Raw genomic sequence first — 57,289 nt, 5'->3', positions numbered from 1 at the left:
ACGGCCTGTCCGAGGCCTTCCAGCTGCTCGGAGTGTGCGCGGTGCCCTGGGGACCGCCGCTCGGCCGGGCCGTGGTGGACGCCCTCAACATCGCTCGGGACGCGGGGAGCTATCCATGGAGTTTCAGCGGAGTGATGGGACTGGCCGAACGCTGCCTGGACCCGTCCGAGGCCTCCCGGCTCGACGCCCTGCTGGCCGTACCCGACGATCCGGAGAACGCCTCTCCGGGGGCCGGCGGCTACTGGGCGGAGGCCTTCCAGCGCCTGGTCACGACCCTGCGTCTGCGTGCGGCCATGGCCGAGGAGCTGGGAGCGGCCTGACCCCTGTCCCCGTGTGCGGCGACGGATCCCCTCCCGCGACCGATCGCCGCCGGGCATGCCGACGACCGGGACGGTCACCGGGGGCAGCCACTGCCGCACTCCCGCCGAGCCGGCCGCCCGGGTCGCCTCCGGCCGGACGGGCACGTCCGAGCCGGACCGCCGGTGGCCTACGCCTGCGCAGGCTGGCGGGCGTTCGTCCGGACCCAGTCCACGATCGACGCTGTCGTCGCACCGGGCGTGAAGATCTCCGCGACGCCCTTCTCCTTGAGCAGAGGGATGTCCGCCTCGGGGATGATCCCGCCGCCGAAGACCAGGATGTCCTCCGCGTCCCGCTCCCTGAGCAGGTCGATCACCGCCGCGAAGAGCGTGTTGTGCGCTCCGGAGAGGATGGACAGCCCGATCGCGTCGGCGTCCTCCTGGATCGCCGTGTCGACGATCTGCTCGGGAGTCTGGTGGAGGCCGGTGTAGATGACCTCCATACCGGCGTCGCGCAGGGCCCGCGCGATCACCTTGGCACCGCGATCGTGGCCGTCGAGCCCCGGCTTGGCCACCACCACGCGGATCGGACCGGCTGCCACACCCATCACTGCCTCCATGAAGCGACTACATACATCCGTACCGACAAGTACCGCACACATCGGGCAAGCCGTACACGCCGCACCGCACGGACATCCCGCCCCCGACCGTCCGGGCAAGTGAACGAACGTTATCTCCAGGATCCCGCAACCGGCAGTTTCGCGGTGGATACCGAGGGGGAAATCACACGATGGGACAAGCGCAAGGGGAGCCGCATCGAGGCTGCCGTCCCGCCGCGTCATCCACGCACCGCGGCGGCAGGGCACCTCGGCGAAGGCACGCAGGGCAAGCACCGCACGCACAGCACGCAAGGCAGACACGGCGCACCGGCGGGGAGCCTCGTCACCCCACCGATCGGGGACCCCCGTCGCACCACCGGCGTCACACACGCCGCACGCCGTGCTCTGCCCCCGCAGCTCACGCGGCTCACGCCGCTCTCGCGGTCATGGCCGGCCGTCTACGCAGCTGCTTTCCACGAGGGCACACGGGGGGCGGAGCCGTCCTGCCGCGTGCCGACAGGAGGTCGGCCATGAAGGTCACCAGGGCTGCTCTGCCCTTTCTTCCGCTCTGCGAGCGCCTGCTGCCGGGCCGGCTGGCGGGAATCTCCCTGGCTCTCCTGAAGGCCACCGCCCTGGAGATCGCGATCCTGGCCGGGCATCTCCTTCTCTATCCATCGGGCATCACCCAGGAACGGCGCGCCCCCGTCCCCGCACTGCCCGCGGACGGCGCCGCCCAACTGCCCACACAGGCCAAGCCACCGGTCCTCCTGCTGCACGGCTTCATCGACAACCGCTCGGTCTTCGTCCTGCTGCGCCGCAGCCTCGCCCAGCACGGCAGGCAGCAGATCGAGTCCCTCAACTACTCGCCGCTGACCTGCGACATACGCGCCGCCGCCGAACTGCTCGGCCGGCGCGTCGAGGAGCTCTGTGAGCGCACGGGGGCCAGGCAGATAGACATCGTCGGGCACAGCCTGGGCGGCCTGATAGCGCGTTACTACGTGCAGCGCCTCGGTGGCGACAGGCATGTGCGGACCCTTGTCACGCTCGGCACGCCGCACTCGGGAACCCGAGTGGTGCCCTTCGCGAACGCGCACCCCATCGTGCGCCAGATGCGCCCCGGCTCATCGGTGCTCGAGGAGCTCACCGCGCCCGCCCCTGCCTGCCGTACGCACTTCGTCAGCTTCTGGAGCGATCTGGACCATGTGATGGACCCGCCGGAGACGGCCTGCATCGACCATCCCGATCTGATGGCGCAGAACGTGCGCGTGACAGGCATCGGCCATCTCGCCCTGCCCGTGCACCCCGCGGTCGCCAACGGCGTACGGCAGGTTCTCGACACGGCCCTCCCGGGTGAACCGTACGCCGAACACACCGACGATCTGACTGTCGCCTGAGACTCGTCATACAGCGGTCACCCGACGCCGCAACACCGATCAACCTCGAACAAACTTCGAACACAGGGCCAAACCCGTGCCCGCCGTCCGCCAAAACACGGCCGAATGCCCGTTTCCTGCGCGCGCGAAACCTGCCGAAGATTGTCGTGCCCGCGTACCGCCGGGTACAGTCGCCGCACTGCTCTGGCAGCCCCTGTTGTCGAGGCGAAAGAGAAGTTGGTGAACGACCGTCACCCGTCGGGGACCATGACCCCGGCTCCGGCTTCCGACGCCGCCTCCGCGCACTACGCGTCGTACAACACCCAGGAAGCCCAGTACGGCGACTTCACCACGTACGGCGACTACGCCGCCACCGGATTTGACGCCACCGGTGCCACCGGTGACACCGCAACCGGTACCCACGGCGCCGGTTTCGACGCCACCGGGCACGCCACCGCGAGCTTCGCGACCGATCCCCTCTTCGGCGACATGCCGGGCAGCGGCCACGACTCGGGCACGTACGACACCGGCCACTGGCCCACGGGCACGCACGAGAACGTGCACTACGACGCGTACGCGGCCCAGCACCACGCCGCCTACGACACCGGCGTCTACGACACGACCTCCTGGACGGCCGAGCAGCAGCTGATGTCGGCCATCCCGTCCCAGGCCCCGTCTCCCGACGCCACCGGGCAGTGGGAAACAGGCGACTGGCTCCAGCCCGACCAGTCCGGCAACCCGGCCGACCACACCCAGCAGTGGGAGTGGGGCACGCAGACCTTCGACACGGGCGCCTACGACGCGACGCAGTGGAACTCCGACGGCACCGCCGCACCGGCCCCCGACGCCTACGAGCACCCTGCCGAAACCTTCGACCAGCACGAGACCACGGCGTTCGACCAACTCGAGACCGCGACGTTCGACCAGGTCACGTACGACGAAACCGCCGAAGCCGGCTATCACGCCCCCGACGCGGACGGCGGCGAGCCGGCCTCCACCGGTGAACTGCCCGTCGTCACCCCGCTCCTGGACGACCAGGAGGACGTCACCCCGGCCCCGTCCTCGCGGGCGGCCTCGCGCGCCGGCTCCCGCTCCCGCCGCCGCACGCCCCCCAAGCGCTCGGCGCTGATGACCATCGCGGTGCCCTCGGCGTGCGTGATGGGTGTCGCCGGGATCGCCGCCGCCTCCGTCGGCACTTTCTCCGACGACAGTGCCGCCGAGGCGCAGACGACCGCGGCGGAGGCGCAGCCGGTCAAACCGGCCGCGGCCAACAACAAGCTGGACACGCAGCTGCAGAGCCTCTCCGCCGGCGCCGACGACTTCGCCGACCGGGCCAGCCGCACCCAGGAGCGCATCGACCTCAAGGCCCAGCAGGCCGCCGAGAAGAAGCGGGCGGCGGAAGAGGCGGCCCGCAAGGAGCGCCTGCGCCCCAAGTTCGCCCTGCCGGTCGCGCGCCACGGACTCAGCGCCTACTACGGCCAGTCCGGCATCAACTGGATGTCCCTGCACACCGGCATCGACTTCCCCGTCTCGTACGGCACGACCGTCATGGCCGCGACCGACGGCACCGTACGCACCCAGTGGAACAGCGCGTACGGCAACATGCTGATCCTGACCGCGAAGGACGGCACGGAGACGTGGTACTGCCACCTCTCCACCTACACGGTGCCCTCGGGTACGACCGTGAAGGCCGGCGATCCGATCGCGCGCTCCGGCAACTCCGGCAACTCCACCGGCCCGCACCTGCACTTCGAGGTGCGCCCCGGCGGCGGCTCGGCGATCGACCCGCTCCCGTGGCTGCGCAGCCACGGCATCGACCCGACGTAACGTCCCGCCAGCCCCAACCCCCGCTCCCGCCCGCATCGAGTAACGCCCCGGCAGCCCCCGCCCGCGTCGAGCGCGCAGGGGCCCACCGGTTCACCTCACGGCGCTACAGCTTCTCCACCGGTGCATACCGCAGCAGCAGCCGCTTCGGCTTGGTGTCCCCGAAGTCGATCGTCGCCTCGGCGTTGCCGCCGGTACCCTTGACCGCGACGACGGTCCCGAGCCCGAACTGGTCGTGCGTGACGCGGTCGCCGACCGCCAGTGACACCACCGGTTTCTCGGAGGTGCGGCGCGTGGCGAAACCGGAGGCACCCGACGCCGACGAGCGCGAGCGGGACGACGACAGCGAGGCCGCAACCGCCGAGACCGGCCCGGAGGACGCGGGCGTGGTCGCACCCGTCCGCTTCCACTCCACGTGGGTCGGCGGGATCTCCTCCAGGAAGCGGGAGGGCGGGTTGTACGAGGGCTGGCCCCAGGCGCTGCGCAGCGTGGACCGCGTCAGGTACAGCCGCTCCCGCGCGCGCGTGATGCCGACGTAGGCCAGGCGCCGCTCCTCCTCCAGCTCCTTGACCTGGCCGAGGGCGCGCATGTGCGGGAAGACGCCGTCCTCCATGCCGGTCAGGAAGACGACCGGGAACTCCAGGCCCTTGGCGGTGTGCAGCGTCATCAGCGTGATGACGCCGTCGCCGTCCTCCTCGTCGGGGATCTGGTCGGAGTCGGCGACCAGCGCGACCTGTTCGAGGAAGTCGGACAGGGAGGCCTGCTCGTCCTCGCCGCGCTCCTGCTCGAACTCCATGGCGACGGCGGCGAGTTCCTGGAGGTTCTCGATCCGGGTCTCGTCCTGCGGGTCGGTGGAGGCCTGCAGTTCGGCGAGGTAGCCGGTGCGCTCCAGGACGGCCTCCAGCACCGTGGCCGGTCCGGCGCCGGACTCGACGATGGTGCGGAGGTCCTCCATCAGCGTGTTGAACCGCTTGACGGCGTTGGTGGAGCGCGCGGCCATGCCGTACGCCTCGTCGACGCGCTTGAGCGCCTGCGGGAAGCTGATCTTCTCCCGCTGGGACAGGGCGTCGATCATCGCCTCGGCGCGGTCGCCGATGCCCCGCTTGGGGACGTTGAGGATCCGGCGCAGTGGCACCGAGTCCTCGGGGTTGGACAGCACGCGCAGGTAGGCCAGGACGTCCCGGACCTCCTTGCGCTCGTAGAAGCGGACGCCGCCGACGACCTTGTAGGGCAGGCCGACGCGGATGAAGACCTCTTCGAAGACACGGGACTGGGCGTTGGTGCGGTAGAAGACGGCGACGTCGCCGGCCTTGGCCTCGCCCGCGTCGGTCAGGCGGTCTATCTCGTCGGCGACGAACTGCGCCTCGTCGTGCTCGGTGTCGGCGACGTAGCCGGTGATCCGGGCGCCGGTGCCCGCGTTGGTCCACAGGTTCTTGGGGCGGCGGGACTCATTGCGCTCGATGACGGCGTTGGCGGCGCTGAGGATCGTCTGCGTGGAGCGGTAGTTCTGCTCCAGCAGGATCGTCGTCGCGTCCGGGTAGTCCTCCTCGAACTGGAGGATGTTGCGGATCGTCGCGCCTCGGAAGGCGTAGATCGACTGGTCGGCGTCGCCCACCACGCACAGCTCGGCGGGCGGGATCTCGGCCTCGGGCGGCACGTCGACGGGGTGCTCCGAGGGGGTGCCGACCAACTCGCGGACCAGGGCGTACTGCGCGTGGTTGGTGTCCTGGTACTCGTCCACGAGGACGTGCCGGAAGCGGCGGCGGTAGTGCTCGGCGACGTCCGGGAAGGCGCGCAGCAGGTTGACCGTCGTCATGATCAGGTCGTCGAAGTCGAGGGCGTTCGCCTCGCGCAGCCGCGACTGGTACATGGCGTAGGCCTGGGCGAGGGTCTTCTCGAAGCCGTCGGTGGCCCGGGCGGCGAAGTCCTCCTCGTCGATCAGCTCGTTCTTCAGATTGCTGATCTTGGCGCTGAAGGACTTGGGCGGGAAGCGCTTGGGGTCGAGGTCCAGGTCACGGCAGACCAGGGCCATCAGGCGCTTGGAGTCGGCGGCGTCGTAGATCGAGAAGGACGAGGTGAAGCCGAGCTTCTTGCTCTCGCGCCTGAGGATGCGCACGCACGCGCTGTGGAAGGTCATGACCCACATGGCGTTGGCGCGCGGGCCGACGAGCTGCTCGACGCGTTCCTTCATCTCGCCGGCGGCCTTGTTGGTGAAGGTGATCGCGAGGATCTGGCCCGGGTGCACGTCCCGCTCGGCGAGCAGATGGGCGATGCGGTGCGTGAGCACGCGGGTCTTGCCCGAGCCGGCTCCGGCCACGATGAGCAGCGGGGAGCCGGAGTGGACGACGGCGGCGCGCTGGTTGTCGTTCAGCCCCTCCAGGAGGGCGGCGGTGTCCACCACCGGGCGGGGGGCTCCGTCCCGGTAGTAGCCTCCCCCACTCTCGGCTCCGCTCGAGCGGGGGGACCCCCATCGGTCCGGGGGCACGTCGAACTTCCCGCCGAACAGATCGTCCGGGATCGGCTCCGGAACGTGATCGTCCTCGGGTGGCGGCGGGGGCTCGTCCGCGGGGCCCCGCTGGGCCTGGAGGTTCGCCAGGAAGCTGTCGTCAAAGAGGCTGCTCATCGCTCTCCGAGTCTAGGGCGCCCCACTGACAGCCCGCCGCCGCCCTGAGAACATCGCCGGGCGCCCGGGCCCGCCGACCGCCCGACGGCGCGTTGTCGCCCTCCATGACGGCGCGATCACGCCCTGCTACAGACCCGGCATGTATGGACTTATCCCACCCAATACCCCTTGATCGTTCACTCTCGGCAACGCTCAGGAATAAGGTCACGAAAATGTATCGGGCATATCACCCATCAACCTTCACAGGGGCCACACGAGTTGGCTACGGTGCGACCAGGCCGCATGACCCCCACCGGCGAACGTCGCCGGGCCGCGCGGCCTCCGCCGAGTCCGGTGTGCCGCAGCGGCAGCCGGAGCCGGGGACCCAACCGTGAACCTGGGGTGAATCGGCCCGACTCCCTGTGCGGAGAAGGCCGTAGGGCAAACCTTCCGAACCACCCGCCCGAACCCGACAGCTAACCCGGTAGGCGGAACATGGAAGGAGTCGCCTCCCTTGGCGTCGCACCGCAAGTCGCGTCCTACGGGTACGCGCATGGCAGGCATACGGACCCCCGCCCTCGCAACGGCGGCCCTCACCTCCGTGGCCCTGCTGTCCCAGTCGGCCAACGCCGCCCCCGAGGCCGACGACAAGCCCAGCCTGGAGGAAGTCGAGAAGAAGGTCGACGACCTGTACCGCCAGGCCGAGTCGGCGACCGACAAGTACAACGCGGCCAAGGAGAAGACCGCGAAGCAGCGCAAGCGCGTCGACACCCTGCTCGACGACGTCGCCCAGCGCACCCAGAAGCTCAACGAGGCGCGCGAGGAGCTGGGCTCCTTCGCCTCCGCCCAGTACCGCACCGGTGCCGCCGCCCCGGACACGGCGACGTTCCTGCTCGCGGACACCCCGCAGGACTACTTCGACCAGACCCAGCTGATGGACCGGATGACCGGCCGTCAGAAGGTCGCGGTCGACGACTACGTCACGCAGCAGTCCGAGACGATGAAGAAGCGCCAGGAGGCCACCGAGAGCCTCGAGACGCTCACCGAGTCGCAGGGTGATCTGAAGACGGCCAAGGCCACCGTCCAGCGCAAGCTCGCCGACGCGCGCGAGCTGATGACGAAGCTGACCGCCGAGGAGAAGGCCCGGCTCGCGGCGATCGAGAGGGAGAAGCGGGCGGAGGCCGCCCGCAAGGCCGACGAACTGGCCCGGCAGCAGGCCGCGCAGCAGAAGGCGCAGGCGGAGGCCGCCCAGCAGGACGGCGGGTCGTCCACGTCCGGATCGACGGGGTCGGCGGGCTCCGGCTCGTCCTCCTCGACGGCTCCGGCCGACTCCTCGTACGCGACCAAGGCCGACAAGGCGCTGGCCTTCGCCCGCGCCCAGATCGGCAAGCCGTACGTGTGGGGCGCCGTGGGACCCGGCTCCTACGACTGCTCGGGCCTCACCCAGGCCGCCTGGAAGGCCGCGGGCGTCACCCTGCCCCGCACGACCTACGACCAGGTCAACGCCGGCACCACGGTCCCGCTCTCCCAGGCACAGCCCGGTGACCTGGTCTTCTTCTACGACGACGTCACCCACGTCGGGATCTACATCGGCAACGGCATGATGATCCACGCGCCGAAGCCGGGCACGTACGTGCGCGAGGAGTCGATCTACTACGACGGCGAATCGGCCATCCACAGCGTGGTGCGCCCGGCCTGAGTGAGGCCTGAGGGCCGAGAGGTCGCGTCACGTTTTTGAGGGGCACGCGCGCGTGCCCCTCTCGTAACGCGTGCGCCGCTCTCTAGCATCGGCGCTATGTCCGGTCCCTCCCCGTTTGCCGCCTGGTGGGCGACGTATGCGCTGGCGACCGGCATCGTGTCGGTCGGTTTCGACTCGGCGGGGTACGCGGGCGCCTCCCGCATCGCCCTGGCCCTGGCCTGCGCGGCCTGGCTGGCGGCGGCCGTGGGCCTCGCCCGGCGGACGCACCGCGAGTGGCGGGTGGCGACACCAGACGCGCTCACCACCGTGGCGGCGACCACGGTCCTGGGCACCGGCTTCTCCGCGGCCGGGCAGCAGCCCCTGGCCGAGGCACTGCTCACGCTCGCCATGGTGCTCTGGGCCGTGCTCCTCACCGCGAAGGCCGAGGGGCGGCGCGGAACGGTCTTCCTGCGCTGCGTGGCCACCCAGGGGCTCGCCGTGCTCGGCGCCACGCTCGCCGCGGCCGACGCGGTGGCCTGGCTCGCCCACGCGGCCCTGGTGCTGTTCTGGCTGGGGCTCGCGCTCTACTGTTTCGCCCTGTTCCGCTTCCAGCCGCGGCAGGTGGAGGAGGGGCACGGGGACCACTGGCTGGCGGCCGGCGCCCTCGCCGTCTCCGCACTGGCCGGGGCGAGCCTCCTCGGCGCCGACAGCTCGCGCCTGTACCTGTGGAACGAGGAGAACGCCGACACTCTGCGCACGACGACCGTCGCGCTGCTCGTGCTCGCGCTGATCGCCTGCGTGGCCCTGCTCCTCGCCGAGCTCTTCTGGCCCCGGCACCACTACGACGTGCGGCGCTGGGCGACCGTGTTCGCCGCGGTCGTGACGGCCGCGGCCACCCTCGCGGTCGCCGCCGCCCTCGACGTCCCCTGGCTCGACGTCGCCGGAAAGGTGCTGCTGTGGATCGCGGTGGCCGCCTGGCTCGGGTGCACCGCCTGGGCTCTCGCCGCGGCCCGGGCCGGCGCCCGGCGCTCCCGGGTCAGGTCCAGAGCACGGCGATGAAGATGTTCGCCGTGGTCAGCAGACCGACCAGACCGAAGAGTCCCTTGTCCACCTTCTCGTCGTCCCGCTTCACATAGACCAGGCCGAGGATCACGATCAGCAGGGCCAGCTTCACGCCGATCTTGATGTTGTTCACGGTCTGGTCGTCGGCCTGGTTGAGGCCGACCAGGACCACACCGGTGACCAGCATCGTGAGCGCGCCGTGCAGCATCGCGGGGGTGAAGCGGGCGGCACCCTCGCCCATCGCCTTCATCTGGGTGAGGAAGCCGCCCAGGAGCGAGGCGATGCCGATGATGTGGAGGCCGACGAAGAGGTGGATGAGTACGTCCATGAGGCCGGAGCCTAATCAGGGGCTCCCAGGCCACCCGACACCGGCCCAGGGGTGCATAAATGCACCGCATAGCACCCGATCACGGTCACTCGCTCACGATTCGGCCCATCGGTCATCACGCTGAGTGAAGTAGACGGTGTCGGGGCGGCGTCACGGTCGCATACGGTCACCGCCGGTCCTCTCACGACACTTCCGCACACCCGGCCCCGGCCCGCCACGGCGACGTTTAGCGTCCTCCCCCAGGTGCCCGGCTCCCCACCGCCGCCCGGGCCAGGGGCGGCAGTCGGACACCACCGCCGAAAAGGTCCGGCGGCGGGCCGCTCCCCCTGTGCGGGCCGCCGCCGGATGCGCAGGCCGCTCGTCCGCTCCCCCTGCGGCCGCACGCATCCCTCGGCGGTCGAGGAAAGGACGTGGCCTCCGAGTGGCAGAGCACCGCAAGCCCCGACAGCGCGCAATGGGTGGCGGCAAGGCCCGTACGGCCGCCACGATCGCCCTCGCAGGCGCGGCGACGGCGACGGGCTTCGACGGGACCGGACACGCCGAGCCCCAGCTCACCCCCGGCCAGGTCAAGGCCGAGGTGGACCGGCTGTACCAGCAGGCGGAGGCCGCCACCGAGAAGTACAACGGCGCGAAGGAGAAGGCCGACGCGGCCGGGCAGCGGCTGAAGGACCTCCAGGACCAGGCGGCCCGTAAGGAGGAGCGACTCAACTCCGCCCGAGACGCCCTGGGTTCGGTCGCCGCCGCGCAGTACCGCGCCGGCGGTCTCGACCCGGCGGTGCAGCTCGCCCTGTCCGACGATCCCGACCGGTACCTCGAGAACGCCGAGTTCGTCGAGCGGGCCGGCAACCGGCAGAACGCCGCCGTCGCGAGCGTGCGCAAGCAGCTCCGGGAGATCGAGCAGCTGCGCGGGGCCGCCCACATCGAGCTGACCTCCCTGAAGTCACGGCAGACGGAGCTGAAACGGCACAAGAAGACGATCACCGGCAAGCTGGGCTCGGCACGGCGGCTGCTGTCCCGGCTCGACGCGCAGGAACGTTCCCGGCTGGGCGTATCGCAGGACCGCGCCTCGCGCACGGCGGGCGTCCGGGACACTCTCGCGGGCCCCGGCTCCGCCTCGTCCCAGGCGCCCAATTCCCGTGCGGCCGCAGCCGTCTCCTACGCCCACCAGAAGCTCGGCAGCCCCTACGTCTGGGGCGCCACCGGCCCGGACGCCTTCGACTGCTCGGGCCTCGTCCAGGCCGCCTACCGCGCCGCGGGCGTCTCACTGCCCCGTACGACGTACTCCCAGATCGCCGCCGGCCGCCGCGTCTCCCGCTCCGAACTCCTCCCCGGCGACTTGGTCTTCTTCTACGCCGGCATCAGCCATGTCGGCATCTACGTGGGCAACGGCATGATGATCCACGCCCCCAACCCGTCCGCGCCGGTCCGCGTCGCACCACTGGACGAGATGCCTTTCGCGGGGGCGACGCGGGTGGTGTGAGCGGGCACGTGGGTGGTGTCCACGGGGAGGCGGGTGGTGTCCCACGGGCAGGCGGTGGTGTGAGCGGGCGGGAGCGGGCCGGACGCGCGGTCCGGCCCTGCCTCACACCAGCCGTCGCGCCGTCGCCCAGCGGGTCAGCTCGTGCCGGTTGGAGAGCTGGAGCTTGCGCAGGACCGCCGAGACGTGGGACTCGACCGTCTTCACGGAGATGAAGAGCTGTTTGGCGATCTCCTTGTACGCGTAGCCCCGCGCGATGAGCCGCAGCACCTCGCGCTCGCGCTGGGTCAGGCGGTCCAGGTCCTCGTCGACCGGCGGTGCGTCCGTGGAGGCGAAGGCGTCCAGGACGAACCCGGCCAGCCGAGGGGAGAACACCGCGTCGCCCTCCTGGACTCGGAAGATCGAGTTCACCAGGTCCGTGCCGGTGATCGTCTTGGTGACGTAGCCGCGGGCCCCACCACGGATCACACCGATGACGTCCTCCGCCGCGTCCGACACGGACAGCGCGAGGAAGCGGACCGGCTGCTCGGTGTCGCCCATCAACGGGGCGCAGCGGCGCAGCACTTCGACGCCGCCCCCGCCCGGCAGGTGCACGTCGAGGAGGACCACCTCGGGGCGGGTCGCGGTGATGACCGTGACGGCCTGGTCGACGTCCGCGGCCTCACCGACGACCTCGACGCCGGTCTGCGCGGTCTGCCCGATCTCCGCCTGGACGCCGGTGCGGAACATGCGGTGGTCGTCGACGAGGACCACGCGCACATGACGCCCCGGCCCGCCGCCCTCGTCTGCGGGCTGCGCCGCCTCCGCCGATCCCGCCGTACCGTTCGCCTCGGTCGGGTCGCTCATGACGTCTTCTCCGCCCTCTCCATCTCCAGCTCGACCTCCGTGCCGCCGTCCGGCACCGCGCGCAACCGCGCCGTGCCGCCGTTGCGCTCCATGCGGCCGATGATCGATTCTCTGACACCCATCCGGTCGGCGGGTATCGAATCGAGGTCGAAGCCGGGGCCGCGGTCCCGGACGGACACGAAGACCGTCTTCCCCTCGACCTCGGCGAAGACCTGCACGGCGCCGCCCTCGCCACCGTACTTGGCGGCGTTCACCATTGCTTCCCGCGCGGCCTGCATCTGTGCGGCGATCCCCTCGTCGAGCGGGCAGTCACCCACGACCACGACCTCGATGGGCACGCCGTGCTTGTCCTCCACCTCGGCCGCGTTGCGCCGGACGGCGTCGGCGAGGGTGGTGGGCTCGTCGGCCTCGTCCTTGCCGGTGCCTTCGGGCTTGTAGAGCCAGGTGCGCAGGTCGCGTTCCTGGGCCCGGGCCAGGCGGCGGACCTCGGCGGCGTTCTCCGCGTTGCGCTGTATCAGGGTCAGGGTGTGCAGCACCGAGTCGTGCACATGGGCGGCGACCTCCGCGCGCTCCTGGGCGCGGATACGCATCAGGCGTTCCTCGGAGAGGTCCTGGGTCATGCGCACCAGATACGGCCCGGCGAGCAGCGTTATCCCGACGAGGACCGCGAGGGCCGCCTGCAGAACGGAACCGAGGTGTGCCGCGGAGCCCTGCAGGACGAAGATGCCGGAGACGCCGGCCGTCACCAGCAGCACTCCGCCCACCGAGCGCAGCAGCGTGACCGTGCGCCGGCGGCGCCCGACCTCGGCCCAGCGGGCCCGGCGGGCGTTGTCCGCCTGCCGCCAGACCAGGGCGACGCCCGCGCCGACGAGCACGGTCGGCCAGAGGTAGGCCCGGGCCCCACCGCTGAGGTTCACGTTGCCCACGAAGACCATGGCCACCACGACCATGAGGAGCAGGGCCACGATCTGGCCCTTGTCGGGCCTGCGCGCGACGCGTCTGCGGCGGCCGTCGGGCGATGTCTCCGCGGTCACCGGCGACGGCGGCTTCTGCGCCTCGACCCCGCCGACACCGAGCGGGACGAAGAACCAGAACGCGGCGTACAGCAGCGCGCCGAGGCCGTCGGCCATGAACAGGCCGACGAAGACGAGCCGTACCCAGATCACGGGCAGCCCGAGATGCCCGGCGAGGCCTCGCGCCACGCCCCCGAGCCAGCGTCCGTCACTGCTGCGGTAGAGCTTGCGCGGCGGCCGCGGTTCGGCGAGTGGCGCTGCTGCGGCTTCCGACATGCCATTGATGGTCACACGTGCGGGAGGCGGGAGCATCAGGGTCGGCCCCTGAGGCTCCCCTAATCTCCGCGGACCGCCCCTCGAACGCTTCCCGAGCCGCCTCTCAGGGCCGATATCAGGGTCCTGCCAGGGTCGTTCCGACTCCCGCCGGGGCGCCGCGCCCGTCACCATGGACCCATGACCGATCACGAGCACGCCGCGACGGGTCCGGGACCCGGCTCCGGCCCGCGCCCCACCCCGGGCGCAGGGCCGCGGGATGCCGCGTCCGCCGCGGGCTCCGTACCCGGGCGCGCGGGCGCGGCAGGACAGGAAGGAGCACCCGGCACGGCCGCCCCCGCCGAGGAAGCCGTCCCGGCCGGGCCGCCCCACGCGTTCCGCCGCGACCGCCGTCACAAGACTTTGGCCGGCGTCTGCGCCGGGCTCGGGCGGCAGTGCGACATGGACCCGGTGATCTTCCGCATCACCCTCGCCGTGCTCTCCGCCACGGGCGGCCTCGGTCTCATCTTCTACGGCTTCGCCTGGCTCTTCGTCCCCTACGACGACGAGGAGAACGAGGTCCGCAAGCTGCTCACCGGCCGCGTCGACGGCCAGGCCCTGGCGGCCGTGCTGTTCGCGCTGGTCGGCTGCGGGGTGTTCCTGACCATGCTGAACAACGGCGGGGTGCTGACCTTCGCCGTCGTCCTGTCCCTCGTCCTCGCGGGTGCCGGCTACTGGTCGCGCCAGCGCGGCGCCCCCGGCCCCGATCCCCTGGCCGCCCAGGCCGTCGCCGACGCCCCGCCGGAGCCCCAGGCGCCGCCGGTGTTCCTCACCACCCCCTCCTGGTGGCGCGACGCGATCGTCAAGGACGGCACCCACATCGGCGGCACGGGCTACCTGTGGGGCCCGCGCGACACCCGCGACCTGGATGCCGCCGCGGCCGTCAACATCGGCCTCGGCATCCGGCCGCGCGCCCGTGGGGAGAGACCCGCCGAGCACCCCCGGCCGCCCCGGCCTCGCGGCCCCCGCTGGATCGGCGGCTGGATCTTCCTCCTGGCCCTGCTCGCCGGAGCTCTGGGCACCAGCCTCACCTGGGACGGACATCCGCTCGGCACCAGCCTGCAGACGGGCCTGTCCTGTGCGCTCGCCGTTCTCGGCCTGGGCATAGCCGTCAGCGCCTTCCTGGGCCGGACCGGTGCGGGATCGATCTTCCTGGCGATCATCACGGCCGGTCTGCTGGCCGGCGCGGCGGCTCTGCCCAAGAGCGTCGACACGCACTGGGTGCGCACGACCTGGCAGCCCGCCACCGTGGCGGACGTACGCCAGCGCTACGACCTGGGCACCGGCGTCGGCACCCTGGACCTCGGCAGGCTGGACGTGTCCGGGAAGCAGACGATCACGACGCGGGCGGAGGTCGGCATGGGCAAGGTCAGGGTGCTGGTGCCCGACGACGTGACAGTGCGGCTGGATGTGGAGGTGGGGGTCGGTGACCTCCAGTTGCCGGGTGACGACCCGAAGGACGTGGACGTGCAGCCGGGACGGCACAAGGAGATCACCCTCTCCCCCGCCGGGGGTGTCGAGAGCTCCGGCACCATCGACCTGGACCTCCGGGTCGGCATGGGACAGGCGGAGGTGACCCGTGCTGCGTCATGAACTCCAACCCGGGAAGCTGGTCGCCGGCACCGTCCTCGTGGTGGCGGGCGTCCTCTACGCCGGTGACGCGGGCGGCGCCTGGCAGACCCCGTGGTTCGTGGCGATCCCCCTCGTCACGGGCGGGCTGTGCCTGGCGGGCGTGGTGGCGCTCCTGACGGGCCTCGCGCGCCGGCGCCGGTAGGTAGGCCGTTCGGGCGCGGACCCGGCCTGACGGTGAGCGGCCCCTACCGGTAGTCGCCGCTGCGTTGCCGTCGTCGCGACCGCAGCGCGGCGTCGAGGGACAGCAGGGGCGCGCCCGCCAGGATCACCGGGGTCCAGGCCATGAGGTAGGCGAGGTCGTTGCCGTAGTAGTACGGGTCGGAGGCCCAGCTCACGGTCAGCCAGAGGCTGAGGGAGATCAGCGCACCGCCGAGTGCGGCCAGACGGGCGAGCAGGCCGAGCAGGGTGCCGATACCGACGGCGAGTTCTCCGAAGGCGATGGCGTAGCCGAATCCGACGGGGCTCTTCAGGGAGAGGTCGACCAGGGCGGGAATGGCGGAGGAGTCGCGTACGGCACGCATCATGTCGCCGATCGACCCGGAACCGGAGTCCCTCATGAAGGCGCTGTCGGTGAGTTTGTCCAGGCCGGCGTAGATGAAAGTGACGCCGAGGAAGAGGCGCAGCGGCAGCAGGGCGTAGCGGGTGGCGTTGTCCCGCCAGCCTCCCCCATGGCCGAAGCGGGGGGTGTGCGTGTCCGTTCGCATACTGTGAGTCATCGCCGCTAGCCGCCTCTGTCCGCCGGTGCCGAGACCCCCTCAACAGACGATACGTACGGCGAACGGACCGCGCTCAATCATGGGCGAACTGTTCAGGCCGTCATCGTGGGCGGACTGCTCAGGCCGTCCTCGTGGGCGAACTGCTCAGGCCGTCATCGTGGGCGGACTGCTCAGGCCGTCCTGCCAGGGCGGGGTGCCGCAGGGGCGCGGGCGCCGGCACTCACTCCGTCACGTCGACCGCGTACCGGTTCGTCTCCACCCCCGCCGCGGTGACGACCTGCACCTCCACCCGTCCCGGTTCCACGTCCGCCGGCACCGGCACGGTCAGCAGCGTGTCCGTGGGGTTGCGAAACCCGCCGGGCACCGGCACCAACGGCACGTGGACGTGCACCGCACCCACGCGCACGACCATCCGGGCCAGCCGATCGGCTCCCTGCGCCCCCGGCGGCACGAACCCCGCGCCCCGGATCTCGATGTCGTCCCCGGTGCGGATCGGCCCGTCCAGGTCACCGGCCTCCCGGGACCGGACCACGGAGAGGATGACCGGCCGGCCGCCCTCCGCGTACTTGCCGGCCAGATACGTCGCGCCCGACACCAGCATCACCACGGCCAGCCCCCACGGCAGATCCGGCAACTGCTCCGGGTGCCTGGCCAGCCGTACCGCCGCGAAGACCAGAGCGACCGCGCTGATCGCGACGTACTGGATGTCGGCGAAGGTGCCCCGCCCCGCGTCGTCGGTCAGAAGGTCGGCGGCCCGTGGCCGGTCGGCGCGCACTTTCTGCAGCCGTTGGCCCAGCACCCGCAGCCCGACCACCCGCCGCACGAGCACGGCGATCCCGCAGACCACGGCGAGCACGGTCACGACCCCGGCGCCGCGGGCGAGTTCCAGCCCGGAGAGCAGCGTGTCCCGCTCGCGGTGCCGGGAGGCGGCGGCCAGCCGGCCCGCGAGGACGAGCACGGAGTAGGCCACGAAGAGCACCCACGCCGCGGCGACCGTACGGGAGGTGGACAGCCGGTTGTCCTCACCGATCAGGGGTGCCAGCACCCCGCCCTTCGCCCGGTGGAACCAGGACGCGGCGGTCAGCGACAAGGCCGTCACCAGCGCGGCGGCCAGTCCGGCCGTACGCGCCGCCGTCCAGCCCGCACCGACCGCCGTGAGGGCCTGCCCGAGCAGCAACAGCACCACGGAGGCACCCACCACACCCGCCGTGCGCCGCCACAGGCCGGTCAGCCAGGCCTGCCCCTCGGCCCGGCCCCGCTCCGCGACCTGTTCGGCGGACTGGGCCAGTTCCTCCGAGATCCACTGGCGGGAGGCCGACGCGGAGTGGGCCACCGCGGCCGGCAGTCCGAGCCCTGCGGCGAACTCGTCCCGTCGGCGCAGGAACGCGGCCACGGCCCGCCGATGTCCCTCTCGCGCCCCGTGCGGGCAGTCCCCGCAGGCGCACCCGCCCTGGTGTGCGCCCCCGGACCCGACCGGGGCACCGGCCGGGTAACCCCCGCCACGGCCACCCGAGTACCCCTCGGCACAGGCGCCCGCGTCCGCGCCGCCCTGCCTCGTCTCCCGCACCGCCATGCCCGACGCCCGCCTTCCCGCGACCCAAACCGCCGGCCTTCCGGATGCCGGAAACCCGCTGTACAACTGCCCTGCGACGACTGCGAATTGTGCCCCACACCAACCGGTTCACGTCCGCTCGGTCTGACCAACACGGGTGAAGTTCGGCGCGCCCTGTTGACCCGGCTGGGAGGATTCCCCTATGGCCGGGATCACCGACGTCACGCCGCCTGGGTCTTCGACGAGGGCCCGGGTTCCGGGGGCGCGGTCTAACTCAGCAGGCCCGGCTCGCTCCGGCTGACGTCCTCCCACATCGGCTGGTAGTTGATCCAGGCCACCAGGTCGCCGCCCAGCTGCTCCCGCGTCGCCACCGCCATCCGGTGCTCGATACGGACCGGCCGCCCCGCCGCCTGCGCCGTCAGCTGCACCTGGCAGGAGCGCTCCATCGACACGAACCACCAGGCCGCCGCGTCCACCGAGTCGCCCACGGTCAGCAGCCCGTGGTTGCGCAGTACGAGCGCCTTGCGGGAGCCGAGCACCTCGGCGATGCGCCGCCCCTCCTCGGCGTCGACGGAGACGCCGGTGTACGAGTCGTAGAGGGCGTGGTCCTCGTAGAAGGCGCAGCTCTCCTGGGTGATCGGCTCCAGCAGCTCGCCGAGGGCCGCGAGCGCCCGGCCGTGCACCGAGTGGCAGTGGGCGACGGCGACCACGTCCGGCCGGGCGGCGTGGACCTGGGCGTGCACGGTGAAGGCCGCCTGGTTGACGTGGTAGGCGCCCTCGACGACCTGGCCGTCCTGGTTGGCGAGCACGAGGTCGCTCACGGTGACGTGCCGGAAGGGCATCCCGAACGGGTTGACCCAGAAGCAGTCGGTGAACTCCGGGTCGCGGGCGGTGATGTGCCCGGAGACGCCGTCCTCGAAGCCGAGCCGCCCGAAGATCCTCAGGGCGCCCGCGAGCCGTTCCTTGCGGTGCCTGCGCTCGTCCTCGACCGACTCGTGCATCGGCGGCATGGCGAACCGCAGCCGGTCGGTGGGCAGGGGCAGGGGCGGCGTGGGCCCGTGCATAGGTCCTCCAGCAGTGGTTCTGCGTACGGGCGGAAGTTACCGTCCGTGAGGCCGGGAAGAACAGAAGTGGTTCGTGAAGATGCCACGAGCGCCCCTGTGAGCACCCTGTGCCCATCCGTGTGCCCCCTGGCCCCCACACCCCACGAATAGCCGACAGAGGATGTCGGGATTCGGCGCGACACTCTTCCCATGACAGCGAACTGGGCGGCTTTCGCCGCGGCCGAACCGGGTCTGGCCGACACCGTGGAGAAGCGCTTCGGCGCCTATACGCACCACATCCTCGCCACCCTCCGTAAGGACGGCTCGCCCCGCACCAGCGGCCTGGAAGTGCGGTTCCTGAACGGCGAACTGTGGCTCGGCATGATGCCGGACTCGCTCAAGGCCCTCGACCTGCGCCGCGACCCGCGCTTCGCACTCCAGGCGAACCCCGGGGAGGGCACGGGCATGGGCGGCGGCGACGTCCGGATCAGCGGCCGGGCGATCGAGGTCGACGACGTGGAGACCAAGGCCGGATACGTCGAAGAGGTGGAGCCGCCGGAGCAGTTCCACCTCTTCCGCACCGAGCTGACGGAGGTCGTTCGGACCTACGTGGAGGACGACACGTATCTCGTCGTCCAGGCCTGGACGCCCGGCGCTCCCCTGCGCACGATCAAGCGCACCTAGGCAGGGGGCTCACTCCCACTCGATCGTGCCCGGCGGCTTCGAGGTCACGTCGAGGACCACCCGGTTGACGTCCTTGACCTCGTTGGTGATGCGCGTGGAGATCCGGGCGAGGACCTCGTACGGCAGGCGCGACCAGTCGGCCGTCATGGCGTCCTCGGAAGAGACGGGGCGCAGCACGATGGGGTGGCCGTAGGTGCGGCCGTCGCCCTGGACGCCGACGCTGCGGACGTCGGCGAGCAGGACCACCGGGCACTGCCAGATGTCGCGGTCCAGGCCGGCCGCCGTGAGCTCCTCGCGGGCGATGGCGTCGGCCTCGCGCAGCAGGTCGAGGCGCTCCTTGGTGACCTCGCCGACGATGCGGATGCCGAGGCCGGGGCCGGGGAACGGCTGGCGCTGGACGATCTCCTCCGGCAGGCCGAGCTCCTGGCCGACCATGCGGACCTCGTCCTTGAAGAGCTTGCGCAGCGGCTCGATCAGCTGGAACTCGAGGTCCTCGGGCAGGCCGCCCACGTTGTGGTGGGACTTGATGTTGGCCGTGCCGGTGCCGCCGCCGGACTCGACGACGTCCGGGTAGAGCGTGCCCTGGACGAGGAACTCCACGGCCGGGCCCTGGTCAGCGATGATCTCGGCCTGGGCCTGCTCGAAGACCCGGATGAACTCGCGGCCGATGATCTTCCGCTTCTCCTCGGGGTCGGAGACCCCGGCGAGCGCCTTGAGGAACCGCTCCTCGGCGTCCACGACCTTCAGCTGGACGCCGGTCGCGGCCACGAAGTCCTTCTCGACCTGCTCGGTCTCGCCCTTGCGCATCAGGCCGTGGTCGACGTACACGCAGGTCAGCTGGGAGCCGATGGCCTTCTGGACGAGGGCCGCGGCGACCGCGGAGTCCACTCCGCCGGACAGGCCGCAGATGGCGCGCCGGTCACCGACCTGCTCGCGGATCGCGGCGACCTGCTCCTCGATGACGTTGCCGGTCGTCCAGTTCGGGGTGAGCCCCGCACCCCGGTACAGGAAGTGCTCCAGCACCTGCTGCCCGTGCGTGGAGTGCATCACCTCGGGGTGGTACTGGACGCCGTAGAGCTTCTTCTCGTCGTTCTCGAAGGCGGCGACCGGCACGACGTCCGTGGAGGCCGTGACGGTGAAGCCCTCGGGGGCGGCGGAGCAGGCGTCGCCGTGCGACATCCAGACGGGCTGCTCGGCGGGGGTGCCCTCGAAGAGGGTGGAGGACACCTTGGAGACGTGCAGGTCGGTGCGGCCGTACTCGCGGGCGCCGGTGTTGTCGACGGTGCCGCCGAGTGCGCTCGCCATCAGCTGGAAGCCGTAACACATGCCGAAGACGGGGACGTCGGCCTCGAAGATCTCGCGGTCCAGGCTGGGCGCGCCCTCCGCGTAGACCGACGAGGGGCCGCCGGAGAGGATGATCGCCGCGGGGTTCTTGGCGAGGATCTCCTGGACCGGCATGGTGCTCGGCACGATCTCGCTGTAGACCCGCGCCTCGCGGACACGACGGGCGATGAGCTGGGCGTACTGCGCGCCGAAGTCGACGACCAGAACGGTGTCGGCGGCGTTGGCAGCGGGAGTCGCTGATGACACGGGGTGCCTTCCGGCGGTGGGGCGGGGGTCTTGTGCCACCCGATTCTACCGGGGGGCCGCCGGGCTCTTTCCGTGTGCTGGACGAGCTCCCCGTCTCAGGATGCGAACCGGCTTGGACCGCCCTCGTAGGCGGTGCATACTGGCCCCATGTTCAAGCACCAGACGTTCGTCTTTACCTATGGCATCCGGCCCGCCGGACGCCATGGTCGTGCTGCTTGAGCAACTGACAAGCGACTTCCCAGGCGCCCCGGGCCGACAAGGCCCGGGGCGCCTGTTCGTCGTCCGGGCCGTGCCGCCCCGGGGCAGCCTCCCGACGACGAGGAGCTTCCTATGACCGCCATCGACGTGACCGGCGCCCGCACCCCCGAGGCCGCCGACGTGATCACCGGCGCGCGCGAGCGGATCGACGCGCTCGACGACCGGATCATCGGCCTGATCCAGGAACGGGTGGCCGTCTCCGCCGTCATCCAGGAGGCACGGATCGCCTCCGGCGGCCGGCGTGTGAACCTCTCCCGCGAGATGGACGTCCTCGGCCACTACAGGGAGGCGCTGGGCAAGCCGGGCACCGCGCTCGCGATGACCCTGCTGGAGCTGTGCCGCGGCAAGATCTGAAGCCCCACCGGAGGGGCCGGGCCCCTGTTCCCGGGACAGACGTACGCATCCTTCTCACCCGTACGGCGCGTGACCGCCCCCGCACCACGTCGTTGGTCCCGGTGTCCGTGCCAGCCAGGGGCGGGCCCGAAAGAACCACGCGTGGCTCACTGGGGCGATGAGACGCACGGATCGTGCCGTGCGTCGTGGGACCTCGCCCCAGGGAAGTGACCGGACGGCAGGGGACAGCAGCCCGGTCACCCATGAGAACGGTCGGCTCCGGGGACGCCCGGGGCCGACCGGCGGACCTTGCATAAATGCACAAGTCTGGGTCAAACGGTTGCGGGCGCCGCGTTCATCCAGCACGATGCGTACACAGTCCAAGTCCCCCCGCGGACACCCGCATTCCCCCCTGCCAGAGGTACGGACCAGCGGCGCAACCCCCCGGCGCCGCTTCCAGGCACCGGCGCTGCCCTGACGTCGGTGCTGACGAGAAGAAGGGCCCCGCGGCTCCACCCCGCGGGGCCCTTCGCTCTGCGTCGGCATCGCCCGGCGGAGCGTCAGGTGCGGGTCACCGTCCCGCAGTCGCCGCCGTCGCCGCGTTCGAGCTCCCTGCTCCGGTCGTACGGGTCCGTCGCCGGGCCGCTAGGGTCCGGGCCCGCGGACCGGCTCGACGAGAACTCCGGGTGCAGGTAGCCGTCGTTGACGAAGCAGGAGGAGTTGCCTATCTCCTGGTCGTAGTTCATGAGGAGCAGGCGGCCGGGGGTGACCTCGTAGCGGCCGGGGTCGGCGAGTTCGACGTCGAGGACCCGGCGCACGATGGTGCGGGCGACCTCGGTGGGGCCGTCCGCCCGGACGACGGGGTAGACGAAGGTGTAGTCGGCGCGCACGGCCACACCCCCCTGCGTGCCCTTCTTGAACGTCATGCGCCCCCGGGTCTTGATCACGTCACCGGCCGGCCGCACCTCGTCGGGGTCGAAGCGGCTGAACAGCGTCACCGGGTCGTGCTTCTCGCTCGGGGAGCGCAGGCCGGTGTCGAGATCGTCGAGGAGCTCGGGCTGCTTGGGGTCGAGCACGGAGAGCGCGGCCGTCGGGCGGGCCCCGCGTACGGTCTTCGGATCGAGGTTGGCGCCCACCAGCAGCTTCTTCGTCAGTCGCAGCGCCTCTTCCACCCGGCTCTCGGAGACCGCGCCGACGGCCTTCGCCTCGGGCAGGACGATGCCGGCTTCGCCGTCCGCCCAGCGCTCGGCAGGGGAGCCGGCGAAGGGGCGGTCCAGGGTGGGGGTTTCGGGGTCCGACGCACCCGGAGCGGCGGTGGGAGCCGCCGTCTCGTCGGGCAGCGGTGAGGCCTCCGCGGCCCCGGACTCCCCGGTGCCGAAGGGGTCGCCGGGCAGCAGCGACGGCTTGAGGGCCACGAGCGCCACGGCGGCGGCGAGGGGGACGCCGATGAAGGCCCACAGCCTGCGGCGCCGGGCGGCACGCCCGTTCATCTCCTGCCAAGCGGGGCCGGTGCGCCACCCGGGCGGCGACTCGCCCCGCGCGTCCTGCTCACGCAGCCGCTCGGTCACCATGCGCGCTCGTGCGGACGGCTCCTTCGGGGCGGAGGAACGGATGTCCCGCTCGGTGTCGCGGGTGAACTGCTCCCAGACGTCGTCGGGGATCTCCGAGGCCGACGGCTGATCGTCGGACGGCTTTTCAGACACGAAGCCAAGATCTAAGCGCGCGGAAAGCGCCTTCACAAGCCTTCACCAGAAGGTCTCCTGTGTGACTCAGCCCACATAAGAATTCTGTGAATGCCAGCACAACCATTCACAGGTTTCACGGATCAAACCTGCCGAACCAAGGGCCACTCCCGCGCCCCACACGCGGAGGCCTCCCCCAACGTTCGTGCCGCATCCCGCGGCACGCCGGACTTTCCGAGGTCTTCATGAAGCTTCGCCGCGCCATGGCAGCAGCGGCCGCTACGGCGGTCATAGCCCCGGTGGCACTGCTCGCGGCACCGGCCGCGTACGCGACCGACGAGACGACCCCGACTCCGAGCGCGTCGGTGAGCGAGTCCGCTCCCGAGACGTCGCCCTCGCCGTCGGTGACCGAGTCCACCCCCGCCGAGACGACGCCGACGCCGAGCGCCTCCGTGAGCGAGTCCGCTCCCGAGACGTCGCCCTCGCCGAGCGCGTCCGCGAGCGAGTCCTCCCCGGCGCCGAGCGCCTCCGAGCCGGAGGAGTCGGAGTCTCCGGACCCCGAGCCCTCGATCTGCGAGGACACCAAGGTCGACGTCAGCATCTCCGGCCTGCCCGGCAAGATCGCGGCGGGCAGCGGCTGGCACAAGTTCTCGCTGAACGTGCTGAACAACTCCGACTCCACGCTGAACGACCTCGACTTCTTCGCCGGGGCCTCCCCCGACAAGAACGGCGAGGAGCTGTTCTCCAGCAAGCAGGTCCAGCTCCAGGCCTGGGACCCCCAGGACAAGATCTGGGTCGACCTGAACGAGGGCGGCTACGCGGTCGGTTACGTCGGCTACACCGACGAGCTGAAGCCCGAGTACGAGGTCAACATCCCGCTGCGCCTCAACGTCAGCAAGTCCGCCCCGGTCGGCGCCGGCTTCTCGCTCGGCGCGACGATCTACGGCGACAACGACGCCGAGTGCACCGGCTTCGGTGACGTCTCGTACAAGTTCCAGATCGTCTCCTCCGGTACGGACACCGGCGGCACCAAGCCGCAGGAAGGCGGCAAGGCGCCCGTCACCGACGAGAAGCCGAGCGGCAACACGCCGGAGGTCACCGGCAGCCTCGCCGAGACCGGCTCCAGCTCCGCCCTGCCGATGATCAGCCTGGTCGGCGGTGCCGCGGTCGTCGCCGGTGCCGGCGCGATCTTCGTCGTCCGTCGCCGCAAGGCCGGCGCGCAGGCGTAAGCCACAGCGGCCGGCACAGGCCGCAGCACCAAGCAGAAGAGGGACCTGCGCTCGGAGGGGGGTGCAGGTCCCTCTTCTGTGTCCGGCTGGCGCGAGCTCTGCCCGTTCGGCTTGGCCGTTCAGCTCGGCCGCTGGCTCTGCCGCCCAGCTTGACCGTTCCTCTCCGCTCGGCTTGGCCGTTCAGCTCTCCGCTCGGCTTGGCCGTTCAGCTCTCCGCTCGGCTTGGCCGTTCAGCTCGGCCGCCCAGCTTGCCCGCTAGCTCTGCCGTTCAGTTTTCGCCGGAACCGTCGGCATGCCGAGGAACGGCAGCCGCAGCGCGCCGAACGCCTCCGCCGGGACCGCCGGGGACTTCGGCTCGACCGGCTGGAGCCGCTCGTAGGCCGTGCCCTGCTTCGGGCGCGGGTCGGGCTCGCCCTTGTTGGGCCAGTAGGACATCGCCCGCTCGGCCTGGGCGGTGATGGTGAGCGAGGGGTTGACGCCCAGGTTGGCGGAGACCGCGGCGCCGTCGACGACGGAGATGCCGGGGTGACCGTAGAGGCGGTGGTACGGGTCGATCACGCCGGACTCGCGGGAGTCGCCGATCGGGCAGCCGCCCAGGAAGTGGGCCGTGAGCGGGGTGCCCATCAGTTCGCCGACGTTGGAGCCCGCGAAGCCGTTGATCTCGGCGGCGAGGGCCGAGGCGCTCTCGGTCGCGGCCTTGATCTGCTTGGGGTTGGGGGCGCCGTGGCCCTGCCGGGCGGTGAGCAGCCCGCGGCCGACACCCGACGGTTTCACGTACGTCGTCAGGGAGTTGTCCAGCGACTGCATCACCAGGCCGATGATGGTCCGCTCCGACCAGCGGCGGTTCGACAGGGAGCGCAGCACCAGGAGCGGGTGCTTCGCGGCGTTGGCGAGGAAGCCCAGGACCCGCGAGGCGCCCGAGTTCGTCCCGGCGTAGGGGACCTGGAGGATGGACAGGCCGCCCATCGAGTTGGATCCCTTGCCGTAGCGGACCGGCTCGATGTGGGTGTTCGCGTCCGGGTGGATGGAGGACGTAATGGCCACGCCCCGAGTGAAGTCGGCCTTGGGCTCGCCGTGTGCCTTGCGGTAGCGCCGGTCGTCGGTCTGGGCGCCGACCAGGGCCTCGGAGTTGGTGCGGGTCAGCTCGCCCAGCCGATCCGAGAGGTACGGCAGTTGGCCGCCCGCCTTCATGCGGTGCAGCAGGGTCTGGGTGCCGTAGGTGCCGGCGGCGAGGACGACCCGGCGGGCCGTGAAGGTGCGGCCCTTCTTCCTGCCGCGGTCGTCGGTGGGCAGGGTGGCCACCGCGTAGCCGCCGCGCGAGTCGTCGGTGACCGAGACGACCGTCGTCATGGGGTGGACGACGGCCCCGGCCTTCTCGGCGAGGTGCAGGTAGTTCTCGTTGAGGGTGTTCTTCGCGCCGTGCCGGCAGCCGGTCATGCACTCGCCGCACTCGGCGCACGCTCTTCGAGCCGGTCCCGCCCCGCCGAAGTACGGGTCGGGCACCTCCTGGCCCGGCTTCGCCCTCACCGTGCCGTCGGCGTCCTCGCCGTCACCGAAGAAGACGCCGACCGGGGCGAGGTGGAAGGAGTCGCCGCAGCCCATGCGCTCCGCGGCGGCCTTCAGGTGCACGTCGGAGGGCGTCATGGTCGGGTTGAGCCGTACGCCCAGCATGCGCCGGGCCTGGTCGTAGTACGGCGCCAGCTCGTCCTGCCAGTCGGTGATGTCACGCCACTGGGGGTCCTCGAAGAACGGCTTCGGCGGGACGTAGAGGGTGTTGGCGTAGTTGAGGGAGCCGCCGCCGACACCCGCGCCGGCCAGGACCATGACGTTGCCCAGCAGATGGATGCGCTGGATGCCGTACATGCCGAGCTTCGGGGCCCAGAGGTAGTTCTTGAGGTCCCAGGAGTTCTTGGGAAGGGATTCGCGGGTGAAGCGGCGGCCGGCTTCCAGGACGCCGACCGTGTAGCCCTTTTCCGTGAGGCGCAGGGCGGTCACCGAGCCGCCGAAGCCGGAGCCGACCACGATGACGTCGTAGTCGTAAGCGTCCTTTGGCACGTGCCGTCTCCTCTTTGAGTGTGCAGTGCGGGTGCTCTGTGGTTCCTCGCGCAGTTCCCCGCGCCCCTAAGACATCACCGGAAGCGGAATGCCTTCATCAGGCGGAGGCTGCGGCTCATGAACTGGGCGTACTTCTCGTCGTCCATGCCCAGGGACGGGGCCATCGGGAGCACCCGCTGGTGGGCGACCGTCTGGGCCTCGGTGTACTTGAGGATGCCCTCGGAGCCGTGGCGGCGGCCGAGGCCCGAGTCCTTCATCCCGCCCATGGGCGACTGGACGCTGCCGTACGCGGGTGCGTAGCCCTCGTTGATGTTGACCGTGCCGGTGCGCAGACGGGCGGCGACCTCGTGGCCGCGGCGGGCGTTCTTCGTCCACACCGAGGAGTTCAGGCCGTACGCGGTGGCGTTGGCGCGCTCGATCACCTCGTCCTCGCTGCTGAAGCGGTACACCGAGACGACCGGGCCGAAGGTCTCCTCCCCGCAGACGGACATGTCCGTGACGACCCCGTCGAGGATCGTGGGCTCGAAGAAGTACGGGCCGATGTCCGGGCGGGCCACACCGCCCGCGACGACCTTCGCACCCTTGGCGACCGCCTCCTCCACGTGCCGCGTCACCGTCTCCAGCTGGCGCTCGCCGACCAGGGAACCCATGTCGGCGCCGTACGCCAGCGACGTGCCGAGGCGCATCGCCTTCGTCCGGGCGGCGAAGCGCTCCAGGAAGGCGTCCGCGATCGACTCGTGGACGTAGAGCCGCTCGATGGAGATGCAGAGCTGGCCGGCGGAGGAGAAGCAGGCACGGACGGCGCCGGCCGCGGCCTTCTCGATGTCGGCGTCCTCCAGGACCAGCATGGGGTTCTTGCCGCCGAGTTCGAGGGAGACGCCGATCAGCCGGGCGGCGGCACCCTGGGCGACCTCGCGGCCGGTGCGGGTGGAACCGGTGAAGGAGACGTAGTCGGCGTGCCGGACGACCTCGGGGCCGACGACGGGGCCGTCGCCGAGGACGACCTGGAAGACATCGGCGGGCAGACCGGCCTCGATGAGCAGGTCACGGGCCCACAGCGCGGTGAGGCAGGTCTCCGTGTCCGGTTTCATGACGACGGCGTTGCCCGCGGCGAAGGCCGGGAGCGCGTCGCCGACCGACAGCTCCAGCGGGTAGTTCCAGGGGGCGATCTGGCCGACGACACCACGCGGGTGGCGCAGCTCGGTGACCTTGGTGAGGGTCGGCATGGCGCCGGCGTGCCGCTTGGGGCGGAGGTAGGCGGGGGCCTTGCGGCCGTAGTGCCGGGCGGCGACCGCGACGGCCTGGACCTCCTCGTGGGCGTGCAGGCGGGCCTTGCCGGTCTCCAGCTGGATCAGGTCGAGCACCTCGGCCTGGCGCTCCAGCACCAGATCGTGGAAGCGGAGCAGGACGGCGGCGCGCTGCCGTACGGGGGTCTGCGCCCACACGGCCTGGGCGGCACGGGCCAGCTCGAAGGCCCTCGCCACGTCCTCGGGCGTCGACTCGGGGAGGTCGGCCAGCTTCTCACCGGTCAACGGCGTGTGGTTGGCCGTCCGGCCCGAACCGATCACGCCCTTGGTGAGCTGGGCGACCAGCTCGGGCGTGACCACGTCCGCGGCGGTGCGGGCGCCCTCCGGGGCGGGGGCGAGGGGGTTCGTACCGGCCAGTGCCGTGCCGGTCTCTGCCGTCTTCTCGGCGGCCTGCGCGTCCGTCATGAGGCGCAGGGTATGCCGCGACGCAGGCTTTGGGTACCCGTCGGTAATACGGCTTCACCGACTGCACACACGGCGCCAGTGACTGCTGGCAGCAAACGCGCTGATCAGGACGTTGTGCGGTGACGGGTGTGTGTGATTCAGCCTTTTACGATCCCGAGCCGCTCCCGGGCCCCCTCGAACAGCGAGGTGCCCTCCTTCTCCTCCGGTGTGCCCCTGGGCATGTCGACGCGCAGCTCGTACATGCGGTCGTCGCCGGTCCGGACGACCACCCGCATGAGCCGCCTGGAGGTATCGCCCCGACGGTAGGTGGTGTCGGCGAGGGCGGCTTCGTGACCCTGGACGCTGGTGCGGGCGTACCGGGTCTCTCCCCCGGTGCCGTGCGTTCTGGCCTGCTCCATCGGCGCGGCCGGGGCCTTGTCCCAGGCGAGCAGGCGGACCTGGATCGTGCCGGTCCGCGCGTCGCCGTAGAGGACCGTGCGGGGCTGGTCGGCCGCGCCGCCGGTCCGGCCGAGGGGACGGTAGTGGCCGGGGAGGTGGAGGACGGCCGCCATGTCCGGCTCGGCATGCGGGGTCCAGGCGTCGGTCACGTCGGCGGCCTGTCCGGCACTCTCCGCGCTGCTGGTGTCGGCGAGTTGGGTGACGGCCCCTATGCCACCGGCGAGCAGCGCGGAGAGCAGGGCGAGGGGGCCGGGGCGGAGGAGGCTTTGGCGCTTGAGGGGTGAGGGGTCTTGTTGTGCCGGGTCCGCCCCCACCGCCACCTCTGCGGGCACCGGGCCGGAATCCGCGACCGGCGGAGTGAGCGGGCCGGAGTCTGCGGCAGACGCCGGAGTGAGTGGCACGGCAGACGCCGAGCTGAGCGGGGCGGCAGGGGCCGGAGTGAGTGGCACGGCAGGTGCCGAGCTGAGCGGGGCGGCAGGGGCCGGAGTGAGCGGCACGGCAGGGGCCGAGCTGAGCGGGGCGGCAGGCGCTGGTGTGGGCTGTCGTGCGGCCTGGTCGGTGGGGTGCTCTGTGTGCTCGGCCGCCCGGGGTGCCTCGGTCCGTGTGGGTCCGGCCACCGCCTCCAGTTCCTTCGCGACCTCCTCCGCGTCCGGCCGCCGTTCGGGGTCCGGCACCAGCAGTCGGGCGATCAGCGGCCCGAGGGGCCCGGCCCGCGTCGGTTCGGGCGGTTCGGCGGCGAGGACCGCGGCGAGCGTGGCCTGCGGCGTGGTCCGCAGGAACGGGGACGCGCCCTCCACGGCCGCGTACAGCAGCGCGCCCAGGGACCACAGGTCGGATGCGGGCCCCGCCATACGGTCCGACATCCGCTCGGGCGCGACGAACTCCGGCGAACCGGCGAACTCTCCGCTCACCGTGCGGGGATCCTCGCTCTGGCCGTGGCCGATGCCGAAGTCGGTGACGACGACACGCCGGTCCGGACCGAGCAGCACGTTGGCGGGCTTCACGTCCCGGTGCACGATGCCGACGGAGTGCGCGGCGCGCAGGGCACCGAGGACGGCGAGGCCGATCCGGGCGGCTTCGGACACGTCGACCGGGCCGCGCCGGAGCCTGTCGCGCAGGGACTCGCCGTCGACCAACTCCATGACGATCCACGGCAGTCCGTCGAGCGCCTCGGCCGCGTCGAGCTCGTCGGGGCCGACGGGGCCCGGGCGTTCGTCCCGCTGCTCCGGCTCGACGACCACGTCGTGGATGGTGACGGCGGCGGGATGGTCGACGCGCGCGGCGGCCCGGGCCTCGCGGTGGAGCCGGTGGGCCGCCCGCCGGTGGCTCTCGTCCTCCGGGCCGCCCGGCAGCCGGGGTTGTCTGACGGCGACTTCACGCTGCGCGAGTTCGTCGAGGGCCCGCCAGACGGTGCCCGTGCCGCCGGAGCCGAGGCGCTCGATCAGCCGGTACCGCCCGCCGACCGTCCGGCCCCGGGCGTCGTCCGTCCCGCCCCCGTCGTTGCTCATGCCCCATCAGTACCCCGCGGGACGCTTTCTTGTCGACGCGGGTCGTTTCCGGGGGTGTTGGACCAGCGGGATCAGGTCTTGTCGATGTCGAGGTGCGCGACGCCCGCGCTCGCCACCTCAGGTCACCGGTCGGCATGTCGAGGTGGGTCTTCTCCACCCAGGGGGCGGTCCGGCTGCGGCGGTCACCGGGTGGGAGCGGACGTGCCCGGGGAGGCCTGCCGGGTCGCCGGAGTCTTCGGCGTGGCCGGTGCCGTACTCGTCGGCGTGGGACCGACGTCCCCGTCGCTCCCGTCCCTGAGCAGCGCCGCCGCGGACACCCCGGCTCCCGCCATCGCCGCGACCAGCAGCGCCGCGATGAGGGCGCGCCGCGCGGGCTGCCGGAGGAAGGGTTCCTCCGGCCGGTGCGGGACGCGCGGGTTCACCGGCGGCACGGGGGGTTGCCGGACGGCCAGATCCTGCGGTCGTTTCCGCGGTGCGGCCCCCACCGTCGGCGCGTACCCGGGCGGCGGCATCGGCGGCATGCGGCCCGTGTCACGGAAGGCCCGGAGCATCCGCTCCGCCCGGTCCGCGTCCAGCCTCCGGTCCGGATCGCGCTCCAGCAGACCTCGCACGACGGGCAGGAGCGGTCCGGCCTGGGCGGGCGGCTGGATGTCGCCCACGACAACCGCGTGCAGGATGCCGCCCAGCGAGTCGCGGTGGAACGGCGACTCCCCGCTGAGGGCCGCGCACAGCAGCGCGCCCAGCGACCACAGGTCGGACTCGGGCCCGGTCCTGACCCCGGACATCCGCTCGGGCGCGGTGTACTCGGGCGAGCCGACGAAGGCTCCGTTCTCGGTGAGAGTGGGGGTGCCGGCGACCTGGGCGATGCCGAAGTCGGTGAGGACGACGCGATCGGTGCCGGTCTCCAGCAGGACGTTGTCCGGCTTGAGGTCGCGGTGCAGCACCCCGGCCGCGTGCGCGGCGCCCAGCGCGCCGAGCAGGGCGATGCCGATGCGGGCCGCTTCGGCGGCGTCGACCGGGCCCTGGTCTGCGAGCCGGTCGGCGAGCGAGCCGCCCTCGATCAACTCCATGACGATGTAGGGACGTTCGCCGTCCTCGACGACATCGTGGACGACGATGATGTGCGGGTGGCTCAGCTGGGCGACGGCCCGGGCCTCGCGCAGCGTACGGTCCCGCTGCCGGCGTGCCTGCGCAGGTGAGAGCGTCTCGGGGTAGGGGAGCTCCTTGACGGCCACGCTCCGGCCGAGGAGCTGATCGGTCGCCCGCCAGACCACTGCCATGCCACCACGACCGAGCCTTGCCTCCAGGCGATAGCGCCCCGCGACCACACGGAAGTCGGCTCCCTCGGTCCCCATGCGCCCCATCATGCCGCAGACAGCGACGACGCCCACGAAATCCGGTCGCCGCCCGCCACGGTGGTGTGCCTACCGGGGCTGTTGCCACCCCTGCAGTACCCACTTGAACTGCTTGCTCGTCTTCGCCCAGTCCTCTTCCGATGAGGACATGTAGATCGCGTACTCGACGCCGTCCCGGGAGAAATACGTCTCCTCGACGGCGTGGCGCGGCCCGGCGACGTAGGGCGGGTCTTTGGCCAGCGCCGTCCAGGTGTACTCCCACAGCGAGCCCTTGCGGTCCCGGTAGGTGTTGTCCTCCATGGTCACCCGCTTGTAGTTCACCAGCCTCTGGACCTGCTGCTCGAGGTCCTCCTGATGGGACCGGGCATCGGCGAAGTCGGGTGACGCGTCGATGGCGATGCGGACGAAGTGCCGGCCGCCGTCCGGCGAGTAGTCGATCTGAGTGATCTCGCCCTGCGGGCCGAAGGGCTTGCGCTTCCAGCCCTTGGGCAGGTAGAGGCTGAACCCCACGGGATCGTCGTAGCGGATCCAGCTGTCCGGAACCGATCCGCCGGTCGCCTGCGTGGTCGTGGAAGTAGTGGAGCCGGAGCCGTCGCCCTGCGACGGTCCGTTCCACTGCTGGAGCACCACGGCCGTGCCCCCGCCGATGATGGCCGCGAGCGCGACCACCAGGGCCAGGGTGCGAAGCCGGCGGCGCCTGCCCGAACCGGTCGGCTGCGACCCCGTCGCCGGACCGACCACGGTGGGGCCGTAGGTCGGGGTACCGGCCGTGGACGTCCCGGTGGCCGGGTTGCCGGCCAGGGGCGGCAGCGGCGTCCCGGTGTGCGACCCCGAGCCGGTGCCGATCGGGCCGGTGCCGATGGGGCCGGAGGGCGCACCGGTGGCCGTACCGCTGGTGGCCGTCCCGGTACCCGTTCCGCCGTGGTGGTCGCGGTACGGCGTCGTCCCCGAGTACTGCGTCGGCACGTAAGCCTGCGCCCCGTTCGGCCGCCGGCCCTCCGCCGCCTCGGCGAGCATGTGCTCGGCCTCGGACACGTCGGGCCGGGTGGCCGGGTCCTTGCGCAGCAGGGCGGTGATGACGGGGGCGAGCGGACCGGCGTGCCGGAGCTCGCCGGCCTCCTCCTCGACCACGGCCTGCATGGTGGTCAGCGGTGTGGTGCGGCGGAACGGCGACCGGCCCTCCACGGCCGTGTAGAGCGTCGCGCCGAGCGCCCAGAGGTCGGAGGAGGGGCCGGGGTCGTGGCCGCGCACCCGCTCGGGCGCCAGGTAGTCGACCGAGCCGACGACCTCCCCGGTGCGTGTGATGGTCGTGTCGCCCTCGATCTGGGCGATGCCGAAGTCCGTGAGCAGCACGCGCCGGTCGCTGCCGAGCAGGACGTTGCCCGGCTTGATGTCGCGGTGCAGGACGCCCGCCGTGTGCGCGGCGCGCAGGGCCCGCAGCACCCACAGGCCGATGCGCGCCGCCTCGCGCGCCTCGACGCGCCCCTCCTCCTTGACCGCGTCGGCCAGGGAGCGGCCCTCGACCAGCTCCATCACGATCCACGGACGGCCGTCGTGCTCCAGCACGTCGTGCACCGTGACGACCGCGGAGTGGTTGATCCGCGCGGCTGCCCTGGCCTCCGCCCGGGTGCGCGCCAGCAGGATGGCCTGCTCGCTCTCGGAGACGTAGAGGGCGGCGGTCAGCTCCTTGATGGCGACCGACCGGTGCAGCACCTCGTCATGCGCACGCCAGACCCGGCCCATGCCGCCACTGCCGATGGATTCGGCCAGCCGGTAGCGGCCCGCGACGAGCAGGCCCTGCATCTGATTCACGTTGCCCCGCAATGGTCTTGACAGGGTCAGCGTAAGGACCCGCCCTCACCCAGGGAACAAGCGGGGTACCACGGTGACCGCACTGTGACGGTTGTCGCCTGCCGGGACGGGAGGCAACCAGAGTGTGAACTGCGGCGTACAGGCGGCGCGCCGGTAGCTCACTTCGTCGCCTTGTACGTCGCCGCCGCCTGCTCGTAGAGCCGGGTCACCTCGTCCCGTTCGGACTCCGGGCCGCGCACCTGGACCACGTGGTAGCGCCCCTCGACGAGCATCGCGAGGTTGCGGACGTACAGCTCGCCCCCGTCGCCGCCGGTCCAGGTGAACTGCCCCTCGGCCATGGTCCGTCCGCCCACCTCGATGGTCTTCAGCCCGGTGGAGGTGGCCCAGCTGGAGTCCCGGTACGGCTGCAACTCCGGCTCCTTCTCCCGCTGGTAGGCCATCGGATCACGGCCGTGCTCCGACGCGGTGTCCCGGCCCGGCACGACGATGAGCTGGAAATCGCCCTTCGAGTAGACGACCTGGCCGCTGCCGCTCCGCGCGGCGCGGTCCCAGCCCTTGGCGACCGCGACCTGGAAGCCCGCCGGGTCCTTGCGCAGGGTGAATCCGTCGGCGGCATCGGGACCGGTGGTCTGCGTCTCGGTGGTGCCGGCCGACGACGAGGGGCTCTTCTCCGGCTCGGGCGAGGTCTGCTCGGGCCGTGGCTCGCTGCTGGAGTCCGGCTCGGGCGCCTGACTGACCTCGCCGGCGGCACCGGTGCGGTCCGTGCCGTCCGCGCCCTCACTGTCCGACTTGGGCATGAAGAGCACGGCATAGGCGATCGCCGCGGCCATCGCGAGCAGGACCAGCAGGAGCAGGGTGCGGCCGAGGCGGCGCGGCGAACCGGACTCCTTCCTGGCCCGCTTGTGCCGCCCGTGATGCGCGGGCAGCCCTGCCTTCCGCCGGCGCACCAGCTCGCCCCGGCGCCGCACGACGGGCAGCCGGGTGGCGTCCACGGGGGGCGCCGGGACGACGTGCATCCCGGCCTCCGGCTCGGGCGCCGAGCGCACCAGCGAGCGCAGCCAGCCCCGCACTTCCTCGAAGTCGAGGCGCTCGGTGGGGTCCTGGCGCAGCAGCGACTCCACGACCGGCCGCAGCGGCCCGCACTCCTCGGCGTAGGCGGGCGGTTCCGCGCACACCATCTGCACCAGCTCGGCCGTCGACTCCTCCGGGTAGGGCGCATGCCCCTGTACGGCCCGGAAGAGCAGCGCGCCGAGCGCCCACAGGTCGGTCGCGGGACCGATCGGGGCCGCCAACTGCCAGTTCTCGTGCACGGGTCCGGCCTGCTCGGGCGCCCAGCGCTCGGTCACCGGCCCGACCACGGCCATCCGCGCCTGCCGCGCCCGTTCGGCGGCCAGCGCCGTGGCGGGGCCGCGCCGGGGGGCGGGGGTGTCGGCGACCAGGTCGTCCCACCGGGTGGACTCGCCCTGGGCCGCGGGGTCGGGGGCCGGTGGGAGCGCCGCCTGCTCCCCACCGCGCGGCGCCGGGGCGCCTGTGGTCGTGCCACGGGGCGTCGCACCATGCCACGCGGTCGACCGTGGACCGCCGCCCACCCCGTAGGGGTCGGCGATCCGCCCCGGCGGTACGGCGCCGGGGGCCGCGCCCTGCCCGGGGATGTACGGCGACTGTGCCGATCCGCTGCCGTAGGGCACCGCGTCGCCGTCCCGGGCGGGCCGGGCTCCGGGCAGTGCCGCCCGCCCGCTCTGCTGAACCTCCTGCACCCGTGCTGCGGCCCGGGCACCCGCCCGGTAGGCCGCGATGGCCCCGGCACGCGCCGCCCGCGGGTCCCCGCTGCCCTCCACCTGCCCGCGCGCGGGCACCACCGGTCCACCGCCCGCGGTGTCACTCCCCGCCGAGGGCAGCCCTCTGGCCTCCCGGGCCTCTATGGCGGCGCGCCGCGCGGCCTCGGGATCACCCGCGCCACCGGTGCCACCGGCCGGCCCGGAACCTCCCGGCGCACCGACGCCGCGGACCGGCCCGGCACCGCCGCCCTCCTGCCCCGACGGCTGCCCGGACTCCTCGAAGGCCGGTTCCGGAACGGGGTCGTACCCGCACAGTGCCTCCTCGGCGGCCCCCACCGCGAGCCCGGTCAGCATCACCCGGCCGTCGTCGCAGACGAGCACCGTCCGCGCGGTGACGTTCCGGTGCACCCAGCCGTGCGCGTGCAGCACCCGAAGGGCCATCAGCACGTCGGAGGCCACTTCGGCCGCCCGGTACGGCGTCAGCGGCTTCTCGGCGAGCAGCGCCGCCAGCGGGCGCGCCGCCACCAGTTCACTGACGATCCACAGCGAGCCGCCCTCGGCGAACACGTCGAAGACCTGGTCGAGCCGGGGATGGTCGGGAATGGCCGCGGCGGCCTGCGCGGCCTCCACCGCGCGTCGCACCACCGGGTCCGTGGGCCGCCGGGTGCCGCCACGCGCGCCGGGCCGCCGCCCGCCGCCGTCCCTGGCCGTGAAGCCGTCGGGCAGTCCCTCCGCGTCGAGCACCTCGGCCTCGACCACCTCGGGCAACGGGACCTGCCGGACCAGGACTTCCTGTCCGCTGTAGGTGTCGAAGGCCCGGGTCTCGGTGAGTTCGTACTCGTCGGACGGCGGCAGCGGCAGGCGGTAGCGGTCGGCCAGCACCCGACCCGCGTAGTCGTCCACGTTGCCTCCCCCGGCAGCCCGGTCGGTCACATCCGTTCGCCCCACGGTCCGCTTCGAATGCGCACGGTCCGCAAACATTTACGATACGTGCCGCAGGCAACCCGCAATGGGGGGATGCCAGATCTCACTCCCCAAACCCCGGGGGCCTCATGCTCAGGACTTGGGTTCGAAGGTCTTCGTCAGGGTCCGCCACGTCTCCTTGCGCAGCGCGCCGTCCCAGTCGGACGCCTTCGCCGTGTACATCAGCGCGTACCCCTGCCGGTCGTCGACCACGAAACCCCGGTCGATCGTCCGGTACTCGGTACCGCCGTCGGTGTAGGTGAACTCCCAGTCGGCCGCGTTCCAGCCGCGGTAGTCCACCTTCTCTATGCGGATCTTCTTGTACTGAGCGCGCACCATGTAGCGTTCCTGGTTCTTCCAGTCGGCCACCGGGTCGCCCTTGGGCGTGGACGTCCAGGCGATGAGCAGCTTCTGCCCGTCGGGCCCGGTGAAGCGGTCGCCCGCCGCACCCGTCGACCGGTACTTCCAGCCCTTCGGCAGACCGATCGAGTACCCCTGGTTCCCCTGGTGAGTCGACTCCGCGGCGGTCTCCTTGCCGCCGGAGCCGCCCTCGTCCGAGGAACCGCTCGCCTGGCCGCTCGGCTCGCCGTCCGTGGACGGCCCGGACGGTGCCGGCTGCTTCTCGCCGCCGTCCGTGCGCGTGGCGCCGCTCTTGTCGCCCTTGGTGTCGGAGCTGCTCGACGCCGTGGCGACGGTCTTCCCGCCGCCCTCGCCGGAGGCACCCTTCGAGCCCTTGTCGTCACCGCTGAGCACGATGGCGAGCACGGTGCCGATCACGGCGAGCACCACGACCACCGCGATGATCATCAGGGTCCGCCGCGGCACCACGTCGGTGAGCGGCGCCCGGGGCACCGGCCTCGGCGGCAGGTCCGGCGGCGGCACCACGGGCCATCCCGAACTCCGCCCTCCGGAGGCCGTCTTCGACTCCGGCGCACTTTGCTCGCCGGCGGCCGTGGAGGCGGCCGAGCCCGACCGTGCCACGGACGCACCCGTCGCCCCGGCCCGCCCCTCGCCGCTGTCGGACGCGGAGGAGCTCGTACCCGCCGGCCCGGGAGCGGCCTCGTCGGCACCGGACCCGGCCGAAGCGGTCGTGGCGGAGGCCGCCGCCGATCCCGCGACCGCGGACCCCGCCGCGGCCTTGCGCACGGAACGCAGTGCCCCGCGCAGCCGCTCCCCGGCCTCCTCGCCGCGCTTGCTCCCCGCTCCCGCCGAACTCCCCTTGCGCGAGGACCTGTCCGGCTGCGCGGGCAGCGGCACGACCTTCGTCGCGTCCATCGGCTCCGGCTCGGCCGTCGCCGGCGCGTGCAGCACCGAGTTCAGCATGGCCCGGGCGCCCGCGTCGTCGAGTCGCTGCGCGGGGTCCTTGGTGAGCAGTCCGTGGATGACGTCCTTCAGCGGACCGGCGTTCTTCGGCTCCTCCAGCGGCTCGGTCATCACGGCCGTCAGAGTCGCTATGGCCGACCCCTTGTCGTACGGCGGCGCACCCTCCACCGCCGCGTACAGCAGCCCGCCGAGCGACCACAGGTCGGCCGCCGGACCCGGCTTGTGCCCACGCGCCCGCTCCGGGGAGATGTAGGAGGGCGCGCCGACGAGCATGCCGGTCGAGGTGATGGACGGGTCGCCCTCGACCTGGGCGATGCCGAAGTCGGTGAGCACGACCCGGCCGTCCTCGGCGATCAGCACGTTCGACGGCTTCACGTCGCGGTGCAGGATGCCCTCGCGGTGGGCGGACCGCAGCACGTCGAGGACGGCGAGCCCGACCTCCGCGGCACGCTTCGGGTCGAGGAGGCCGTCCTCCCGGATGACCTCGGCGAGCGACTTGCCCTCGACGAGTTCCATGACGATCCAGGGACGGTCGTCCTCCTGGACGACGTCGAAGACCGTCACGGCGCTGTTGTTGCGGATCCGCGCGATCGCCTTGGCCTCGCGCAGCGTCCGCGTGATCAGCCGGCGCTTCTCCTCTTCGTCGATGTTCGACGGGAACCGCAGCTCCTTGACGGCGACCGTCCGTCCGAGGGTCTCGTCCTGGGCCCGCCACACCGTGCCCATGCCGCCGCGGCCGAGTACCTTGCCCAGCCGGTAACGCCCCGCGAGGAGACGCTCCCTGTTGTCCTGACGAGTGTCCTGACGAGATGTGCCCGCCCGCTCCGCCTCCGACATGCGTCCCCTCATACAACCCGCCCTGACAGAGCCTCCATTGTCTCTCACCCGACAAGTGCCCGGCGCCCAGGGGCCCCCTGGCGGGCACCGGCGGCCCCGCCCCCCGCGAACCCGGCTGCGGCAGGCCCCACGCCGCCTTGCATGATGGGCCCTGACCTGGGAGGAGCCCGTATGCCACCGATCCGGACATTGCTGGCCCTGCCGGTGGCCGCCGCCCTGTTCGGCCTGCCCCCGGCCGACTCGTCGGCCCTCTCGATGCCGCCCACGGACGCGGTACTGCCCCTGCTGGTGACCCAGGGCAGGGCTCCGGCCGCGGCCCTGCTGGCCCAGGAGGGCACCACTGTCCGCTATGCCGCCGCCGGTTCGGGAATCGCCCGGTCGGACCACTTCCGCGCCGGCAGCATCACGAAGACGTTCATCGCGACGGTCGTGCTGCAACTGGCCGCCGAGCACCGGCTGTCACTGTCCGACACGGTGGAGCAGCACCTGCCCGGCCTGGTGCGGGGAGCCGGCAACGACGGCCGCGCGCTGACCCTGCGCTCCCTGCTCACCCACACCAGCGGCCTGCGCGACTTCACCAAGGACACCGACGGGACCGCGCCCGTCACACCCCGTCAGGCCCTGAACCTCGCTCTCACCCACCCTCCGGCCGAACGCGGCCGCTTCTCCTACTCGAACACCAACTACGTCCTGCTCGGCCTGGTCATCGAGCGGGTCACCGGCCACTCGTACGCCGCCGAGGCCGAGCGCCGCATCATCACTCCCCTGCGCCTGACGGGCACCTCCTTTCCCGGATCCCGCTCCTCGCTGCCCTCACCGCACGGCCGCGCCTACGCCGCCGACGGAACCGACGTCACCGAACTCGACCCTCGGGTGGCCGGAGCCGCGGGTGAGTTGGTGACCACGCTCGCCGACCTCGACCGCTTCTACCGTGCCCTGCTAGGCGGTCGGCTGCTGCCCGCGCAGCAGCTGCGCGAGATGCTCGACACCCGTGCCGCACACGGCGCGTACGGCATGGGGCTCTTCCCCGAGAAGCTTCCGTGCGGCACGACGGTGTGGGGACACAACGGGCACATATCCGGCAGTTACGTGCGCACCGCAGCCACCGTCGACGGCCGACGTGTCCTCACCTTCCGCGTGAACACGGACGCGATAGCCGATCCCGGTCTCGAACCCGCGGTGCTCGCGGCCGAGTTCTGCCCCCGCACCTCGTAGAACGACCCGGCTCCGAACGGAGATCCCATCTACCGACACTCGTTCGGGTGACGTCCGGGACGGCCTGGGAGGGCAAGAACCCTGCCGCCGCACTTGGTCCGAGAGGATCACAACGGCACGATGTCCGGCGCCCCCAGCCGTGCCGCGTCCGCCGTCAGGTCGTCCGGCTGCCGCTGCGACTCCCGCTCGGCCTCCACCCGCTTCTGGTAGTGCTCGACCTCGCGCTCGATCTGGCCCTCGTCCCAACCGAGCACGGGCGCCATCAGTTCGGCGGCGTCACGTGCGCTGCGGGCGCCCCGGTCGAAGGTCTCGATCGAGATGCGCGTCCGCCGGGTCAGCACATCGTCCAGGTGCCGTGCCCCCTCGTGGGAGGCGGCGTACACGATCTCGGCGCGCAGATAGTCGTCGGCCGCTGCCAGCGGCTCGCCCAGCGACGGGTCCTCGGCGATGAGCTGGAGGAGCTCCTCGGTCATCGTCCCGTAGCGGTTCAGCAGGTGCTCGACCCGCACCACGTGCAGTCCGGTCCGGGCGGCGATCCGCGCTCGCGCGTTCCACAGCGCCCGGTAGCCCTCGGCGCCCAGCAGCGGCACGTCCTCCGTGACGCAGTCGGCGACGCGCATGTCGAGCCCGTGCACCGCCGCGTCCACCGCGTCCTTGGCCATGACCCGGTACGTCGTGTACTTGCCGCCCGCCACGACGACCAGCCCTGGCACGGGATGCGCCACGGTGTGCTCGCGCGACAGCTTGCTGGTGGCGTCCGACTCACCCGCGAGCAGCGGTCGCAGACCCGCGTACACGCCTTGGACGTCGTCCCTGGTGAGCGGCACCGCCAGCACCGAGTTCACATGTTCCAGCAGGTAGTCGATGTCCGCGCTGGACGCGGCCGGGTGGGCCTTGTCGAGGTCCCAGTCGGTGTCCGTGGTGCCGACGATCCAGTGCCGGCCCCAGGGGATCACGAACAGCACGGACTTCTCCGTGCGCAGGATGAGCCCGGTCGTGGAGTGGATCCGGTCGCGCGGCACGACCAGGTGGATGCCCTTGGACGCCCGGACGTGGAACTGGCCGCGCTCGCCGACCATGGCCTGGGTGTCGTCCGTCCACACGCCGGTGGCGTTGACGACCTGTTTGGCCCGGATCTCGTACTCGCCACCCCCTTCGACGTCCTGCACCTTCGCCCCGACGACCCGCTCGCCCTCGCGCAGGAAAGCCGTGACCCGCGCGCGGTTCGCGGCCTTGGCGCCGTAGGCCACCGCCGTACGCACCAGGTTCGTCACGTACCGGGCGTCGTCCATCTGCGCGTCGTAGTACTGCAGCGCCCCGACCAGCGCGTTCTTCTTCAAGCAGGGCGCCACGCGCAGGGCGTGAGAACGCGTCAGGTGACGGTGCATCGGAAGGCCGCGGCCGTGCCCCCGGGCCATGGACATGGCGTCGTACATGGCGACGCCAGAACCGGCGTACAGACGCTCCCAGCCCTTGTGCTGCAACGGGTACAGGAACGGCACGGGCTTCACCAGATGCGGGGCGAGCCGCTCCAGCAGCAGGCCGCGTTCTTTCAGGGCCTCGCGTACGAGTGCGAAGTCGAGCATCTCCAGATAGCGCAGGCCGCCGTGGATGAGCTTGCTGGACCGGCTGGAGGTGCCGGACGCCCAGTCACGTGCCTCGACCAGACCTGTGGACAGGCCCCGGGTCACCGCGTCGAGAGCGGTGCCCGCACCCACCACACCTGCACCCACGACCAGCACGTCCAGCTCGCGCTCGGCCATGGATGCGAGTGACTCGGCGCGCTGCGCCGGTCCGAGTGTCGCTGTCCTCACCGCTGCCTCCCGCTCATCGGTCGCACCGGCCGCACCCGTCGGGCGTGGCCCCGTCCGTATCCCCCTGCCCAGATTCTGACCGCGTTGCCCGACTTCAGCCACCACGGGCCCGCAGCCTGTGGACAACGCTCACGGAACACTCACCGAAACTCGGCCGAGCAATCCCGCATATCGGTCATATTTACTCCTAGTCTGACATTGCGCTCGCCCGTCCTGTCCACAGGGCTTGCGCACCTGTCCCACTTCGGCTATCGGGAAGGACGGCCGCCATGCCCGCAGATCTCGCCGTCATCGGACTCGGCCCTTACGGCCTGCCCCTGGCCCAGGCCGCCGTCGCCGCCGGCATCCCCACCCTCGGCTACCGGACCGGCCCCGAGACGGGCTCGCTCAGCCCCGCCGAGCTGCGCCGGATGCTCTCGGGGGGCTTCCGGCCGGCCACCGACCCGGCCGAGCTGGGCCGGGTGCGCACGGCGGTCATCTGCGCGCCGACTCCGCCCGCAGCGGACGGCGGGCTCGACCTGAGCCAGCTGGAAGCGGCCGCCCGGACCCTGGCCGGCCATCTGCGCCCGCACACCACGGTGATCCTCGAGTCACCAGTGTACCCGGGGACGACGGAGGGATTCCTGCGTGCGCTCCTCGAAGAGGGCTCCGGGCTCCGGGCGGGACGCGACTTCCACCTCGCGTACTCCCCCAGCCGCGTCGACCCGGGCAACCGCGACGTCACGCCCGCCACCACCCCCAAGGTCATCGGCGGCCTCACCCCGGCCTGCACCGAGTCGGCCGCGGCGTTCTACGGACGGCTGACCGACAAGGTGGTACGCGCGCGTGGACTGCGCGAAGCGGAGACCGTGCAGCTGCTGGAGACCAACTACCGGCACGTGAACATCGCCCTCGTGAACGAGATGGCCGTCCTCTGCAACGACCTCGGCGTCGACCTCTGGGACGTCGTCCGCTGCGCGGAGACCAAGCCGTTCGGCTTCCAGGCCTTCCGCCCGGGCCCCGGCGTCGGCGGCCACTCCGTCCCCCAGGACATGACCGCGGGCGGCGGCCGCGGCCTGCGCATGGTGGAACTGGCCCAGGAGGTCAACAACCGCATGCCCGGCTACGTCGTCCAGCGCGCGGCCACGCTCCTCAACGAGCACGGCAAGTCGGCCCGGGGCGCCCGCGTGCTCCTCATCGGCGTCACCTACAAGCCCGACCTCGCGGACCTCCAGGGCACCCCCGCCCAGGAGGTCGCCCTGCGCCTGATGGAACTGGGTGCCTCGGTCAGCTACCACGACCCGTACGTCCCCGCCTGGAGCGTCCTGGACCGCCCCATCCCTCGCGCCGACTCCCTCTACGAGGCGGCCGCCGACGCCGACCTGACCATCCTGCTCCAGCAGCACCGCACGTACGACCTCCAGGGCCTGTCGGTGAAGGCCCAGCTGCTGCTGGACACGCGGGGGGCAGCCCCTACGGGGGCGGCGCATCGGTTGTGAACGGGGGCGCGTGAGGTGCGTGAGCCCAGGAGACCGGTGGCATGCGGCACGCTGCGCGGGTACCTTACGGGCACAGGCGGAGCCCACCGCAGCGGGTACTGCGGCAGGCTCCTGGATGGATCACGGAGTGTCCGCCCCTAGTTCTTGTGGGGGCGGCCGCTCACCATCCGAAACAAGGTGGAGCCCGCCGCAGCGGTCACTGCGGCAGGCTCCTGGATGGATCACGGAGTGTCCGCCCCTAGGTCTTGTGGGGGCGGCCGCTCACCATCCGAAAATCCGCAAGATCCACCTCCTCCGGCACTGCACCGTCCGAAGACGGAGTTGGTCCCAGCGGGTGGGCTTGCGGTGACGTCCCATGGGCGCCCCCTTCCACGACGCCGCCCATTGACCCGGTGGGACGGCACGTCGGAATCGGGCCGGGCCCCGAGGGCGGGGTCCGGATCGTGTCCTTGGAAGGGGGCACCCAGAAGAACCTGGGGCGCCGATCAAGGACACTAGCGCCTCGAAACCGCCTTCCACGGGGCCGAACGGCCCCAAGGCACCCGTGCGCCCCCCATCGGCAACACGCGCCCCGTCAGTGCCACTTGGGCACGCAAAAAGGGCCCGGCCACTCCCCCGAGTGACCAGGCCCTACTCAGTGCCGGAACGGACTACCGCCGGTGCTGCGAGTCCGCCACCGTGACCTCGACCCGCTGGAACTCCTTCAGCTCGCTGTAACCGGTCGTGGACATGGCGCGGCGCAGGGCGCCGAAGAGGTTCATCGAGCCGTCGGGGGTGTGGGACGGTCCCGTGAGGATCTCCTCCAGAGTGCCGACCGTGCCGAGGGCGACCTTCTTTCCGCGCGGCAACTCCTCGTTCACGGCCTCCATGCCCCAGTGGTGGCCCTTGCCCGGGCCGTCGGTCGCACGGGCCAGCGGGGAGCCCATCATCACCGAGTCCGCGCCGCAGGCGATCGCCTTGGGCAGGTCGCCGGACCAGCCGACACCGCCGTCCGCGATCACGTGCACGTACCGGCCGCCCGACTCGTCCATGTAGTCACGGCGCGCCGCGGCCACGTCGGCGACCGCCGTCGCCATGGGGACCTGGATGCCGAGCACGTTGCGCGTGGTGTGCGCGGCGCCGCCGCCGAAGCCGACGAGCACACCGGCCGCGCCGGTGCGCATCAGGTGCAGGGCCGCGGTGTACGTGGCGCAGCCGCCGACGATCACCGGGACGTCCAGCTCGTAGATGAACTGCTTGAGGTTGAGCGGCTCGTGCGCGCCGGAGACGTGCTCCGCGGAGACCGTCGTACCGCGGATGACGAAGATGTCCACGCCCGCGTCCACGACGGCCTTGGAGAACTGGGCGGTGCGCTGCGGGGAGAGCGCGGCGGCGGTGACGACGCCGGAGTCGCGCACCTCCTTGATGCGCTGCCCGATCAGCTCCTCCTTGATGGGAGCCGCGTAGATCTCCTGCAGACGGCGGGTCGCGGTCTCCGCGTCGAGACCGGTGATCTCGTCGAGCAGCGGCTGCGGGTCCTCGTAGCGCGTCCACAGGCCTTCGAGGTTCAGCACGCCGAGGCCGCCGAGCTCGCCGATGCGGATCGCGGTGGCCGGGGACACGACCGAGTCCATGGGGGCGGCCAGGAAGGGCAGCTCGAAGCGGTAGGCGTCGATCTGCCAGGCGATGGAGACCTCCTTCGGGTCCCGCGTACGGCGGCTGGGGACGACGGCGATGTCGTCGAAGGCGTACGCCCGGCGGCCGCGCTTGCCGCGCCCGATCTCGATCTCAGTCACGTCTGTGGCCTTTCCCTGATGCGTTGCAGCGTCTTCCAGTATCGCCGACGGGCACGGCGAGGGCGGCCCCGGATGCTCCGGAGCCGCCCTGGGAGGCCGGCCGCTACTTGCTGCGGCTGTAGTTCGGTGCCTCGACCGTCATCTGGATGTCGTGCGGGTGGCTCTCCTTGAGGCCCGCGGAGGTGATCCGGACGAAGCGGCCCTTGGTCTCCATCTCGTCGATCGAGGCGGCGCCCACGTAGCCCATGGTCTGGCGCAGGCCGCCGACGAGCTGGTGCAGGACGTTGGCCAGCGGACCGCGGTAGGGCACCTGGCCCTCGATGCCCTCGGGCACGAGCTTGTCGTCGGAGCCGACCTCGGCCTGGAAGTAGCGGTCCTTGGAGTACGACTTGGCCTGGCCGCGGGACTGCATCGCACCGAGCGAGCCCATGCCGCGGTACGACTTGAACTGCTTGCCGTTGATGAACTGCAGCTCGCCCGGGGACTCCTCACAGCCGGCGAGGAGGCTGCCCAGCATCACGGTGTCGGCGCCGGCGGCCAGGGCCTTGCCGATGTCGCCGGAGTACTGCAGGCCGCCGTCGCCGATCAGCGGGATGCCCGCCGGACGGGCCGCGAGGGACGCCTCGTAGATGGCCGTGACCTGCGGGACACCGATGCCGGCGACCACGCGGGTGGTGCAGATCGAGCCGGGGCCCACGCCCACCTTGATGCCGTCGACACCGGCGTCGATCAGCGCCTGGGCGCCGTCACGCGTGGCGACGTTGCCGCCGATCACGTCGACGCCGACGCTCGACTTGATCTTCGCCATCCAGCTGAGGGCGTTGCTGTTGTGGCCGTGCGAGGTGTCGACGACCAGGAAGTCCACACCGGCACCGGCGAGCGCCTGGGCGCGCTCCAGCGCCTCGGGGCTGGCGCCCACGGCCGCACCGACGAGCAGCCGGCCCTCGGAGTCCTTCGCCGCGTTGGGGTACTGCTCGGCCTTGACGAAGTCCTTGACCGTGATGAGGCCCTTGAGGACACCCGCGTTGTCGACCAGGGGGAGCTTCTCGATCTTGTGGCGGCGCAGCAGCTCCATGGCGTCGGCGCCGGAGATGCCGACCTTGCCGGTGACCAGCGGCATCGGCGTCATGACCTCACGCACCTGACGGGTGCGGTCGGTCTCGAAGGCCATGTCGCGGTTGGTGACGATGCCGAGCAGCTTCTTGTTGCCGTCGGTGACCGGGACGCCGCTGATGCGGAACTTGGCGCACAGGGCGTCGGCCTCGGCCAGCGTCGCGTCGGGGTGCACCGTGATCGGGTCGGTGACCATGCCGGACTCGGAGCGCTTCACCAGGTCGACCTGGTTGACCTGGTCCTCGATGGAGAGGTTGCGGTGCAGCACGCCGACGCCGCCCTGGCGGGCCATCGCGATCGCCATGCGCGACTCGGTCACCTTGTCCATCGCCGCGGAGAGCAGCGGGATGTTGACCCGGACGTTGCGGGAGATGCGGGACGAGGTGTCGACCGCGTTGGGGAGCACCTCGGATGCACCCGGCAGCAGCAGCACGTCGTCGTAGGTCAGCCCGAGTGTCGCGAATTTTCCGGGCACTCCGTCGACGTTGGCAGTCATGACACCTTCCCCAAATGGCCTTGATCGGTGCGGATGTCCATGCTAACGGGAAGCGCGGCTGTCTCATTCCACGGATCCGGCCCGCACCGGGCTTCGTATGTTCGTACGGAAGCGGCGCACCGCCTGTTCAACGAAGGGCCGCTGAAGGCCTACTGCTCGGCCAGCGCCCGCAGCCGGCTCAGCGCCCTGTGCTGAGCCACCCGGACCGCGCCGGGTGACATTCCCAACATCTGGCCGGTCTCCTCGGCCGTGAGCCCCACCGCGATACGCAGCAGCAGCAGCTCCCGCTGATTCTCGGGGAGGTTGGCGAGGAGTTTCTTGGCCCATTCCGCGTCGCTGCTGAGCAGGGCGCGCTCTTCCGGGCCCAGGGAGTCGTCCGGGCGCTCGGGCATCTCGTCGGAGGGGACCGCCGTCGAGCCGGGGTGGCGCATCGCCGCGCGCTGCAGGTCGGCGACCTTGTGCGCGGCGATGGCGAAGACGAACGCCTCGAAGGGGCGCCCGGTGTCCCGGTAGCGGGGCAGCGCGAGGAGCACCGCCACGCAGACCTCCTGCGCGAGGTCCTCCACGAAGTGCCGCGCGTCGCCCGGGAGACGGGACAGACGGGTGCGGCAGTAGCGCAGGGCCAGGGGGTGGACATGGGCGAGCAGGTCGTGCGTCGCCTGCTCGTCCCCGTCGACGGCGCGGTGGACGAGCGCACGGATCGGGCCCTGGGCATGGGCCGCCTCGTCGTCGCGCATCGGTCCATGGTGCCTTGCGGCCGCCGGCTGCGCGGCACCGCTCCCGTCGTTGTGCACCGAAGCGTTATGAGCAGGTGCGCCGGCACTCATCCCCTGCGCCCTCCCCTTCCGCTCGACCGACTCGTCCCCGAGGAACTCCACACCCTCAAGGATGCGGCATCCGCGGCGAAACGAGCAGCGGGCCTGTGGCGGACCCCCGGTCCACCCGCGCCCACCTGGCGTTCCGTGCCCTCACCACGACCGCTGGGGCCTGCCGTTCGAATCAGCCCGGGGGCGTGGGTCCTCGACTTCGCCCACCCGAGCTCTCGGCCTCGCAGCGGCAAGGACGGATCCCCGACGGCGCTGTCGTCGGCCGTGGGCTCCGGCACGCGCGGTCGCGGCTCCCGCGGGGGCATCCATGTGCCCCCGCCCTCCGGCCGAGGCCGGAGCCCCCGCCCCGGAACCGGCCCGATCCGAGTGACGGGCGTGATCCGAGGGACGGGCGTGATCCGAACAACAGGCCCTAGCGCACCAGACCCCACCGGAAGCCGAGCGCCACGGCGTGGGCACGGTCCGAGGCGCCGAGCTTCTTGAACAGGCGCCGGGCGTGGGTCTTCACGGTGTCCTCGGAGAGGAACAGCTCGCGGCCGATCTCGGCGTTCGAGCGGCCGTGGCTCATGCCTTCGAGGACCTGGATCTCACGCGCGGTGAGCGTGGGCGCCGCGCCCATCTCGGCCGAGCGCAGCCGGCGCGGGGCGAGCCGCCAGGTCGGGTCGGCCAGGGCCTGGGTCACCGTGGCGCGCAGTTCCGCGCGGGAGGCGTCCTTGTGCAGGTAGCCGCGGGCACCGGCGGCGACCGCGAGGGCCACGCCGTCCAGGTCCTCGGCGACGGTGAGCATGATGATGCGCGCACCGGGGTCGGCGGACAGGAGCCGCCGGACCGTCTCGACGCCGCCCAGTCCGGGCATGCGTACGTCCATCAGAATCAAGTCCGAGCGGTCGGCCCCCCAGCGGCGGAGGACTTCCTCGCCGTTGGCCGCCGTCGTCACGCGCTCTACGCCGGGCACGGTCGCCACCGCACGACGGAGCGCCTCTCGGGCAAGCGGGGAGTCGTCGCAGACGAGGACGGAAGTCATGACCGCCCTCCGCAGCTGATGCACGTCACCTTGAGCCTCCAGGCTGGTACGAAATCGTCACCTGTGCGGTCGACCGTCTCGGACACGGGCCCGAGCACTTGTTCCTTCAACCGCCTCGCACTCTCAACGACGGTCACTCGAAAGAGTTACGGGGGCGGCTGCCCTCTTCGGCACTCTACGTGAGGGGGCGGACACGGTGCAGACATGCACAGCAGACCCTCGAACTTTCATCACAAGCTATGCCCCATTCAGACCCATTTCTTCCGCTTTGCCAGTGTCTGGAGCTAGATTCGCAATGAGTCATATTTTCATCTCCTTAGATCGTAGTTGTACGGTCGTAGACACCGGATCCGCCCAAAACGGCTACAAGGGGTCACGTAATGGCAGATTTCTCCCGCCTTCCCGGACCGAACGCGGACCTGTGGGACTGGCAGCTGCTTGCTGCCTGTCGCGGGGTGGACAGCTCGCTCTTCTTCCATCCGGAGGGTGAGCGCGGTGCGGCGAGGAGCGCTCGTGAGAACTCGGCCAAAGAGGTCTGCATGAGGTGCCCGGTACGCGCGGAGTGCGCTGCTCACGCCCTGGCGGTGCGTGAGCCGTACGGCGTGTGGGGCGGGCTGACCGAGGACGAGCGCGAAGAGCTGATGGGGCGGGCGCGCAACCGGCTGGTGTCGGCGTCGGCACCGGGCGGGCACACCGCCTCGAACAACTGAAGGAACGTTTCTGCAAACGGGCACGCGGACGCGTGCCGTTGGTTTTTGACGCGGGTGGGACGCCGCTACTGGCGGCGGGCGGCCCGGGCCAGCTGGTCGAGTGTCGCCGCCACGGCCGGGACGTGTGCGAGATCGGGCAGGGTGAGCGCGACGATCTCCCGCCGCACCGCCGGTTCCAGCCTCACGGCGCGCACCCCCCGGGGCCTCACCGACTCGACGGCCAACTGGGGAAGGACGGCCACGCCCAGGCCGGCCCCGACGAGGCCGACGACCGCGGGGTAGTCGTCGGTCGCGAAGTCGATGCGCGGGGTGAAGCCGGCCGCCGCGCACACCTCGACCAATTGTCCGCGGCAGCGTGGGCAACCCGCGATCCACGGTTCCCCGGCGAGCTCGCCGATCGCGACGGACCGCGCGCCCGCGAGCCGGTGGCGTTCCGGTACGAGCGCGACCAGCCGGTCCGAAAGCAGCGGTCGTACGACGAGGTCGTCCCACTCCTCGGCACCGGCCGCACCTTCGTAGCGGAAGGCGAGCGCCACGTCGCAGTCACCCTCGCGCAGCAGGCCCACGGAGGCGGGCGGCTCGGCCTCCTCCAGGGAGACACGGGTGCCGGGGTGCGCCTCGCGCAGTGCGGCGAGAGCCGTGGGGACGAGGGTGGAGCTGCCGCTGGGGAAGGAGACGAGCCGGACCCGTCCCGCGCGCAGCCCGGCGATGGCGGCGACCTCCTCCTCCGCGGCCGTGAGCCCGGCGAGGATTCCGGAGGCGTGGCGCACCAGGGCCTCACCGGCCTGGGTCAGGCGCATCTCCCGTCCGGTGCGGATCAGCAGCGGCGTGCCGACGGAGGTTTCCAGGGCCTTCATCTGCTGGCTGACGGCGGGCTGGGTGCAGCCCAGCTCGCGGCCCGCGGCGGAGAACGAGCCGGTGGTCGCGACGGCGCGCAGGACGCGGAGATGACGAGCTTCGATCACCCTTCGAGGATAAGTCACCCTTTGACGCCGATGCCGATAATGCGTCGACGCTTTGAGTAATGGTCGCTACCGTTCGGGCATGAGGCTTCTGTCAGTGAATCTGGGCCGTGCCGAGGCCGTGCCGTACACGGACAACCCGGAGGGCGTGACCGGGATCGGCAAGCGGCCGGTGGACGGGCCGGTGCGGGTGGCCGCGCCCGGGCCGAAGGGCGTCGGCGGGAGCGGGCTGGCCGGGGACGCGGTGTGCAAGCTGGAGCACCACGGCGGCGACGACCAGGCGGTGTACGCCATGGCCCGCGAGGACCTGGACGCGTGGGAGCGCGAACTGGGCCGGACACTGCCCGACGGCGCGTTCGGCGAGAACCTCACGACGCGCGGGCTGGACGTGTCCGGTGCCCTGATCGGCGAGCGCTGGCGCATCGGCCCCGAGGTGGTGCTGGAGATCACCTCCGGCCGGATCCCGTGCCGTACGTTCCAGGGCCATCTGGGCGAGAAGGGCTGGGTGAAGCGGTTCACGCAGCGAGGGGCGCCGGGGGCGTATCTGCGGGTGATCGAGCCCGGGGAGATCCGCGCGGGCGATGCCGTCGAGATCGTCCACCGGCCCGGCCACGACGTGACCGTGGCCCTGCAGTTCCGGGCGGTGACGACCGAGCGGACACTGCTGCCGCGACTGGTGGCCGCGGGTGAGGCCCTGCACCCGGAGGTGCTGAGGACGGCCCGTGAATATCGGGAGAAGTACGGCGCCTGACGGCCGATCACCACGCCGGTCACCATCGACCCTTCACCACGGACGGCTCCGAGGGGAAGCGGATGCACTCAGTCCGGGTCACTAACCTTCTGCCATGACAACGGCTCTGATTACGGGATCGACGGCAGGCATCGGGGCCGCGTTCGCGCGGCGACTGGCGGCGGACGGGCACAACCTGGTGCTGGTGGCCCGCGACACGAAGCGGCTTCGGGAGCAGGCGACCGAGCTGCACGACCGGCACGGCATCGAGGCGGAGGTGCTGACGGCCGACCTGGCCGAGGACAAGGGGATCGAGGCGGTGGCCGGGCGCCTCGGCGACCGCAAGAACCCCGTAGATCTGCTGATCAACAACGCCGGGTTCGGCAACAAGGGCCGCTACCTCGACGTCTCCATGGCCGACGAGCTGCGGATGCTCAAGGTGCACTGCGAGGCGGTGCTGCGGCTGACGTCGGCGGCGACCGAGGCCATGCGCGAGCGCGGCCGGGGCGGCGTGGTCAATGTCGCGTCGGTGGCCGCCTTCGTGCCCCGCGGCACCTACGGCGCGTCCAAGGCCTGGGTCGTGCAGTTCACGCAGGGCGCGGCGCGCGACCTGGCCGGCAGCGGCGTACGGCTGATGGCGCTCTGCCCGGGTTTCGTGCGCACCGAGTTCCACGACCGGGCGGGTATGGGCACCGACAACATCCCGGGCTGGATGTGGCTCGACGCGGACAAGCTGGTGGCGGCGGCGCTGCACGATCTGGCGCGCGGCAAGACGCTCTCCATTCCGGACCCGCGCTACAAGGCGCTGATGGGGGCGGCGAAGCTGGTGCCGCGGGGGATGCTCGGGGCCGTTTCCTCCAGGACGGGGCGGAAGTACGGGCCGCAGTAGGAGCCTTGGGCCAAGAGGCGACGGGCAGTTCCTGTTGGGACAATGAAGCTGTTCAGCCGGACCCAGGGGGGCCGGAGGCGAGGCCATGACCTTCGTACAGCTCATCGAATGCAGGACCAGCCGGCTCGACGAGATGAACCGGCTGATGGACCGGTGGGTCGAGCAGACCAAGGGGAAGCGGACCGCGTCGCACAGTGTGGTGGCGAAGGATCGGGCCGATGCCTCGCACATCGTGGAGATCGTGGAGTTCCCGTCGTACGAGGAGGCGATGCGCAACTCCGGGCTGCCGGAGACCGACCGGATCTTCCAGGACATGGTGGCGCTCTGCGAGGAGACGCCGACTTTCACGGACCTGGACGTGGTGCGGGACGAGCAGCTGTACGCGGCCACCGCTCGCAGGTTCTTCGAGCTCGCGCCGGGTCAGGGGGACGCGCCGCCGTTCAACGACGTGTTCGTCGAGGACTACCACGACCACGATCCCGGCAACGTGCAGGACGTCATCGGGCTGGACGCGGTCCGGCGCGAGGTGGAGGTGTGGCGGGGCGGTTTCGACTTCTCGTTCACCATCGAGGACCAGCTGGCGCAGGGCGACCGGGTGTGCACGCGGTGGACCTTCCACGGGCGGCACACCGGGGAGTTCCTCGGGATCCCGCCGACCGGGCAGGAGGTCACCATGACGGGGACGACCGTCCACCGCTGCACTCCGGACGGGAAGATCGCCGAGGGCTGGTGGCAGTACGACCGGCTGGGGCTGATGCAGCAGCTCGGGGTGCTCGACCCGCTGGAGCTGTGAGTCCCCGGCGCGTCACGGCGTTCCGGCCCGCTCGAGTGGCCGGAACGCCGCCAGGAACGCGGCTTGCCGCAGCCACCGGGCGGCCGGAGCGGCGAAGGCGGCGCCCTGTTCGGCTCCACAGCCACCTGTTCGGCGTGAGCGACCCATTCGGCTTCAGAGCGGCCTCATCGGCTTTCGAGAACGACGAGGCCGCAAGAGGGACGGCTAGTCGCCTCCGCCTCCGCCGCCGCCTCCTCCGTCCCCGCCGCCGTCGCTGCCGCCCCCTCCCCCGTCGCCGCCGTCCCCGCCGTCGCTGCCCCAGCCGTCGCCACCGCCGGGTTCGTTGTCGTCGCGGTCCCGGCCGAGATTGCTGAACCAGGGGCGCTCCCAGAGCTCGTCGTCCGTCTCCCGGCGGGACCTCACCGCACGGAACCGGGCCAGGCCCGTCGTGTCACCCAGGCCGAAGGACACCGCGGCCGCGTGGGCCATGACGGCGTCCAGGGGGTCGGCGCTCTCGTGGTGCACGTCGGCCAGCGGCAGCAGCACCGTGCCGGGCGGGGGGCCGGGCCACCGTGAGGGGCGGGTCAGCAGCGCGACGCGCCGGTCGTCGCGCAGCAGCCACGAGCTGTCGGCGTTCTCGCGGCGCAGTGTCCAGTGCCGGTCGGGCAGGCGGATCTCGACGCTGCTCTTGGACTTGCGCATCTTCTTGCGCAGTTCGAGCCGTGCGGTGATGTCACCGACGGTCATGACCAGGCCGCTTGCCCGGTCGGCGGTGTCGGGGCGATAACCCCACGGTGCCCGGAGCCGTACGGCGGCAGCGTGCGGGCCCCAGACGTCCACGCGGACCAGGCGCCGGTCCACGGCGACGGCGACCGGCCCGACGGGACCGGGCGCGTACCGGCGGGCGATCCACAGGGGCACGCCCTCCGCCCTGGCCCGCTCGGCGAGCGCGGCCACCTGGTCCGCCCCGCCGCACCTGCGCACGGCCAGTTCACCCAGGGCCCGGGCGAAGTCGGCGGTCCGGCGCACCTTCAGGGGCGCGGTCGTGCCCGTCACGCGGGTGACCGGGACGACGCCCGGGCCCTGCGCCAGCGACTCCAGGGGGCGTTCGGTTCCACCGCCGCCGAGCCAGCGTCCCCGGAGATACGCCTCGGCCATGGCGGCGTGGTTCAGCTCCTCCAGCGGTGTGGTCCGGCCGCCTCTGCGCAGCCGGACCTCGGTGAGTTCCGCGGTGCGCGCCAGCGGATTCCGGGATCGTTCCTCGTAGAGCGCCTGGCTCATCGCATCCCCCTTCAGCTCCGGTGAGTAGGAGGCCGGCGACGGTCTCGCCGGTTCCATGACCGGCGGGCCGGAACGGCGAAGGCCCGGCGCCCCGTTTCCGGGGCGCCGGGCCTTCGCTCGGGCTGGGGCGGGCCGACGTCGTCAGCCCTCAGCCGTCATGCCTCAGTGGGAGTGGCCGTGGCCGTGGCCCGCGGCGGCCGGCTCCTCCTCTTCCTTCTTCTCGACGACCAGGGTCTCGGTCGTGAGGAGGAGGGAGGCGATGGAGGCGGCGTTCTCCAGGGCGGAGCGGGTGACCTTGACCGGGTCGATGACGCCGGCCTTGACCAGGTCGCCGTACTCGCCGGTGGCGGCGTTGAAGCCCTGGCCCTTGTCGAGCTCGGCGACCTTGGAGGTGATGACGTAGCCCTCCAGGCCGGCGTTCTCGGCGATCCAGCGCAGCGGCTCGACGGCGGCCTTGCGGACGACCGCGACACCCGTGGCCTCGTCGCCGGTCTTGCCGAGGTTGCCCTCGAGGACCTTGACGGCGTGGACGAGCGCGGAGCCACCACCGGAGACGATGCCCTCCTCGACCGCGGCGCGGGTCGCGGAGATGGCGTCCTCCAGACGGTGCTTGCGCTCCTTGAGCTCGACCTCGGTGGCGGCACCCACGCGGATGACGCACACGCCGCCGGCCAGCTTCGCGAGGCGCTCCTGGAGCTTCTCGCGGTCCCAGTCGGAGTCGGTGGACTCGATCTCGGCCTTGATCTGGGCGACGCGGCCCTGCACGTCGTCCTTGTTGCCGGCGCCGTCGACGACCGTGGTGTCGTCCTTGGTGACGGTGACGCGGCGGGCGGAGCCGAGCACGTCCAGGCCGACCTGGTCGAGCTTGAGGCCGACCTCCTCGGAGACGACCGTGGCGCCGGTGAGGATCGCCAGGTCCTGCAGCATCGCCTTGCGGCGGTCGCCGAAGCCGGGGGCCTTCACGGCGACGGCGTTGAAGGTGCCGCGGATCTTGTTCACGACGAGGGTGGAGAGGGCCTCGCCCTCGACGTCCTCGGCGATGATCAGCAGCGGCTTGGAGGCGTTGGACTGGATGACCTTCTCCAGCAGCGGCAGGAGGTCCGCGATGGCGGAGATCTTGCCCTGCGTGATGAGGATGTACGGGTCGTCCAGGACGGCTTCCATGCGCTCCTGGTCCGTCACGAAGTACGGCGACAGGTAGCCCTTGTCGAAGGCCATGCCCTCGGTGAAGTCCAGCTCCAGACCGAAGGTGTTGGACTCCTCGACGGTGATGACACCGTCCTTGCCGACCTTGTCCATCGCCTCGGCGATGAGCTCGCCGACCTGCTGGTCCTGGGCGGACAGACCGGCGACGGCGGCGATGTCGGACTTCTCGTCGATCGGACGGGCGGTCGCGAGGAGCTCCTCGGAGACCGCGGCGACGGCGGCGTCGATGCCCTTCTTCAGGGCGGCCGGGGAGGCACCGGCGGCGACGTTCTTCAGGCCCTCACGCACGAGCGCCTGGGCGAGCACGGTCGCGGTGGTCGTACCGTCACCCGCGATGTCGTTGGTCTTGGTCGCCACCTCCTTGACCAGCTGGGCACCGAGGTTCTCGTACGGGTCCTCGACCTCGACCTCACGGGCGATGGTCACACCGTCGTTGGTGATGGTGGGAGCGCCGAACTTCTTGTCGATGACGACGTTGCGGCCCTTGGGGCCGATCGTCACCTTGACCGTGTCGGCAAGCTTGTTGACGCCGCGCTCGAGGGCGCGACGGGCGTCCTCGTCGAACTTCAGGATCTTCGCCATGGGAGCGTGAGCCCTCTTCCGGAATCAGGGGTAACGGCACTGCGCCCCGGGCGCCCGGCTCAATAGCGATCGCGGGGGCCAGGGGCGCAGTTCAAAGCAATGTGCTTGGGGTGAATTACTTCTCGACGATCGCGAGCACGTCGCGGGCCGAGAGGACGAGGTACTCCTCGCCGTTGTACTTCACCTCGGTGCCGCCGTACTTGCTGTAGAGCACGACGTCGCCGACGGAGACGTCGAGCGGAAGACGGTTGCCGTCCTCGAAGCGGCCCGGGCCCACGGCCAGGACGACGCCCTCCTGGGGCTTCTCCTTGGCGGTGTCCGGGATGACCAGGCCAGAGGCGGTGGTCTGCTCGGCGTCGAGCGGCTGGACCACAATGCGGTCCTCGAGCGGCTTGATGGCAACCTTGGAGCTGGTGGTCGTCACGATCCGACCTCCCCCTTCGGAGATCTCACGGGGTTAACTGTCTGAGGTGGCGACCAGGTGGATCCGTCGTCGCGGGTGCCGGACCTGCCCGTCGCTGTGTTGGCACTCTCCAGTGGGGAGTGCCAGAGCCGAGACTATGACTGCGATTAGCACTCGGTCAAGCGGACTGCTAATTGCCCGCGGCGCGTCGGGCCGGTCTTTTCTCCAGGTGGTCCTCGAGCCGCCCCACCCGCAGCCCCCTCGCCTCGATCTCGCGCAGCAGTCGCACGGTCCGCTCGGCCAGGGTCGGCTGCCCCGTCCCGCCCGACGGCACCGAGACGATGTCGCCGGCCCGCAGGCCGGGCTCGCCGCGGGTGTACGTCAGTTCGCCGCCGGCGCTCAGGGACGCGCGCCACAGGACGACCGCGGTGATGCCGCAGTCGGCGGCGGCGCGCAGGGTCACCCGGTCGTAGGTGCCGTAGGGCGGGCGGAAGAGGCGGGGGACGATGCCGAAGCGGGAGCGGAGTTTGTGCTGCTGGCCGCAGATCTCGGCGCGCTGGCCGGCGTAGGGCAGGCCACGCAGGGCGGGGTGGTCGAGGGTGTGGTTCTGGATGGACGCGCCGACCGCGCGCAGCCGGGCGAAGTGGCCGTAGCCGGGTCCCACGACGCTGTCCGTGAGGAACATGCTGACCGGGAGCCGTCGTTCGCGGACGAGGCCGACGAAGCGGGGGTCGCGTTCGGCGCCGTCGTCGTACGTGAGGAAGACGACGGGTTCGCGGGTGGCGACATGGTCCACGACGGGCGGCAGCCGACCCGCGTCGCTCACCTCGCGCGCCGGGTCCCGGGCCCGGCCGTCGGCGATGCCCCGCCGCTCACCCGCCACCCCGGAACAGCCGGCCAGCAGGACCACGCACAGCAGTACGGCGGCCTGGCGCCTCACAGGTAGTCCTCCAGCCGCCCGACCGCGTACCCCTGGGCCGTGACCTTGTTCAGGAAGCGGCGGACCATGTCGGCCATTGTGCCCTTCCACTGGTCACGCCCCCGGAAGTGCGTGAGGACGATGTCACCCGGATGCAGCTTCCGGCCCCCGTCGCGGTACTCCCAGTGGTCGGCGAAGACCTCCTCGTTCCACAGAGGCACGTACGCGATGCCGCATTTCCTGGCAGCCCTCAGGGTCGCCCGGTCGTAGCTGCCGTAGGGCGGGCGGAAGAGGGTGGGGCGTTTGCCGAACCGCCTCTCCATGTAGCGCTGCATGCCGCAGATCTCACGCTTCTGCGCCCGGTAGGACATACCCCGCAGGTTGGGGTGGTTGAGGGTGTGGTTGTGCAGGGCCACGCCCCGGGACTGCATCTTCCGGAAGTAGGGGGTGTCGTTCCTGACCAGGTAGCCGCTGAGGAAGGCGCTGTACGGGACGTCCAGGTCGCTCATCATCCGCAGGAACGCCGGGTCCTTCTCGGCGCCGTCGTCGATGGTGAGGAAGACGACCTTGTCCCGGGTGGGGATCCTGGTGAAGACGGGCGGGAGGTCCAGCTCGCGGTGGCCGTCCACCTCGAAGCCTTTGCGGGTTCTGATCCTGGGCTTCTTCGCGGGGGCGGGCGGGGCGGCGGACGGGGTCCTGCGCAGATCCCAGCGGTGCGCGGCGGCGACCCGGGCGGCGTGCGCGGCGCGCAGCTTGGTGGCGTAGGAGTCGAGCGCGCGGGCCGGGGGTGCGTCGAGGGGCTGCTGGCCGCCTGCCGGGGTGACCTGGTCGCCGCCGTCCTGCGCGCAGCCGGAGGCGATGGCGGCGAGGACGAGCACGGCGATGACGATCCGTACACCGGCGGACGCCCGCCCCGACGCCCGGCTTTTGTCATTTTGTACGACTGCTCGCATGACGCCGGATCCTCGCAGCCCGCCCGGTCGAACCCGCCCCGACACCGCGACCGGGCGGCTCACCATCCACCGACTGGCCCACAGGGCGGCGGGACCGAGCACCCGGGGGCGGGCGGCTCACCATCCACCGACCGGCCCACAGGGCGGCGGGACCGAGCACCCGGGGGCGGGCGGCTCACCGTCCACCGACCGGCCCACAGGGCGGCGGGACCGAGCACCCGGGGGCGGGG

General features: G+C 71.7%; 45 protein-coding genes and 1 riboswitch (1 of these 46 only partly in view). Of the genes, 17 read left to right on the top strand and 28 right to left on the bottom strand.

Features of this window, described 5'->3' with window-relative positions:
* Positions 1-320: the final stretch of a DUF5691 domain-containing protein gene (locus ACFY5B_RS19110; RefSeq protein WP_389970430.1), read on the top strand. 1,450 nt of this gene lie to the left of the window's left edge; only the last 320 of its 1,770 coding nucleotides appear in the window; its start codon lies beyond the left edge, outside the window; its stop codon occupies positions 318-320.
* 167 nt (positions 321-487) lie between these two features.
* Here the strand turns inward: ACFY5B_RS19110 and ACFY5B_RS19105 are convergent, their stop codons facing one another.
* Positions 488-904, bottom strand: a complete 417-nt coding sequence (locus tag ACFY5B_RS19105; protein ID WP_234848750.1) for a cobalamin B12-binding domain-containing protein — start codon at positions 902-904, stop codon at positions 488-490.
* 521 nt (positions 905-1,425) lie between these two features.
* Between ACFY5B_RS19105 and ACFY5B_RS19100 the strand changes: the two genes are divergently transcribed.
* A complete protein-coding gene (locus ACFY5B_RS19100; protein ID WP_389970427.1) occupies positions 1,426-2,289 on the top strand; it encodes an esterase/lipase family protein in 864 nt (287 codons plus the stop codon).
* A gap of 219 nt (positions 2,290-2,508) precedes the next feature.
* Positions 2,509-4,095 carry a M23 family metallopeptidase gene (locus tag ACFY5B_RS19095; protein ID WP_389970424.1) on the top strand — a complete coding sequence of 529 codons (1,587 nt, stop codon included), beginning with the start codon at positions 2,509-2,511 and terminating at the stop codon, positions 4,093-4,095.
* Positions 4,096-4,198: 103 nt separating this feature from the next.
* Here ACFY5B_RS19095 and pcrA read toward each other — a convergent pair whose 3' ends face one another.
* On the bottom strand, positions 4,199-6,715 hold the full coding sequence (gene pcrA, locus ACFY5B_RS19090; protein WP_389970421.1) for a DNA helicase PcrA: 2,517 nt from the start codon (positions 6,713-6,715) through the stop codon (positions 4,199-4,201).
* 312 nt (positions 6,716-7,027) lie between these two features.
* Positions 7,028-7,200: riboswitch (cyclic di-AMP (ydaO/yuaA leader) on the top strand.
* 8 nt (positions 7,201-7,208) lie between these two features.
* On the opposite strand from pcrA, the gene ACFY5B_RS19085 reads away from it, so the two are divergent.
* On the top strand, positions 7,209-8,393 hold the full coding sequence (locus ACFY5B_RS19085) for an NlpC/P60 family protein (protein ID WP_389970418.1): 1,185 nt from the start codon (positions 7,209-7,211) through the stop codon (positions 8,391-8,393).
* 96 nt (positions 8,394-8,489) lie between these two features.
* A complete protein-coding gene (locus tag ACFY5B_RS19080) occupies positions 8,490-9,431 on the top strand; it encodes a hypothetical protein (RefSeq protein ID WP_389970415.1) in 942 nt (313 codons plus the stop codon).
* Here the strand turns inward: ACFY5B_RS19080 and ACFY5B_RS19075 are convergent.
* Positions 9,409-9,762, bottom strand: coding sequence for a hypothetical protein (locus tag ACFY5B_RS19075; protein WP_389970412.1), 354 nt, complete (start codon positions 9,760-9,762; stop codon positions 9,409-9,411). The two genes, ACFY5B_RS19080 and ACFY5B_RS19075, sit on opposite strands and share 23 nt — an antisense overlap.
* Positions 9,763-10,183: 421 nt before the next feature.
* Between ACFY5B_RS19075 and ACFY5B_RS19070 the strand changes: the two genes are divergently transcribed.
* Positions 10,184-11,242, top strand: a complete 1,059-nt coding sequence (locus tag ACFY5B_RS19070) for an NlpC/P60 family protein (RefSeq protein ID WP_389970409.1) — start codon at positions 10,184-10,186, stop codon at positions 11,240-11,242.
* 102 nt (positions 11,243-11,344) lie between these two features.
* On the opposite strand, the gene ACFY5B_RS19065 is transcribed toward ACFY5B_RS19070, so the two are convergent.
* Together ACFY5B_RS19065 and ACFY5B_RS19060 are read right to left on the bottom strand one after the other, a co-directional pair.
* The gene (locus ACFY5B_RS19065; RefSeq protein WP_389970406.1) at positions 11,345-12,085 is read right to left on the bottom strand and encodes a LuxR C-terminal-related transcriptional regulator; all 741 of its coding nucleotides are present in this window, start codon (positions 12,083-12,085) and stop codon (positions 11,345-11,347) included.
* Entirely contained in the window at positions 12,082-13,374 is a 1,293-nt protein-coding gene (locus ACFY5B_RS19060; RefSeq protein ID WP_389970404.1) for a PspC domain-containing protein, read from the bottom strand. Before ACFY5B_RS19060 ends, ACFY5B_RS19065 begins: the two co-directional genes overlap by 4 nt.
* A 177-nt stretch (positions 13,375-13,551) precedes the next feature.
* Here ACFY5B_RS19060 and ACFY5B_RS19055 point away from each other — a divergent pair, with 177 nt between their 5' ends.
* Both ACFY5B_RS19055 and ACFY5B_RS19050 read left to right on the top strand, forming a co-directional pair.
* A complete protein-coding gene (locus ACFY5B_RS19055) occupies positions 13,552-15,003 on the top strand; it encodes a PspC domain-containing protein (RefSeq protein WP_389970401.1) in 1,452 nt (483 codons plus the stop codon).
* Positions 14,990-15,184 (top strand): hypothetical protein, encoded by a 195-nt coding sequence (locus ACFY5B_RS19050; protein ID WP_389970398.1) that lies wholly within the window; start codon positions 14,990-14,992, stop codon positions 15,182-15,184. The genes ACFY5B_RS19055 and ACFY5B_RS19050 overlap by 14 nt, the downstream gene beginning before the upstream one ends.
* Positions 15,185-15,227: 43 nt before the next feature.
* On the opposite strand, the gene ACFY5B_RS19045 is transcribed toward ACFY5B_RS19050, so the two are convergent.
* The 3 genes from ACFY5B_RS19045 to ACFY5B_RS19035 all read right to left on the bottom strand — a co-directional run bounded on the left by ACFY5B_RS19045 (position 15,228) and on the right by ACFY5B_RS19035 (position 18,374).
* Positions 15,228-15,758, bottom strand: a complete 531-nt coding sequence (locus ACFY5B_RS19045) for a DoxX family membrane protein (protein WP_389970396.1) — start codon at positions 15,756-15,758, stop codon at positions 15,228-15,230.
* Positions 15,759-15,978: 220 nt separating this feature from the next.
* A complete protein-coding gene (locus tag ACFY5B_RS19040) occupies positions 15,979-17,331 on the bottom strand; it encodes a hypothetical protein (RefSeq protein WP_389970393.1) in 1,353 nt (450 codons plus the stop codon).
* 248 nt (positions 17,332-17,579) lie between these two features.
* Positions 17,580-18,374 (bottom strand): class II aldolase/adducin family protein, encoded by a 795-nt coding sequence (locus ACFY5B_RS19035; protein ID WP_389970390.1) that lies wholly within the window; start codon positions 18,372-18,374, stop codon positions 17,580-17,582.
* 189 nt (positions 18,375-18,563) lie between these two features.
* Here ACFY5B_RS19035 and ACFY5B_RS19030 point away from each other — a divergent pair, with 189 nt between their 5' ends.
* On the top strand, positions 18,564-19,037 hold the full coding sequence (locus tag ACFY5B_RS19030; RefSeq protein WP_389970387.1) for a pyridoxamine 5'-phosphate oxidase family protein: 474 nt from the start codon (positions 18,564-18,566) through the stop codon (positions 19,035-19,037).
* A 9-nt stretch (positions 19,038-19,046) separates the two neighbouring features.
* On the opposite strand, the gene guaA is transcribed toward ACFY5B_RS19030, so the two are convergent.
* Complete coding sequence (gene guaA / locus ACFY5B_RS19025) at positions 19,047-20,627, bottom strand: glutamine-hydrolyzing GMP synthase (RefSeq protein ID WP_389970384.1); 1,581 nt, start codon at positions 20,625-20,627, stop codon at positions 19,047-19,049.
* A 330-nt stretch (positions 20,628-20,957) separates the two neighbouring features.
* On the opposite strand from guaA, the gene ACFY5B_RS19020 reads away from it, so the two are divergent.
* Entirely contained in the window at positions 20,958-21,239 is a 282-nt protein-coding gene (locus tag ACFY5B_RS19020; RefSeq protein WP_104777837.1) for a chorismate mutase, read from the top strand.
* A 539-nt stretch (positions 21,240-21,778) separates the two neighbouring features.
* Here the strand turns inward: ACFY5B_RS19020 and ACFY5B_RS19015 are convergent.
* On the bottom strand, positions 21,779-22,921 hold the full coding sequence (locus ACFY5B_RS19015; RefSeq protein WP_389970381.1) for a hypothetical protein: 1,143 nt from the start codon (positions 22,919-22,921) through the stop codon (positions 21,779-21,781).
* 224 nt (positions 22,922-23,145) lie between these two features.
* Here ACFY5B_RS19015 and ACFY5B_RS19010 point away from each other — a divergent pair, with 224 nt between their 5' ends.
* Positions 23,146-24,129 (top strand): LAETG motif-containing sortase-dependent surface protein, encoded by a 984-nt coding sequence (locus tag ACFY5B_RS19010; RefSeq protein WP_389970379.1) that lies wholly within the window; start codon positions 23,146-23,148, stop codon positions 24,127-24,129.
* 255 nt (positions 24,130-24,384) lie between these two features.
* On the opposite strand, the gene ACFY5B_RS19005 is transcribed toward ACFY5B_RS19010, so the two are convergent.
* The 7 genes from ACFY5B_RS19005 to ACFY5B_RS18975 form a co-directional block, all read right to left on the bottom strand.
* On the bottom strand, positions 24,385-26,184 hold the full coding sequence (locus ACFY5B_RS19005; protein ID WP_389970376.1) for a GMC family oxidoreductase N-terminal domain-containing protein: 1,800 nt from the start codon (positions 26,182-26,184) through the stop codon (positions 24,385-24,387).
* 74 nt (positions 26,185-26,258) lie between these two features.
* Complete coding sequence (locus tag ACFY5B_RS19000; protein ID WP_389970374.1) at positions 26,259-27,896, bottom strand: succinic semialdehyde dehydrogenase; 1,638 nt, start codon at positions 27,894-27,896, stop codon at positions 26,259-26,261.
* Positions 27,897-28,033: 137 nt separating this feature from the next.
* The gene (locus ACFY5B_RS18995; RefSeq protein ID WP_389970371.1) at positions 28,034-29,842 is read right to left on the bottom strand and encodes a protein kinase; all 1,809 of its coding nucleotides are present in this window, start codon (positions 29,840-29,842) and stop codon (positions 28,034-28,036) included.
* Positions 29,843-30,024: 182 nt separating this feature from the next.
* Entirely contained in the window at positions 30,025-31,197 is a 1,173-nt protein-coding gene (locus ACFY5B_RS18990; RefSeq protein WP_389970368.1) for a serine/threonine-protein kinase, read from the bottom strand.
* A gap of 69 nt (positions 31,198-31,266) precedes the next feature.
* The gene (locus ACFY5B_RS18985) at positions 31,267-33,000 is read right to left on the bottom strand and encodes a serine/threonine-protein kinase (RefSeq protein WP_389970366.1); all 1,734 of its coding nucleotides are present in this window, start codon (positions 32,998-33,000) and stop codon (positions 31,267-31,269) included.
* 167 nt (positions 33,001-33,167) lie between these two features.
* A complete protein-coding gene (locus tag ACFY5B_RS18980; RefSeq protein ID WP_389970364.1) occupies positions 33,168-35,690 on the bottom strand; it encodes a protein kinase in 2,523 nt (840 codons plus the stop codon).
* A gap of 153 nt (positions 35,691-35,843) precedes the next feature.
* Entirely contained in the window at positions 35,844-37,910 is a 2,067-nt protein-coding gene (locus ACFY5B_RS18975) for a serine/threonine-protein kinase (RefSeq protein WP_389970361.1), read from the bottom strand.
* 171 nt (positions 37,911-38,081) lie between these two features.
* Here ACFY5B_RS18975 and ACFY5B_RS18970 point away from each other — a divergent pair, with 171 nt between their 5' ends.
* Positions 38,082-39,125, top strand: a complete 1,044-nt coding sequence (locus ACFY5B_RS18970; protein ID WP_389970358.1) for a serine hydrolase domain-containing protein — start codon at positions 38,082-38,084, stop codon at positions 39,123-39,125.
* 107 nt (positions 39,126-39,232) lie between these two features.
* Here ACFY5B_RS18970 and ACFY5B_RS18965 read toward each other — a convergent pair whose 3' ends face one another.
* On the bottom strand, positions 39,233-40,939 hold the full coding sequence (locus ACFY5B_RS18965) for a glycerol-3-phosphate dehydrogenase/oxidase (RefSeq protein ID WP_389970354.1): 1,707 nt from the start codon (positions 40,937-40,939) through the stop codon (positions 39,233-39,235).
* Between the two features lie 269 nt (positions 40,940-41,208).
* On the opposite strand from ACFY5B_RS18965, the gene ACFY5B_RS18960 reads away from it, so the two are divergent.
* Positions 41,209-42,417 (top strand): nucleotide sugar dehydrogenase, encoded by a 1,209-nt coding sequence (locus ACFY5B_RS18960; RefSeq protein ID WP_389970351.1) that lies wholly within the window; start codon positions 41,209-41,211, stop codon positions 42,415-42,417.
* Positions 42,418-43,067: 650 nt separating this feature from the next.
* On the opposite strand, the gene ACFY5B_RS18955 is transcribed toward ACFY5B_RS18960, so the two are convergent.
* The 4 genes from ACFY5B_RS18955 to ACFY5B_RS18940 form a co-directional block, all read right to left on the bottom strand.
* A complete protein-coding gene (locus ACFY5B_RS18955; RefSeq protein ID WP_033311552.1) occupies positions 43,068-44,192 on the bottom strand; it encodes a GuaB3 family IMP dehydrogenase-related protein in 1,125 nt (374 codons plus the stop codon).
* Between the two features lie 103 nt (positions 44,193-44,295).
* A complete protein-coding gene (gene guaB / locus ACFY5B_RS18950) occupies positions 44,296-45,801 on the bottom strand; it encodes an IMP dehydrogenase (protein WP_389970348.1) in 1,506 nt (501 codons plus the stop codon).
* 149 nt (positions 45,802-45,950) lie between these two features.
* The gene (locus tag ACFY5B_RS18945; protein WP_389970345.1) at positions 45,951-46,538 is read right to left on the bottom strand and encodes a sigma-70 family RNA polymerase sigma factor; all 588 of its coding nucleotides are present in this window, start codon (positions 46,536-46,538) and stop codon (positions 45,951-45,953) included.
* A gap of 502 nt (positions 46,539-47,040) precedes the next feature.
* Positions 47,041-47,652, bottom strand: coding sequence for a response regulator transcription factor (locus ACFY5B_RS18940; protein ID WP_003948568.1), 612 nt, complete (start codon positions 47,650-47,652; stop codon positions 47,041-47,043).
* Between the two features lie 380 nt (positions 47,653-48,032).
* Here ACFY5B_RS18940 and ACFY5B_RS18935 point away from each other — a divergent pair, with 380 nt between their 5' ends.
* Positions 48,033-48,362 carry a WhiB family transcriptional regulator gene (locus ACFY5B_RS18935; RefSeq protein WP_351626887.1) on the top strand — a complete coding sequence of 110 codons (330 nt, stop codon included), beginning with the start codon at positions 48,033-48,035 and terminating at the stop codon, positions 48,360-48,362.
* Between the two features lie 65 nt (positions 48,363-48,427).
* On the opposite strand, the gene ACFY5B_RS18930 is transcribed toward ACFY5B_RS18935, so the two are convergent.
* A complete protein-coding gene (locus ACFY5B_RS18930) occupies positions 48,428-49,327 on the bottom strand; it encodes a LysR family transcriptional regulator (RefSeq protein WP_389970342.1) in 900 nt (299 codons plus the stop codon).
* 79 nt (positions 49,328-49,406) lie between these two features.
* Here ACFY5B_RS18930 and ACFY5B_RS18925 point away from each other — a divergent pair, with 79 nt between their 5' ends.
* The 3 genes from ACFY5B_RS18925 to ACFY5B_RS18915 all read left to right on the top strand — a co-directional run bounded on the left by ACFY5B_RS18925 (position 49,407) and on the right by ACFY5B_RS18915 (position 51,736).
* Positions 49,407-50,075: an MOSC domain-containing protein gene (locus ACFY5B_RS18925; RefSeq protein ID WP_389970339.1), complete on the top strand. Its 669-nt coding sequence runs from the start codon at positions 49,407-49,409 to the stop codon at positions 50,073-50,075.
* Between the two features lie 94 nt (positions 50,076-50,169).
* Entirely contained in the window at positions 50,170-50,943 is a 774-nt protein-coding gene (locus ACFY5B_RS18920) for an SDR family oxidoreductase (RefSeq protein ID WP_031110298.1), read from the top strand.
* A gap of 85 nt (positions 50,944-51,028) precedes the next feature.
* A complete protein-coding gene (locus ACFY5B_RS18915; RefSeq protein ID WP_389970335.1) occupies positions 51,029-51,736 on the top strand; it encodes an ester cyclase in 708 nt (235 codons plus the stop codon).
* 204 nt (positions 51,737-51,940) lie between these two features.
* Here the strand turns inward: ACFY5B_RS18915 and ACFY5B_RS18910 are convergent, their stop codons facing one another.
* From ACFY5B_RS18910 to ACFY5B_RS18890, 5 genes are all read right to left on the bottom strand, one after another.
* Entirely contained in the window at positions 51,941-52,996 is a 1,056-nt protein-coding gene (locus ACFY5B_RS18910) for a hypothetical protein (RefSeq protein WP_389970332.1), read from the bottom strand.
* Between the two features lie 162 nt (positions 52,997-53,158).
* Positions 53,159-54,784, bottom strand: a complete 1,626-nt coding sequence (groL, locus tag ACFY5B_RS18905) for a chaperonin GroEL (RefSeq protein ID WP_389970329.1) — start codon at positions 54,782-54,784, stop codon at positions 53,159-53,161.
* A gap of 115 nt (positions 54,785-54,899) precedes the next feature.
* Positions 54,900-55,208: a co-chaperone GroES gene (groES, locus tag ACFY5B_RS18900; protein WP_003974211.1), complete on the bottom strand. Its 309-nt coding sequence runs from the start codon at positions 55,206-55,208 to the stop codon at positions 54,900-54,902.
* Between the two features lie 169 nt (positions 55,209-55,377).
* Positions 55,378-56,127, bottom strand: a complete 750-nt coding sequence (locus ACFY5B_RS18895) for a polysaccharide deacetylase family protein (protein WP_389970326.1) — start codon at positions 56,125-56,127, stop codon at positions 55,378-55,380.
* On the bottom strand, positions 56,124-57,059 hold the full coding sequence (locus ACFY5B_RS18890) for a polysaccharide deacetylase family protein (RefSeq protein ID WP_389970323.1): 936 nt from the start codon (positions 57,057-57,059) through the stop codon (positions 56,124-56,126). Before ACFY5B_RS18890 ends, ACFY5B_RS18895 begins: the two co-directional genes overlap by 4 nt.
* Between the last annotated feature and the right edge of the window lie 230 nt (positions 57,060-57,289).

The organism is Streptomyces sp. NPDC013187 (assembly GCF_042899705.1).
In the GTDB taxonomy this organism is placed as follows: Bacteria; Actinomycetota; Actinomycetes; order Streptomycetales; family Streptomycetaceae; genus Streptomyces; species Streptomyces hawaiiensis_A.
The sequence above is the reverse complement of the archived record's forward strand: the minus strand, read 5'-3'. Positions and strand labels throughout refer to the sequence as shown.

Excerpts from the sequence above, each read along its gene's own strand:
- ACFY5B_RS18945 (WP_389970345.1), bottom strand. The coding sequence starts at position 46,538 with ATGCGCGACGACGAGGCGGCCCATGCCCAGGGCCCGATCCGTGCGCTC.
- ACFY5B_RS18920 (WP_031110298.1), top strand. The coding sequence starts at position 50,170 with ATGACAACGGCTCTGATTACGGGATCGACGGCAGGCATCGGGGCCGCG.
- ACFY5B_RS18990 (WP_389970368.1), bottom strand. The coding sequence starts at position 31,197 with ATGGGGACCGAGGGAGCCGACTTCCGTGTGGTCGCGGGGCGCTATCGC.
- ACFY5B_RS19010 (WP_389970379.1), top strand. The coding sequence starts at position 23,146 with ATGAAGCTTCGCCGCGCCATGGCAGCAGCGGCCGCTACGGCGGTCATA.
- ACFY5B_RS19035 (WP_389970390.1), bottom strand. The coding sequence starts at position 18,374 with ATGCACGGGCCCACGCCGCCCCTGCCCCTGCCCACCGACCGGCTGCGG.
- ACFY5B_RS19045 (WP_389970396.1), bottom strand. The coding sequence starts at position 15,758 with ATGACTCACAGTATGCGAACGGACACGCACACCCCCCGCTTCGGCCAT.
- groL (WP_389970329.1), bottom strand. The coding sequence starts at position 54,784 with ATGGCGAAGATCCTGAAGTTCGACGAGGACGCCCGTCGCGCCCTCGAG.
- ACFY5B_RS18975 (WP_389970361.1), bottom strand. The coding sequence starts at position 37,910 with ATGTCGGAGGCGGAGCGGGCGGGCACATCTCGTCAGGACACTCGTCAG.
- ACFY5B_RS19020 (WP_104777837.1), top strand. The coding sequence starts at position 20,958 with ATGACCGCCATCGACGTGACCGGCGCCCGCACCCCCGAGGCCGCCGAC.
- ACFY5B_RS19105 (WP_234848750.1), bottom strand. The coding sequence starts at position 904 with ATGGGTGTGGCAGCCGGTCCGATCCGCGTGGTGGTGGCCAAGCCGGGG.
- ACFY5B_RS18970 (WP_389970358.1), top strand. The coding sequence starts at position 38,082 with ATGCCACCGATCCGGACATTGCTGGCCCTGCCGGTGGCCGCCGCCCTG.
- ACFY5B_RS19080 (WP_389970415.1), top strand. The coding sequence starts at position 8,490 with ATGTCCGGTCCCTCCCCGTTTGCCGCCTGGTGGGCGACGTATGCGCTG.
- ACFY5B_RS19030 (WP_389970387.1), top strand. The coding sequence starts at position 18,564 with ATGACAGCGAACTGGGCGGCTTTCGCCGCGGCCGAACCGGGTCTGGCC.
- ACFY5B_RS19100 (WP_389970427.1), top strand. The coding sequence starts at position 1,426 with ATGAAGGTCACCAGGGCTGCTCTGCCCTTTCTTCCGCTCTGCGAGCGC.
- guaB (WP_389970348.1), bottom strand. The coding sequence starts at position 45,801 with ATGACTGCCAACGTCGACGGAGTGCCCGGAAAATTCGCGACACTCGGG.
- ACFY5B_RS18995 (WP_389970371.1), bottom strand. The coding sequence starts at position 29,842 with ATGAGCAACGACGGGGGCGGGACGGACGACGCCCGGGGCCGGACGGTC.
- ACFY5B_RS18910 (WP_389970332.1), bottom strand. The coding sequence starts at position 52,996 with ATGAGCCAGGCGCTCTACGAGGAACGATCCCGGAATCCGCTGGCGCGC.
- pcrA (WP_389970421.1), bottom strand. The coding sequence starts at position 6,715 with ATGAGCAGCCTCTTTGACGACAGCTTCCTGGCGAACCTCCAGGCCCAG.
- ACFY5B_RS19055 (WP_389970401.1), top strand. The coding sequence starts at position 13,552 with ATGACCGATCACGAGCACGCCGCGACGGGTCCGGGACCCGGCTCCGGC.
- ACFY5B_RS19060 (WP_389970404.1), bottom strand. The coding sequence starts at position 13,374 with ATGTCGGAAGCCGCAGCAGCGCCACTCGCCGAACCGCGGCCGCCGCGC.
- ACFY5B_RS18935 (WP_351626887.1), top strand. The coding sequence starts at position 48,033 with ATGGCAGATTTCTCCCGCCTTCCCGGACCGAACGCGGACCTGTGGGAC.
- ACFY5B_RS18890 (WP_389970323.1), bottom strand. The coding sequence starts at position 57,059 with ATGCGAGCAGTCGTACAAAATGACAAAAGCCGGGCGTCGGGGCGGGCG.
- ACFY5B_RS18925 (WP_389970339.1), top strand. The coding sequence starts at position 49,407 with ATGAGGCTTCTGTCAGTGAATCTGGGCCGTGCCGAGGCCGTGCCGTAC.
- ACFY5B_RS18960 (WP_389970351.1), top strand. The coding sequence starts at position 41,209 with ATGCCCGCAGATCTCGCCGTCATCGGACTCGGCCCTTACGGCCTGCCC.
- ACFY5B_RS18985 (WP_389970366.1), bottom strand. The coding sequence starts at position 33,000 with ATGCAGGGCCTGCTCGTCGCGGGCCGCTACCGGCTGGCCGAATCCATC.
- ACFY5B_RS19065 (WP_389970406.1), bottom strand. The coding sequence starts at position 12,085 with ATGAGCGACCCGACCGAGGCGAACGGTACGGCGGGATCGGCGGAGGCG.
- ACFY5B_RS19040 (WP_389970393.1), bottom strand. The coding sequence starts at position 17,331 with ATGGCGGTGCGGGAGACGAGGCAGGGCGGCGCGGACGCGGGCGCCTGT.
- ACFY5B_RS18940 (WP_003948568.1), bottom strand. The coding sequence starts at position 47,652 with ATGACTTCCGTCCTCGTCTGCGACGACTCCCCGCTTGCCCGAGAGGCG.
- ACFY5B_RS19000 (WP_389970374.1), bottom strand. The coding sequence starts at position 27,896 with ATGACGGACGCGCAGGCCGCCGAGAAGACGGCAGAGACCGGCACGGCA.
- ACFY5B_RS18915 (WP_389970335.1), top strand. The coding sequence starts at position 51,029 with ATGACCTTCGTACAGCTCATCGAATGCAGGACCAGCCGGCTCGACGAG.
- ACFY5B_RS19075 (WP_389970412.1), bottom strand. The coding sequence starts at position 9,762 with ATGGACGTACTCATCCACCTCTTCGTCGGCCTCCACATCATCGGCATC.